The organism is Roseomonas sp. HF4 (assembly GCF_005222755.1).
Classification (GTDB): Bacteria; Pseudomonadota; Alphaproteobacteria; order Acetobacterales; family Acetobacteraceae; genus Neoroseomonas.
In genome coordinates, this window is record NZ_STGD01000004.1 from 1 (window position 1) to 55,265 (window position 55,265).

Genomic DNA, 55,265 nt, shown 5'->3' on the forward strand with positions numbered 1-55,265 from the left:
CTCGCGTTTCTCGACTTCGTGGACGCGCATATCGCGCGGACAGGGATGCGGCTGCCGGAGGATCCGGCGGCGCGCGTGATCATGCCGACCCCGGCCGCGATGCATGACCCGATCCGGCGCCTGGATTTCCGCGCCGACGGCATCGGCACCGTCATCTGGGCGACAGGCTACGACCTCGATTTCGGCTGGATCGACATTCCCGCTTTCGATGAGCGCGGTGCGCCGGTGCACGAAAAGGGTGTGACACGGTTCCAGGGCCTCTATTTCCTCGGCCTGCATTTTCTGTCGAAGTTCAGCTCGGCCTTCCTCATCGGCGTCGCCGAGGATGCCGAGCGGCTGGCGGAGAGTGTTTGCGCGCTGCCGGGGCACGTGTGGCTTCCTGGACCGTGAAGTGCTTCGCCAGCTTCCCGGCACGCTGAATGGATGCCATGTCCCTCGACGCTCAGCTGTGCAGCCCGCGGACAGGTGCGGAGCCGGCGAGTGCAGGACGGCGCAGGGCAAGCAGGCGACGCGCCTCCTCGGCATGCCCCTGCCGCAGCAAGACACCCAGCAGGGTGAATTCGAGGAGATCCCGCTGTGCCCTGCTGCCGCCGATCCGCGCGTGGTCCGCCATGGCGTCGGTGAGATGCGCCGTGGCCTCCTCCCATGACTGCCGCGCGATCGCGCCATAGGCTTCGGCGAAGGCACGCACGAGGCTGGCAGCGGGACCAGCCGGGTTCGCCACGATGGACGCAAGGGCGTCGGTGTCCCCGGCCATCGCGTGTGCCAGCGCGACATGGACATCGACGAAGGCCAGCGAAGCCTTGGGAAAGAACTGCTTGGCGTAGGCGCTGACCTGCCGCCAGCGGTCCGGCGATACGGGTTCGCCTGCCAATTCGGCGCGATACAGGATCGACGCCGTGTCGGTCAGCACATTGATCGGCAGGCCCTTGGCCGCACCTGGCGCCACGTCGGCATCGATGATCTGCCACATCATGCCGATGTCGCCCTGTTCGAGCGCCCAGAGCGCAACATGCCACGACAGATGGCCATGCAGCAGGCCCCTGCGGTCATAGCCTTCCAGCCAATCCCTGAGATAGGCGAGGCCGGCGGCCCGGTCGCCCGCCTCGTAGGATGCATGGGAGCGGACATGGGCCGCATGCGCGTTGCGCGGGTTGAGGGCGAGCGACCGGTCGACCGTCGCGGAGGCCTCGTCGATGCGACCCACTTCGCACAGCGAGAAGGCATGCTGGCTGAGGCACCACCAATCCTCCCCGTAATGCGGCAGCAGGGATGCCGTGTAGGCCAGCAATTCGGCTTCGCGGCCGGGTTGGCCGGAGAAACCGATGAGCCCGAACACGCTGGTGCAGATCTGGGCCACTAGCGCATCGCGCGGGTGTTCGGCGACATGCGCCCGGACGGCGCGACCCGCCTCGGCCGCCTTGCCGTCGATCAGGAGGCCGACTGCGTTGATGTGCGAGCGTTGCTTGTCGGGAAGTCCGTCGGCAAGCCTGCGCGCCTCGGCGATCGCGGTGCGGGCGCCTGCTCCGTCGCCCGAGATCGCGCGGGCCCGTGCAAGACCACAATGGCCCAGCGCGAAGCCGGGATCGGTCTCGACGACCTGCTCGAAGTCGGTGGCCATCCGCGGCGCGCCGGCCAGGAGCGAGTCCAGCGCTGTGATGTAGAGGTCGCGCGCTTGCGACGATGATGTGGCGACCTCGTTGCCATAACGATCGCGCAGCATGGATGTCTCCATTCTCTGGCTTGCCCCGGCATGGAACCGCCCCGATTTTTTCGAAGGTTAGTGGGTTTTGGTCATGCAATTCGCAGATCTCTTCAACTACGCTACGCAGCCATCGATCTGCCTGGCGAGCTTTTTCCGATCAAAGCGGTTCCCGGCCGAGCGTTCGCGCACTGCACCCCCGCCCAGCCGATGTGACGCTAGGCTGTCATTGACGCGTTCGTGGCTGCCGCGATCTGGGCAAGCGTATGCCTTCACGGGTTCGGTCCGCGCTTGTTCTGGACCAGCTGCCCGCGACGCGCCGGGCGCAACGGTTCGGCCAAGGCGAACACGCGCTTCATCAAGTCCTTGGATGACGGCGCGACCGACGCCAGCTCCTTGCCTGCAGCCGCCGATAATTTCTGCTGATAGACCTGGAAGCTGCTGGTGACGAGCGAGCCAACGCGCTCATAGGCAGGATCGGCAAGCGCTTCCGCCAAGGGCACGATCTCGATGCCTTCGCGGCGCAGGCGCCCCATCAGCGGGTCGACAACCTCGGCCAGGAAGGCGACGAAATGTCCAAGCGCGATGCCGGTGACGTCGTGGCCAAAGACCTCCCGGCAGCATTTCTGGTCATAGGCAAGTTGCACGATGCAGAAGTCGACGAACTCCGATTTGAGGGCCTCCGCTTCCGTCGTCTTTCCCGTCTGCATGAGCCAGCGCCATGCCCGGTCCCACTCCCATTCGAAGAAGAAGCTCGTCACGTCCGCCGGCGTGTAGCCGAGCCGCGCGATGTGGGCATTGACGGCCGAGCGCTTCGCCTCGGTGTTGCCCCACAGGTTGAGGGGATGCCGGAAGAGCTTCTGCGGCGCGCGATCGAGCCAGGGCTTCAGCAGTTCGTCCGCGGCCGTGATGTCCGCGATGAAGGCGTCGCCGCTGACGTCGTTCAACAGCGGATGGCTATGCGTATGGTTGCCGATCGGGTGACCGGCGGAGATCCACGCATCGAATACCGTCGCGGTCTGCGGATCGACATCGAGCGGCCATGAGTTGGCGAACGCGTAGACGCCTTCGACCTTGTGACGATGGAGACCCGCGATGATGCTGTCGGCAACTGACGCTGGCGTGTAGCCCTCGGGCAAAGCTAGGTGGGGATAGACCGGGAGATCGTCCATCGTGAAGGCGATGCGCATGGCCGACTCTCCTGACCCGACAATCCCTGGATGGCCAGCCGGCCTGGCCTTCTGGCGATGAACGTATCGGCGATCCCGCGCCACGGTCGGGCGCGCGGCTGGGCGCCGCGGGCCCGACCGTGGTGGAAGGCGGCACGCGGCCGCCTTCCGGACGCCGCGGCGCTACGACGGCGCCGCGTAGGCTGCCTTGAGCTGCGCCGCCTTCTTGCGTATCGGCTTCACCTCGTCGGGCGTCATCAGCCGCGTGAGGCGGTAGTTGTGGATCGAGCCGGCCGCCAGGGCGACCCCACCGACGGCCGCAGCCGCCGCTAGGTCCGGCAAATCGCAGATCACCAGGACGCCCGGGCCTTCCGCCTGCGTGCTGTAGAAGGAGACCAGCTTGCCGCCGGCCGCCTCGAGCAGGCGCTTGATCGCTTCGGCGCGGTTCGCGTCGGGATTGGCCATCAGGGCATTGATGGCCTGCGGGGTGTAGTTCGCGGTGATGCTGAACAGCATGGACGTCCCTCCCAGGGGTTGGTTTTCTTCTTCCCGGCATTGCCCCGCCCCACGGTCGTCGCGCGATGACGGTAACGCTGACCTTACGAGCCCATCGGCTTCGCTTGGGCAAGATTCAGCGGGCCGCGAACAGTTCGTGGTCTCGGCGGCCGCCCGGATGTCAACGCCACGCCAGCCCGCCTGTCTCCCAGATGCGGTCGTCGTAGGAGGGGCCGGGGGGCAGCCCCAGGTCGCGGGCCATATGCGGGCTCAGGCAGGCCGGCAGGTCGACCTCCGCCCTGCGCTGCCGCAGCGTCGCCAGCCAGCCCGCGAGCCGCCCACGCCAGGTGCCGCGCACCGGTGCCGCCGGGATCAGGATCGGGGAGAGGTTCGTCGTCGCGCTCATCGTCGTCTCCGTTGTCAGCGACCCGGCACCGCGCCGGGCGTGGCCAGACCATCGCCCGCACCGCCGCCGCGCGTCCTGAGCGGCGCCTGACCTTCCGCCGATGCTTTGTGTATGATCCCCCGAGTTCTGAACGGATGGCGGGACGCATGGCGGAGAAGGCCGAGGAGGAGGTGCTGCACTTCGCCGGCGTCACGCTCGACCTCGGCCGCGGCAGCCTGCGCAACGCGGCCGGCGCCGAGGTGCCGCTGGCGCCCAAGCCCTTCGACCTGCTGCGCACCCTGGCGCGCGAGGCCGGGCGGACAGTCTCCAAGGACGCGTTGCTCGATGCGGTGTGGCCCGGCGTGACCGTCACCGAGGACAGCCTGTTCCAGGCTGTGCGGGATGCACGGCGCGCCATCGGCGACGAGGACGGGCGCGTGCTGCGGTCGGTTCCGCGGCGGGGCTACATGCTCGATGCCGTGGTCAACGCCGCGCCCGCCGTGCCTCCGGTCGCCGAGCCACTCACCCCGCCGGAGGACCGCCCGTCCCTCGTCGTCCTGCCGTTTGCCAACCTGTCGGGCGACGCCGAGCAGGATTACTTCGCCGATGGCATGGTGGAGGAGATCACCTCGGCCCTCGGTTGCATCCGCTCGTTCTTCGTCATCGCGCGCAATTCCGCCTTCACCTACAAGGGCCGGGCGATGGATGTGCGCCAGGTGGGGCGTGAGCTTGGCGTGCGCTACGTGCTGGAAGGCAGCGTGCGCAAGGCCGGTGGCAGGGTGCGCATTGCCTGCCAGCTTGCCGAGGCGGAGACAGGCCGGCAGCTCTGGTCGGAGCGCTTCGATGCGGCGCTGGACGATGTCTTCGAGCTGCAGGACCGCGTGACGGAAGCGGTGGCGGGCGCGCTGGAGCCGAGCCTGCAGCGCGCCGAGATTGATCGTGTCCTGAGGAAGGGTGCTCAAGACCTCAGCGCATATGATCTCTTTCTCCAGGGCTTGGCGCTGATGAATCTCCCCAAGACCGAAAGCTTGCTCGAAGCGAAGTCACTGTTCTCGCGCGCGGTTGAGATCGACCCTGGCTTCGGCGCCGCCTATGGGATGCTGGGGCAGTGCATATCGCTGCTGAAGGCCGCCGGCGTCCGGGTACCCCCCACGGAGGAGATCGCCGAAGCGCGGCGCGTGGCGCGGCTGGCGGTCGAGCACGGCCGAGATGATACGACCGCACTCTGCGGCGCAGCCTTCGCCCTGGCCTACGCGGGCATGGATCCGGACGCTGCCGCTGTTCTGATAGCTCGCGCCTCCGCGCTCAACCCGAACTCGGCCAGGGTTTGGGGGTTTGCAGCATATGTCAGCAACCTGCACGGTGATACCGACAGCGCGATAGCCAGCGCGGAGCGCGCGCTTCGCCTCAGTCCTCGCGACCCGTTCCGCTACGCGTTCCTCCATCAACTGACCCTGGCGCACAATCAGGCCGGTCGCCACGAGGACGCCGTCGCCTGGGGCAGGCGCGCGGTCGGCGAGAACCCCAACTCTGTGCAGGCACTTCGGACACTTGCCGCTGCCCTGGCGCTGGCTGGTCGGCTGGACGAGGCGCGCGCCACGATGGCGGAGATGTTGCGCCTTGCGCCGGATGTGCGGCTTTCCACTCTGAGCGTCAGGGGGCCGTTCAAGAGCGAGGCGTATATTCAACGCATCAGCGAAGCCTATCGCCTAGCAGGCATGCCTGAGTGATCCGCCAGGTCCCGATGGACCGGATGGGATCCGCGTTCATGCCTGGGTCGGACAAGGAACGCGATGACCTGCGCGCCCGAGCGGCGCGCTACAGATGGGTACGACACCAGGCGACGGCTTCCTCCACCGCCCGTGCGCGCCAAGGCTCCTCGTAGATCTCGAAATGGCCGATCGGCAGCACGGCGAGCCGCTTGGGCTCGCCCGCCCGCCCCACCGCGCTGCGCACGCATCGAGCGGGATGATGCTGTCGTGCTCCGCCACGACGGCCAGCAGTGTCGTCGGCGCCAGCAGGTGGATCAGGCTGAACCTCGGCGCGCCCGCAGCGCCGGGCCAGACCTCTGGTCAGTTGGCGGCGCGCGCCTCCCGCGCGCGGCGTTCGGCCTGTGCTTTCGCATGCACCCAGGCGGCCCGCTGAAGGGTGGTGTCCACCCCGGCGCGTTCGCCGGCCGCGGCCAGCCAGCCCAGTATGTGGTCGGCCTCGTTGCGGCCGCCGGCCTCGAGGTCCTTCATCAGGGATGCGGTGATCGGGCTGTCACGGTCGCCGAACAGCTTCCGCATCTGCGGTCTGTAGGCTTCCCTCAAGGGATGCCCGTTGGCAGCGGCGATAGCGGCGTTGCCCTCCAGCAGCCGGTCGAGGAACGGCTCGCCGCCGGCGCGCAGGATGTCGCCGACCGCGGCGCGGAACAGCACCGTGGCGGCGGCGAGCGTGCCGATGGTGACCATCTTCTCCCACATGCGGCCGAGGATGTCGGGGACCACGGTGGCCTGGCCGTCCATGCGGCCGTCCTGTTCGCCGAAATACAGCCCGCACCAATCGCCGACCTGGCGAATGGTGCCGTCGGCGCCGAGGCTGGCGGAGATGTGCGCCAGCCCGCCCCAGACGCGGTCCCGGCCGAACGCGGCGTTCAGCGCGTCGAGATGCGACATGCCATTCAGCACGGGCAGCACCGCCGCGCCTGCCTGCATCGCTGGACGGATCGCCCCGATGGCGTCGTCGAGGTCATAGGCCTTGGCGGTCAGCAGCACGACGTCGAAGCCCGGGCCGGCCTGCGCCAGTACCGTCACGGGGCGCGTGAAATCACCGAGCGGGCCGCGCACCACCAGGCCATCGCGCGCCAGCTGCTCGGCCCGGCGGGGCCGCACCAGGAAGGAGACATCGGCGCCCTTCTCCAGCGCCCGGCCCCCGAAGTACCCGCCGAGGGCACCTGCTCCCAGAACAAGGATGCGCATCGCCGTTCCTCCCTCTCGGTCAGCTTGCAGCAGCCAGCCGCCCGGCTTCCCGCCGCTGGTCGTAGGCCCGTGCCCTGAGGATCGCCAACGCGTGCAGGGCGTTTGGCACGCTTCCGTGCGATGCCACTTCGGACAGTCACGTCAGGATGTATTTCGCCTCTGTCCGCCCGCCCGCTTCCAGGTCGTGCAGCATCGAGGCGGTGCAGGCATTTCCCAGATGGCCGCTCCGACCATCGAGCTATAAGCGTATCCGCGATCCTGCGGCTCTCACAACGGCTACGACGCCTGGGTGACGCGCGCACCGGGCCTGATCTGCCGCCCCCACTCCGCCGGAAGCGGCTTCATAAGCCCAGGCAGCGACAGCCCCTCAACGCAGCGATGCCGCGAAGCGGTCGAGCATTGTCGCGATGACCGCGGGCTTCAGCGCCGCGAAGCCCAGCAGCAGGTGGCGTTCCCAGCCCGGCAGGGTCTCGACGCCGGAGATGGTCCTGAACTTCAACGTATGCACCGCGATGCCCACGGCGCGGGCGCGCGCTTCGCATGCCGCCGCATCCGGGAGATGTCGAGGAATGCGCCAGGCGAGGTGCGTGCCGGACGCCATGCCAAGCAGGTCGGGCGCGCCGAATTGCCGGGCGAGACCCGCCACCATCGCATCGCGCCGCTCCATGTAGGCCCGACGCAGGGTCCGCAGGTGCTTGTCGTAGCCGCCGCTGTCGATGAAGTCCGTCAGCACCGCCTGGTCCAGCCACGGCGCGCCCATGCCCTGGATGGGCCAGGCGTGTTCCAGCAGGGACACGGCGTCGAGTGCCGGCTGCACGAGGTGATGCGGAAGGATCAGGTAGCCGATGCGCAGGCCGGGTCCGATCGTCATCGCGAAGGAGCCCGCATAGATGAAGCATCCCCGCCGATCCATCGCCTGAAGGGATGGCTGGGGCGAGCCCTCGTACTGGAAGTCGCTGTCGAAATCGACTTCGAACACATGGGCGTCGCTGGCATCGGCCCAGTCGAGCAGTGCGCGCCGCCGTGATGCCGGCATGGTGCCGCCCAGCGGGAAGTGCCGCGCCGGCGTGACGACGGCCACACCCCCGCGGCAGGACGGTAGGCGATCGACCATCAGGCCGTCCGCGTCGACCGGCACCGGCAGGACCTCGGCGCCGTAGCGCTGGTAGAGCGGCGCGATCATGCTGCACCCCGGCGCTTCCATGATGAGCGGCGTGCCAGGGTGCACGAGCATCTGCCCCACCGCGGTCATCGCCTGCTGGATGCCAGACACGACCACGACTTGGCCGGGCTCCACCGACATGCCGCGAGTCGCGCCGAGGAAGCGGCAGAGCGCCTCGCGCAATTCCGGCGCGCCCTGGGGGTCGCCGGCGCGAGTGAGGTTGAAGCGCGAGCTCTGCATCCGCCGGATCATGAGGCGGCGCCAGGCCGCGCTCGGAAAGAGTTCGGGGTCGATGCCCTCCAGCTCGAAATCGCAGACGAGGGGGGGCTGCACGGATGCGGCCGGGGATGTCTTCGCGCGCGGCGCAGGTGCCTTCGCGCGCGCGATGAATTTCGGCGGCTCGGGCGATGCCGGGCTCACATAGGTGCCGGCGCCTTCGCGCGTTTCCACGAAGCCCTCGGCGGCAAGTCCTGCATAGGCCAGCAGGACCGTGTTGCGTGAGACACCGAGCTGCTCGCTGAGCGCGCGCGTGCCCGGCAGCCGGGTGCCCGGCTTCAGGCGCCCGGTGGTGATCGACGTGCTGATCTGCCCGACCAGCTGGCTCTGCAGCGAGAACGGCGCCGATGGGTCGACTTCGAAGGAAAGCTGCATGTCGGTCTCCGCCCTGATGAGAAGGCGCTTCCGGTCAGACCCGCTGGACGTCCCGTCGCCGTGGCGGCGATCGGTTCATCGAGGGTGACGCCGCATGGGAAACATCGGTGGATGCCCGCCGATCTCGATCGTCGTGAGACGCTCGAAACCAAAGCGCTCATAGAACGGGACGTTGTCCGGATGCGATGAATCGAGGTGGGCCGACCTGCCGTCGCGATCGCAGGCCTGGAGCCCGTGGGTCATCATGGCCATGCCGTGCCCCTGGCCCTGCTGGCGCGGGTCGATCCCGATCAGCGGCAAGAACCAGTGCGGCTCCTGCGGGTGGTACGACGCCATGGCCGCAAGGACCGCAAGCACTTCGGACCTGGCGGCGGGTGCGACGCCCCGTTCGATCAGGTGATCGAGCGCCGCATCGTCCGGATGCACATCCGGCGGCAGCCACATCGCGGCCCCGCCGTTCCCCGCGATGACGTGGGCGCCACCATGGTCGAAGGCCCGGCCGCCGTAGAGCCGCACGAAGTCCGGGAAGAACGTCAGGTACTGGACCGGGTCGGGGAACATGAACCGGCAGGCCGGATCATTCGTGAAGGCCAGGGTCATCACGCCGACGACGCCGGGCTCGTCGGATCTGTCGGCGACGCGGATTCCGGCCATGAGCTGGCCTCCCTGGTGCGGCCCGGAGGTCCCGGTTGGCCGGGCGCGCCGATCACGCGACCGAGAGCCTATCGGCGATCCTGTAGCCATTGCAACGCTTGCGGTGCCCGGCCAGGGCGTCAGGCGGCGTGGTGGTGGAAGACCTTCTGCATGATCTTCCAGCGCCCATCGGCCTTCAGCAGCGTCAGGAAGTCGGTGTAGCGCTGGCCGGTCCAGTTGTCGGCCTCGACGCGCACCACGGCGACGGTCTCCACGACCTGCAGGATGGTGACGTTCACGACCACGTCCTTCGCCGCGCCGTTCCTGTCGTTCCAGTCGAACAACCCCTGGATGGGGCCGGCGAAGAGATCAGGCCCGACATAGCCGAAGATCGTCGCGTCGGCGTGGAAGGCGGGCTTCATCAGCTCGCCCCTGCCGGTCCTCCCGCCGTCCACGTAGTGCTGAACGGTCTCGGTGATCGCCTGGTATTCCTCGATCTTTACCGCGCTCATCGCGTCCTCCTGTTGCAGCGTGCCGACCCCTCCGTCGCTCGGCGAGACGTTGTCGACGTCGCCGTGATTGGCGCAGTCGTCCCTTTAGTCTGGGCTGTCTCGTGGTCGCCCCGGATGAGGGGGCGGCCGAAGGGGTACGAGTGTCCTGTAGCGGGCGCCGCAAACGGCGCAGAGAACCGGTATGCGTGGAAGTGATGGTACCGGTTCATCATCCGATGCACCGGTCGCGGCGATGGCCTTGAGCGGCAACGCGGAAGGGCGCATCGCCAACGGGAAGGGCCGGTCGGCACGTATGCTCGACGCGGGCACCCGCCAGCATCACGTTTCATTCCACGACAAAGGGGCGACCAATGCCGAAGAGGAGTTGATCGTCTCTGCCGCGGCCACCTCGTTGTTCGTATCCGTTAGGATCGCAGTACAGGTTCCGCCCAAACGCGGTAGGCGGCACTCGCCGGACAGATACGTTGTGGAAGCCTGCATCGTTGATGATCATGAAAATCGCCCCGAACGGATCGTCCGTTCGGGGCGCTCGCCGCAGCTCAGTTGGTCGGGGGCGACGGCACCATGACCGTGCTCGGCTTTCCCGCTTCCGTGATGCTGGTGACGATGACCCTCGCGGGCGCGGTCGTCGAGGCATTGCGCGCGACATGCGGGATCATGGGGCGCGGGTGGAACGTCTGGCCGACCTCGAACGTGCGCGCCGGCTCGCCGTCCACCTCGAGGGTCACGGATCCGTGCGTCACCAGGGCGATCTCGTCGCCCGGATGCATGTGGCGCGGCGTCGCGCCGCCCGGGGCCAGGTCCACGGTGTAGAGCCGGTAGGTCCGCGCCTCGGTGCCCAGCAGGGGCGTCTCCAGCAGTACGGTTGCCCGGAACGTCGGGGCGGCGGAGGCAGGCCTGCCGTGCGCGGGTTGCCCGGCGCCATGCGGCATGGCGGCAGGGGGGGCCTGCTGCGCCATCGCGGCAGGGCCCAGGAGAGCAAGGGCGCAGGTCAGCAGAAGATGCTTGGTCATGGTCGTTCTCCTTCGTCTCGGGTCTGTTGAGGGGTCAGCGTCGCGTCACGACGACTTCGAGGTACTCGCTCGGCACCACGAGGCCGCGCTCCCCGCCACGGTCGAAGCGCGAAAGAAGGTCGAGCATGTCGCGCTCCAGCTCCGCCTGACGCGGCACGTCGAGCGCGAGGAAGGCCCGGTTCACGGGGCCGTAGAAGGTGCGGAACACCTCCATCCAGTGCGCCGGCGAGCGGTAGCGGAAGTTGAAGATGCGCGGCGTCGCAGCGATAGACGCGGCCGCGCCGCCGAACAGCTCCTGCAGCCGCTCCTCGGTGCCCCAGAGCGCCGGCGAACGCACGCCGGCCGGTGGCGGGATGTAGCGGCCGAGCACCTTGAACAGCTGGCCGATGAAGCTGTCCGGTGTCCAGTTCGCCATGCCGATCCGACCGCCCGCACGGCACACTCGCGCCATCTCGGCGGCGGCGCGCGCCTGGTCGGGCGTGAACATCACGCCGAAGGTCGAGAGCACGACGTCGAAGGCGCCGTCGGCGAAGGGCAGCGCCTCGGCATCCGCCTCGCGGAAGGCAACCTCGAGGCCGTCCGCCTCGGCGCGCGCGCGACCCCGCTCGAGCAGGGACGGCACGTAGTCCGTGGAGGTCACCGCGGCGAAGCGCCGCGCCGCGGCCAGCGTGGCGTTGCCGTTGCCTGCCGCCACGTCGAGCACGCGCTCGCCGGAGCAGAGGTCCAGGGCCTCGCAAAGGCTCTCGCCAACGATCTGCAGCGTGCTGCCGACCACGGCGTAGTTGCCGGCGGACCAGGCCGCCTGCTGCCTCGTCTTCACGGCGGTGAGGTCCGGCACGGGCTGGGCCTGCGACCCTTGGGGCGCGGGCATGGTCGGTGCGTTAGTGGTGCTCATGGCGATCTCGCTCTCCTCTGTGATGGGTGGTGTGGAAGCCGGCCCTCAGTTGGCCGGCTCACGGTCAGCAACCTGCCCGGCAGGCCTCCCGCCCGGCTCAAAGCCGCCCTCAAAGGCGCGTCAAAAACACGGGCCTTTGCGGTTTTGACGCTCGCCGCACGCTCCCGCATGCTCGCCGGAGCAATTCACGGAGGCCCGCTCGCACCGATGGCCGTAGTCGGTCTTCGCCTTCTCGGCGGCTTTGAGGCCCGCCTTGCGGACGGGGATCGCGCCGTCGTGCTGCCGACGCGCAAGGCGGAGGCGCTTCTCGCCGTCCTCGCTCTCGCCGACGGAGCGATATGCCCGAGAGAGCGCCTGACCGCCCTGCTCTGGGGCGACCGTGGCGAGGCGCAGGCCCGGCACAGCCTGAGCCAGGCCCTCTCCTCGATCCGCACCGCGCTGGGGAACGATGACTGCCTGATCGCGACCCGAGAAGGAGTCGCTGTCGGCTCGGCGACGCTCGTCGTGGACGTGATCCGGTTCCGCTCGCTCGCCGAAGCGGATGGCTTCGACGCGCTGGACGAGGCGGCCAGGCTCTATCGCGGGCCGCTGCTGGACGGCACGGCGCTGCGCGAGGACGCCTTCGCGGAATGGCTCTCGGTGGAACGGACCCGGCTGCACGACCTTGCCGTCGGCGCCCTGCTCCGCCTGGCGCGCGCCGCCCGGCTGCGCGAAGATCCGACCTCCGCGCGCTTCGCCCTCGAGCGCGCGGTGTTGCTCGAGCCCCTGTCGGAGGAAGCGCACCGCGACCTGATCCGGCTGCATCTCGACGAGGGCCGGCCGGCCGAGGCGGCGCGCCAGTACGCGGCCTGCGCAGACATGCTGCATCGCGAGCTCCAGGTGGAGCCCGGCCCGGAGCTCGCCGCATTGCGGCGCGAGGCGCTGGGACGCACCTCCGTGCCGCCGCCCGTCGTCGCGGAAGCTGCCGGCGACGAGCGCAAGCTGATCACGGCGCTGGCTGCGAGTCTCCTGCCCGGGCCGTCTGCGCCTGTCGATCCTGAGGATCTCGAACCCTTGCTGGAGGCGGCGGCGCGGCGCGTCTCGGCGGCTGTCCGCGCGAATGGCGGTCACCTGCTGCGCGCCTCGTCCGAGGGCGTGTTGGCGGCCTTCGGCGCGCCGCTCGCGCTCGAGGACCACGGCCTGCGCGCCTGCCATGCGGCGCTCGCCGTGCTCGCGGTCGCGGAGGGCAGCGACGGCGCGGTCACGTTCGGCGTCGGGCTCGATTCCGCAGAGGCGCTCCTGCGCGGCGGCGCGCTGTCAGGCCCGCCCCTGCAGCGCGCCGTCCGCCTCGCCGCCGCCGCGCCCGGCGCCGTCGTCGCGACCGAGGCCACGGTGGCGCTCACGCGCGGGCGGATGCGCTTCGCGCCTACCGGGTCGCCGCCCGCGGACGCCGCGCAGCCCGGCGCCGCCCTCTACCGCCTGGAGGGGCCGGCATCCGCGCCGCCCGCCCCGACCGCGTCGCCTGCCGGCTTCGTCGAGCGGCGGGTCGAGCTGGACGCCCTCGCCGCCGCGCTCGTACCCGCGGAGAAGGGCTCGGGCCGGCTCGTCGCCGTCGTGGGCGAAGCTGGCGTGGGCAAGTCGCGCCTCGTGCGGGAGTTCCTGGCCGGGGCCCTGCCCTCGCACTGGCGCGCCATCGCCTATGGCGCGGACTCGCAATCCACCGAGATCGCCCATGCCGCAGTCGCCGGCCTGATGCGCGCGTATTTCGGCCTGGCCGAGGAGGATGAGGCCAAGATCGTCCGTGCGCGCGTCACGGCGGTGGCGCAGGTGCTCGGCCTCACGCCGGCAGTGACGGAGGCGCTGCTCGCACTGCTAGGCGGCGCGGCGGCGGAGGCGAACTCGGCCTGGGCCGTGCTCGAGCCGGCGCAGCGCCGCCGCCGCCTTGTCGATGCAGTCAAGGCACTGCTGCACCGCCATGCAGCGGACCAGCCGCTGCTCGTCGTGCTTGAGGACCTGCACTGGCTCGACGCGGCTAGCCGCGAGATCCTCGAGAGCCTCGTCGAATCGTTGCCGGCCTCGCGCCTCGCGCTGCTGGTGAACTGCCGGCCCGAATTCGTCCATGGATGGACGAGCCTCGCCCATTACCGCCCGATCCGCCTCGAGCCACTCAGCGCGGCGGGCGCGCAGGCGCTGCTGGATCGCGCGCTGGGGCCGCATGAGAGCCTCGATCCGCTCAAGCGACGCTTGGCCGCCCGCGCCGGAGGCAATCCGTTCTTTCTCGAGGAATGCGCCCGTGCCGCTGAGGCCGCCGGATTGCTGCGCGGCGAGCCAGGCGCCTACCGCCTCGCGGGCGACCCGGACGCGCTGGTCCTGCCGGCGACGGTGCAGGCCGTGATCGCCGCCCGCCTCGACCGGCTCGCGCCGGAGGACAAGCGTCTGCTGCAGGTCGCGGCGGTGATCGGCGCCGAGCCGTCCGGGCCCTTGCTGCGCGCGGTGAGCGGGCTTGCCGACGACGCCTTCGAACGCGCCATAGTTCGGCTCCAGGCCGGCGAGTTCCTGCTGCCGCTGCGCATCGTTCCGGAAACGGCGTATCGCTTCAAGCACGCGCTGACGCACGACGTCGTTTATGGCTCGCTGCTGCGGCAGGACCGGCGGGAGCTGCACCTGCGCGTGCTGCGCACCCTCGAGCGGATCCAGGGCGGGGCAGCGCCGCAGCGCACCTCGGAGGCGCCGGTCGAACTGCTCGCCCTCCATGCCGCGCGGGCAGAGGAATGGCAGGCGGCCGCGACATATGGGCGCAGGGCGGGCCTGCGCGCCGCGGCGCGCTCGGCCAACCGCGAGGCGGTCGGCCATTACGACCGGGCGCTCGATGCGCTCCGCCGGCTGCCGGAGGGCGCCGGGCGGGCCGCGGCGGAAGTGGACCTGCATCTCGAGATACGGAACGCCCTCTTCGTGGTCGGCGAGCCGGCGGCGATTCCGGCTCACCTGGAGGAGGCCGCCCGCATCGCCGAGGCGACCGGCGACACGCCGCGCCAAGTGCGTGCCGGACTGCTGCTGTCCGGGTGGTACTGGCAGAACGGGCAGCACCGCCTCGCAGCCGAGGCGGCGGACCGCGCGGTGGCGATCGCCGCAGCCGACGGCGACGACCTGACCGCAGCGCTCGGCCTCTACCGGCGCGGGACCAACCTGCAGGCGGTCGGCGTGTACGCCGCAGCGGCGGCGACACTGCGCGAGGCGCTCGCGCTACTGGAACGGCGAGGCGCGCAGGACGCCTTCGACTTCGGTGGGCACCCCTTCGTCTTCTGCTGCTCCTTCCTGTCCTGGTCGCTGGCCGAACTCGGCGAGAACGAGGCGGCACGGCGCGAGGGCCAGCGCGGCTGGGAGGCGGCGGCGCGGCTCGGCAACAGCTACTCCCAGGCGGTGATGAGCTTCGGCTACGGCCACGCCCTGATCCGCGCCGGAGCGCTCGAGGAGGCGGAGGAGGTGCTGTCACGCGGGCTCGAGCTCTACCGTGTCGCCGAGGTCCCGGCCACCTACCCCTGGATCGCGGCGGGCCTCGGCTACGTGCGGGTGCTGCGCGGCGACGCGGAGCAGGGCCTCGCACTGCTCCGCCATGCCGTCGAGCCGGAGGTGCGCCGGCGCGGGCCGATGTACGCGCATACTTATCTTCGGCTCGCCGAGGCGGCACGCCAAATCGGGCTTGCGGACGAGGCACTTGCGGCAGCCCACGCCGGCCGCGCCGCGGCAGCGGCCCAGGAGGAGCGTGGGCACCTGGCCTGGGCCGAGCGTGTGTTCGGGGACTTACTGTCGTCGGAGCTGCCGCGGGAGGCGAGAATGCACTATCGGACGGCCGCCGAGATCGCCAAGGAACTCGGCATGAGTCCCGAGTTCGAGCTTGCAGGCGCCGGACTTGAAAGGCTGAGGGCCCGCGGGTCCCGAAGGGGATGATCTGTTTCGGGAAATGGAAGGCAGCCCCAGGCACCCCGCCTGGCCGCATAGCGTTGGTCACGTGCGCGATGGCTACCTTGCCGCTGCGCCGGTCACCGGATGCCATCGCAGGCTCCGTTCGATGGCTCGCTCTACGCCTTGCGCGGTCGCAATGGCCGGCGGGTGAAGTGCCTCTGGCATGAAGGGATCGGCCTATGCCTGCTGTCCAAGCGCATCGAGCCGGGCGCCCTGGGCGGGAAGCGGACTTGCCCAAGAGTGTGAATCGGCGCCAAATCGGCCCCCGCCCGAAATCGGTAGCAAATCTCTGATTTTGTTGCCGAAATTGGCCTCTTGGTGGGGGCCCGATCGGCGATGATCGGGACCCTACGCCACCGCCACCTTTTGGTACGATATCAAGCCGGTAGGCCGAATTCTGACGGCGTCCCGGCTCGGCGCTTATTCACAGGCTCAGTCGATGTCGAGCGCCTCGACCTCTGGTCCCCTTTTGCCCCGAATGACGCGCACCTTGACGGCCAGGCCCTCGGTCAGCGAAGGCAGGCCACTGCGTTGCAGGGCGGTGGCGTGCACAAACACGTCCGGCCCGCCGCTTTCCAAGGCGACGAAGCCGAAGCCCTTTTCAGAATTGTACCACTTCACAGTGCCGCGCATCGGCTCAGCACCGGCGACATCACGGTCGGCGCCGTCTATCCCGACGACCTCGACGACCTGGGGCCCTTTCTGGCCTTGGCCGATGCGGACCCGCAGCCGCGCCTTAGGCGCCACAGTGTCCGCTCCGAAGCGTTGCAAGGCGCTGATGTGCAAGAATGCTTCGCCGCCGGTGTCCAGCGCGACGAAACCGAAGCCCCTTGCCGCATCGAACCGTGTCACGACTGCCGCAACCTCCGGGCCGCAGGTCTGAGATGCTTCTCGCCGTACAGGGCGCGAGGCGACTGCGGTAGGCTCAGGCGGTGGCGACCAAGCCTCGGGAAAGTCGCGCTCAGACTCTCCCTTCCTGCTGCGTGATTTGCGGGCGCGGCGCCAATCGTCGTCTGACATGTCTCTGGCTCATTGCTCGGACCATACCGGTCGTACGGGCCGCTGGACTTCGCTTGAAGCAAGAGACGCGCGTACCATCAAGAGGCCCTGTTGGGGTGGCGGCTCGCTCCGCGCGGCGCGGCCGGCGCCAATGAGTGATTGGTCGTTGGCCTGCCCGGACTGGATCACCCGCATCCAGACCTGCAGGACACTCGTGCCCGACCTGCCCCTGCTAAAGGGCGAGGCCGAGCGGGCGGTCACCATCTTCAATCGGCTGCGGCTGCCCGACGTGCCGGGTCGCCCCGCAAACGGTTGGTAGCTGACGCAGCACCCAGCACTGAAAGAGTAGACAGCACGGGGAGTGTCAATCATCGTCGTCAGAAAGTTGTTTGGGAGGCTGCGAGTGTTCTTCACGCGACTGATCCTGGCGACGCTGCTCCTGAATCTCTGCGCGCCGCTCGCCGGCGCCCAAACGCGCGGCGGCACGGCGGTCATTGCTGTGCCCTCGGACCCGGGTCACCTGAACCCGGCCATAACCACCAGCGCGCCCGTGCAGCAGATCGCGGCCTCCCTGTTCAACGGTCTCGTCAGCCTCGACGAGACCGGGGCGCCGCAGCCCGATCTTGCTCAATCCTGGACCATCACGCCCGACGGATTGCGCGTGACGTTCACGCTGGTTCCCGACGCACGCTGGCACGACGGCCAACCCGTCACGGCCGAGGACGTGAAGTTCAGCTTCGAGAGCCTGCTCTTCCGGTTCCATGCGCGCACCCGCGCCGGGCTCGCGCCAGCGGTGGAGGGAATCGACGCGCCGGATCCACACACCGTGGTGTTCCGGATGCGGCGGCCGCACGCGCCGCTGCTACGCCAGGTGGACGTACTGGAGGCGCCAATTCTGCCGCGCCACATCTACGGCGAAGGCGACGCCAGCCAGCATCCGGCGAATCTCCGCCCGGTCGGCTCCGGCCCCTTCCGCTTTGAGAACTACCGAAAGGATGACACCGTCGTGCTCGTCCGCAACGAGACCTACTTCAAGCCCGCCCTGCCGCATCTGGACCGCCTAGTCTTCCGCGTGATCCCGGATGCCAACACACAGATCCAGGCACTTCTTGCCGGCGAGGTTGACTACGTGGTGCGCGTCACACCCGGCGACGTGCGTCGATTGCAGAATCGCGGCGTCACGATGGTCGATACGCGTGGTGGCGCCGGTGGGTCGAATTGCATCATGACGGTCGGATTCAATCTCGAGCGGCCGTTGTTTGCTGACCTGCGCGTCCGCCGTGCCATCGCCGTTGCGATGGACCGACAGCAGATGCTCGATCTAGTCCTGTTCGGTCGCGGCCGGGTGGCCGAAGCGCCAATTTCGAGCGGCATCCCTTGGGCTCACCTGCCCGGCGCGCTGGCCGCGCACCCCTTCGACGCCGCGCTCGCCAATCGACTTCTGGATGAGGCGGGGCGCCCCCGTGGCCCGAATGGCGAGCGCTTCTCCATCGACATGTTCATGTATGCGACCTTCACGCGCTACGCCGAGCTTATGCGGCAGCAGCTCGCGCACGTCGGCATCGCCTTGCGAGTGCGCTTCGTGGACGCGGCTGGACTCGCCGACGCTGTGTTCGCTCGGCGCGACTTCGACACCACGCTGATCTCCTACTGCAATGGGCTGGATCCCGCGATCGGCGTGCGGCGGATGTACGACAGTGCCAACATCGGCCGCGTGCCCTTCTCCAACGCCGCGGCCTATCGCAATGAAGAAGTGGACCGCCTCTTCACCGCCGCGGGCGCGACGGTGGACGAGACGCAGCGCGGCGAGCAGTACCGCGCCGCGCAGCGCATCCTGGCCGCCGAGCTGCCCTACTGGTGGCTGGTCGAGGCCGTGCTGACCACCGCCTGGCGCAACAACTTCGAGGGCTTCGCGCCCTGGAGCGGCCAGTTCGCGGAGCGGGCGCAGCGACTGCGCTGACGGGGGGAGTCGATGCGGCGCCTGCTGCTACGCCGTCTGCTGCTGGCGCTACCGACGCTGCTGGTCGCAGCAACCATTGCCTTCGTGCTGGCCCATCTTGCACCGGGCAGCCCTGCGGCCGCGCTTGGCGGTGACTTCGGTGCCCCCGGCCTGGTCGAGGAGATCGCCCGCATCCAGGGCCTCGATCGCCCGCTTGCCGTCATCTACGCGGAATGGCTGCTGCGTCTGGCGCACGGCGATCTCGGCTTCTCCTTCCGCGCGCAGGCGCCTGTTGCCGAGCTCATCCGCGACCGTCTCGGCGTGACGTTGGTGCTCGGCGTCTCGGCTATCCTGCTTGCCATGCTGTTCGGCATCGTCCTCGGCACGGTGTCGGCCACACGGTCCGGTGGGCGCGTCGCGGTCGCCGCGTTCGCGGTGCTGCAGGCCGTGCCCGTCTATCTCATCGCCCAACTGCTCGTGCTTGTCTTTGCCGTCTGGCTCGGTCTTCTGCCGATCCAGGGGCTCGAGGACCCGCGAGCGACCCCGCTCGGCCTCTCGGCGCTGCTGGCCGAACGCGCGCGTCACCTCGCGCTGCCGATCGTGGCGCTCGGCCTCGGCCAGCTCGGCTTCGTCGCGCTGCTGACGCGCGCACGGCTGCGGGAGGAGCTTTGCCGCCTCTATGTCACCACCGCGCGTGCGCATGGCGCGCGCGAGGCCGCGCTGCGGTTCCGACACGCGCTGCCCAATGCCCTGCTGCCCCTGCTCGCACTGTTCGGCAGCCGCGTCGGCGCGCTGGTCGGCGGCGCGCTCGTGATCGAGACCGTCTTCGCCCTGCCCGGTCTCGGCCGGCTTGCGGTGACGGCGGCTGTGGCGCGCGACCAACCGACGGTCATCGGCGTGGTGCTCGTCGCCGCGCTGGTCATCGTTCTGGCGAACCTGGCGGTTGACGTGTTGCAGATCTGGCTGGATCCGCGTCAGCGGGAGGCGGCGTGAACCGCGTGGCGCTGGCGTACCTGCTCGGCCTGGGCGGGCTGCTGGCCATGATGGTCGCGATCGCCCCGACGGGCGGAATCCAGGCCCTGCCGATGTCACGCGCGTTCCTGCCTCCAGGTGCGGCGCATCCCTTCGGCACGGACGACCTCGGGCGGGACATGCTGTTGGCGGTGGCGCAGGGGGCGCGGACCTCCCTGCTGGTCGGCCTCGTCGCGCTCGGCCTCGGTGGGGGCATCGGCGTGGCGGCGGGCCTTGCGGCAGGCCTCGGCCCAGTGGTGCTGGATGAGGCGTTGATGCGCACGACCGACGTGGTGGCTAGCCTGCCGACGCTGCTGATCGCCGTGCTCGCCGCGGCCTTCTTCGGTGGCTCGGCGATGCTGGTCGCGTTGGTGCTCGGGCTCACGCGATGGCCGGTGATCGCCCGGCTCGTGCGCGCCGAGACGCTGACGCTACGCCGGCTTCCCTTCTTCCGTGCCGCGGTGGCGCTGGGCTGCGGGCCGCTGCGGCTGGGGCGCCGGCATGTGCTGCCGCAGCTTGCTGCGGTGGTCGCCCCCGCGGCGGGCGTGATCTTCGGCGGCGCCATCCTGGCCGAGGCGACGCTGGCCTTCCTCGGCCTAGGCGATCCGGAGCTGACGAGTTGGGGCCGGCTGATCGCGGCGGGCTACCCCTTTCTCGACGATGCCTGGTGGATGTGGGCTTTCCCGGTCGCGGCCATCTGCCTGACCACGGCGCTTGTTGCCCTGGCCTCGGACGCCATCGGGCGGTCGGACTAGGTGTTTGATCCAGGGGTTTGATGGTGCGGTCTTTTCGCAGGCGTGGAAGGACGCGCACGTGGAACCGCTTTGCGGTTCCGCCGGGCGAACATAGACGACCATGGAGACAAAGACTTCTTGCTCTACGGGCGAACCTCGCAGCGCGTCAGATCGGCGCGGATCGCTGCCTCCGGCAGGCCCAGGCCGATGAAGACGAGCGCGCCGTGCTCGCCCTCCGCCAGCGCGGCTCCCTCCGGCGCCCGGCCGGTGCGTAGCACGTCGCGCACCCCCTGCAGCAGCACCGGGTGTGCCTCTCCAGCGATGCGGATCACGCCCTTGCAGCGCAGCAGCCGCTCAGCATGGCGAAGGACGAGGAAGGAGAGCACATCGCGCAACCGGTCGGCGTTGAGCGGCGCCTGCGGCCGTACGATAAAGGACTCCGCTACCGGCTCGGCCCGGCGCGGAGCAGCCTCGCGTCGGCCAGCGAAGACCGATGGCAGTGTCGGCGACCAGCGCGCAGACCCCGCGGGCCAGGGGCCGAGCAGGAGAGCGGGGTCGAGCGACATGGGCGCGACCATCCGGATGTCCGCCAGGGGATTTGATCTGGCGAGCGCATCGGCCAGCGCGATCAGCGCCTCGGCCGGCATCGACCCCGTCTTGTTCAGCAGGATCGCATCCGCCACGCCGATCTGGCGCTCGGCAACGGCGAATTGCGCGCGCTGTTGCGCAAGGGCAGGCGCGTCGCAGACCGTCACCACGCGGACCACGCCGACACGTCCGCGCAGGGAGGCAGCGCGGGCAACCGTGGATAGGATCGCGCCCGGGTCGGCGAGGCCCGTCGTCTCCAGCACCGCGAGCCGGGCGCGATCCGGCGCGGCGGCACGCAAGCGAACCACCTCCTCGAGGGCGGCCAGCAGGTCGCCTTGGATGGAGCAGCAGATGCAGCCATTCGTGAGTTCGACCAGCCCGTCGGCGCGGTTGGCAGCGGGCAGCAGCATCCCGTCCACGTCGACCGCGCCGAACTCGTTGACCAGCGCCACGATGCCCGTGGCGTCACCCGCTCTTAGCGCGGCGTTCAGGCAACTGGTCTTGCCGGCGCCCAGAAAGCCGGTGAGGAGGACGAGCGGCAGCGGTTCCATGCGGGTTCCGGAGTCTCGGCGGGGTGCCGGAAAGAGGCTTGATCTGGCCGGCCCGCTCCAGCGAAAGTCAAGCCGATGGCGAGGAGGCCAACACCATGAAGATCGCGACCGTGGGCAAGGGCGGCTCGGGCAAGACCACGCTTGCCGGCACGCTGGCCCGTATCTTCGCCGAGCGGGGACAGCGCATCGTCGCGATCGACGGCGACCCCAATCCCAACCTGGCGCTGACGCTTGGCATGACGCCACAGGCGGCGGACCAGATCACCTACATCCCGCCCAGCATCATGACGCTGGTGAAGGACGAAGCCGGCAATTCGCGCCTCGAAGCGACGATGAGCAACGCCTCGATCATGGACAAGTTCGCCGTTCGCGCGAATGACCGGATAGACCTGATCGTCATGGGCAAGCCGGCGCATGGTACGGCCGGCACGGGGTGCATGTGCTCCTCCCACCGGGCGGTGCGCGGGCTGATCGCGGAGTTGACCGACATTGGCGAGCACACCATCACCGACATGGAAGCCGGGCTCGAACACTTGAAGCGCGGCACGGCGCGCAACGTGGACATGATGCTGGTCGTCGCCGAACCCTACTACCGCTCGCTCGAAGCCGCGTTGCGGACGTGCGAGTTGGCGCGGGAGCTCAACATTCCCTTCGTGAAGGTCGTCTCCAACAAGGCCCGCAGCGACGAGGACCGCGCCGCGATCGCGACCTTCTGCGCGAAGAACGGGCTCGAGGTGATCGGCGAGGTGCCCTTCGACGAAGCCTTCGTGCGGGCCGAGCAGCAGGGCCTGTCGCCCTACGATCACGCGCCCGGATCCGTCGGCATCGGCGCGATCCGCGCCATCGCCGATGCCATCGCGATGCTCGCCGCCACGCCTCCGCCGCCCGCATCAGTCGCCGGCCATGGTGCGGGCGCGACCGCCTGAGGCGCCCGACGGCGGCGGCCTGCTCGTCGGAGAGCTGGCCGCCGCCCTAGGTGTGACGCCGAAGACGCTGCGGCACTACGAGAAGCTCGGCGTGGTACCGTCGCCTGGGCGCGGCGCTAACGGCTACCGACGCTATCCCGCTGATGCGGTCCGGCGCGCGCGGCTGGCCGTTAAGCTACGCGCGCTGGGCTTCACACTGCCCGCGGTGCGGGCCCTGCTCGCCGCGACGGATGGCCGGTCCATGCGGGCGCGGCTGGCCTCCGAGCTCGACCAGAAGGTGCAGGAGACGGCGCTGCAGATCGTGGTGCTGCAGGGCAGGCGGGACGAGATGGAGGCGCGGCTGCTCGCGGTCTTTGATGCGCCGCCCGGCGCCGATGCGGCCGCGGTCTGCGACGCCTTCCTCGGCGCCGCGCCGCAGGGGACAGCCCCAAGGATCGCTTGACCTTGCCCCAGGGGCAGGGTGCAACATCGCGCCGCGAACCGGGCAGGTCCCGGCGGTCGAGGTCACATGTCGGACGGCAACGGACCCCCGGGCACGGCGCAGCGGTACATGCCGCGCTTCACGCTCGACGATGGCCCGATCACCGAGGTGCATGCCTTCTGGCTCGCCGGCATGAGCTGCGATGGCTGCTCGATCGCCGCGACCGGCGCGCAGAACCCGACCGTCGAGCAGTTGATGACCGGCAGCATCCCCGGCCTGCCGAGGATCGTGCTGCACCATCCCGTGCTGTCGGTGACCGCCGGCAAGGACTTCATGAAGGCGCACCATCTGGCCCGCGCCGGCAAGCTCGGCGCGCCCTATGTCGTGCTGATGGAGGGCTCGGTCCCCGACGAGAGCATCGCCGGCGCCTTCGGCGGCTACTGGTCCGCGATGGGCGCCGAACACCTGCCCGACGGCACGCAGCGGCCGATCCCGACCGCGCATTGGCTGCGCGACCTCGCGAAGGGCGCGGCGGCGGTGATCGCGGTCGGCACCTGCGCGACCTGGGGCGGCATTCCGGCGGCGGCGGGCAACGTCACCGGCTCGATGTCGGTGATGGATTACCTGGGCAAGGACTACCTCAGCCAGCTCGGCCTGCCGCCGATCAACATCCCCGGCTGCGCGCCGCTCGGCGACAACATCACGGAGACCATCACCTCCGTGCTGATGTTCCTGGCCGGCATCGGGCCTCTGCCGGAATTCGACGAACTCGGCCGCCCGGCCTGGATGTTCACATCCACCGTGCATCGCGGCTGCGTGCGTGCCGGCAACTACGAGGAAGGCAAGTTCGCCGACGAGTACGGGCAGAAGGAATGCCTGGTAGAGCTCGGCTGCTGGGGCCCGGTGGTCCAGTGCAATATGGTCTCGCGCGGGGCGGTCGGCCACAATGGCGGCTGCATGAACACCGGCGGCATCTGCATCGGCTGCACCATGCCAGGCTTCCCCGATGCTTTCGCGCCCTTCTACAAAAAGCCGCCAGGCACGCTCGTCTCCTCGGTCCTCAGCCGCGGCACCGGCGGCTTCGTCTCGTACCTCCGCAACTTCACGCAGCGCAGCCGCAACCTGACGGCGCGCTGGAAGGAGACCGGCTCGGTGCCGAGCGGCTGGGCGAGCGTGCAGGCGAAGGCCTCCTCGGTGGATCGCGCCGTGGGCTTCTTCTACGAACGCATGAAGGCCAGCGGCACGCGCTTTGAGCCCGGCTCCGCGCGGCAGAAGGAGTTGCAGGCCTCGGCAAGCGACTACCTCCGCAAGCGCCCGCCGGCGCAGGCCGCGGAATAGGAGGGCGAGGCGATGTGGTGGACGCTCGGCTTCATCGTCGCGGGCCTCGTCGTGGTGGTGGTCGCGGTGCTCCTGATCGGCATCCTGCTGCAGGCGCGGCGCATCCTGAAGCTGGCGGGCGCGGCCAGCGGCCTGGTCGGCGAGATTGACGCCAACACGCGCTCCATCTGGGCGCTGACGACGACCAACCAGGTCGCCGGGCAGATCCTGGACGGCGCGCAGGCCATTGACCGCAACGCCGCCGATGTCGCAGCGGCGCTGACCGGCGCCTCGCGCGCCGACGCGGCGTAGGAGGGCAGCGGAATGTGGGTTCTCGCCATCGTCCTCGCGCTGGTCGTGACCGGGATCGTCGCCGTGCTGTTGCTGCTGATCATCCGCACCGCCGCCGACATCGAGGCCGGCTGCGCCGAAATCTGGGCGCGCGGCCAGCGGGTCGCCAACAACACCATCCACCTCGCCAACCTGCACCGCACGGAGGAAGCAACGCAACGCATCCTCGGCCGCGCGGGCCGGATCCTCGGCCACGTCAAGGAGCTGGACGCCCATGTTAACCCGGAGGCGCCGCGATGACCACGCTGCTGACGCTGCTGAGTTGCCTCGCGGCACTCGCCTTTCTCGGCACCGTGGCCTGGGGGCTGGTTCGCATCGTGGCCCTTCTGGAGGCGATCGGCGGCACGGGCGAGAGCTACCTTGCCAAGCTCCGCCTCGGCCTACGCGCCATCGAGCAGGAGACATCGCATCTGCCGCGGACGGCGCCCGGCATCAATGCCGCGCTGGCCAGCACGGCGGAAGGGCTGACGGCGGTGCGCGACGGGCTTGGCCGGGTCGTCTCCGGGCTGACACGCGGGAGTGAGGCGCGATGAGCGGGCTTGCGCTGGCCATCTGGGCGGTGACGCTGGTGATCGTGGCGGTCGTGATCGTGCCGCTCGCGCTCTCGTTGCTCGGCCGCGCGCTGACCGCCGCGCGGAACATCGAGGGCTACATGCAGGACATGCTGACGGCGGGTGTCGGCATCGCCGGCAACACGGCGGCGATCCCGGCGCTGGACACGACGCTCGCGACCACCGCGGCGATGGCGCCTGTGGCGCAGGGCATCGCCGAGACCGCCGCGGCGGCCGAGGCCTTCGTCGCCGGGGGGAAGGGCGCATGATCACGCTGCTCACCATCGTGACGCTGGTGCTGGCGCTGGCCATCGTCGCGGCCGTCGCCTGGCACCTGATCGGGATCTATGTCGCGCTGAAACGCGCGGGCAACCATCTGGAGGCGCTGGCGGGCGGGCTCACCGCCATCCGTGACCACACCCTGCCGCTGAACGGCAAGATGGACGCCATCAATGCAGGCCTTGCCGCCCTGCTGCCACCGCTCGGCGGCACCGCGACCAGCCTTGGCAACATCGCCGCCGCGCTGAAGCGCGGCTGAGAGACAGAACATGTGCTTCGAGAACCTGCCCATCGAATTCGACGCGAATGGCATCGCGCGGCTCAAGAGCGGCGTGAAGAACCCCTACGAGTACCAGGTCCGCACGTTGGAACAGCGCGATGCCGTGCTGAAGGGCATCGCCGCGCGCAACGGCCAACTGGTGGACATCGACTACGACCCGGTGACGCGGGTGGCCGGCGCGCTGGCCTTCCACTCCACGGTTGACCTGCCGAACCGGCGCGTCGTGGACACCAACTCGATGGCCACCCTGTTTCGCGGCTATGAAGTGATCCTGCGCGGCCGTGATCCGCGCGATGCCGCCTTCATCTCGTCGCGCGCCTGCGGCGTCTGCGGTGGCGTGCACTCCACCGCCTCCGCGCTCTCGATCGAGATGGCGCTGAACATCAAGCCGCCGCCGATGGGCATCGTCGTCCGCAACCTGCTGCTGAGCTGCGAATATCTCTACGACAATCCGCTGCACCTGTTCGTGCTGTCCGGCCCCGACTATTCCGAGACGCTGGTAAAGCAGACCAACCCGGAGATCTGGGCGAAGGCGCAGGACGCGCCGGCGCGCGGCCGCGCCTGGCATGGCTACGCCACGATTGGCGCGATAATGACCGACCTGAACCCGCTGACCGGCAAGTTGTATCTCGAGGCACTGCAAATGACGCGCGTCGCGCGCGAGGCCTATGTGCTGCTCGGCGGCAAATACCCCCACCCGGAGACGATCATCCCCGGCGGCGTGACGACGACGATCACGACCACGACCTTCAACGAATTCTACCTGAAGATTTCGCAGTTTTTCGACTACGCGAAGAAGTGCATCGCGATCTGGGACGACGTGTTCGACTTCTTCCTGGAATGCGAGCCGAAATACGCGGACTGTGGGCGCCTGCCCGCGACGATGATCGACCTTGGCCAGTGGGACCACGAGGACCACTACGACGCGACCTACGCCAACTGCAACGCCTGGGGCGAGAAGCGCTGGTCCACGCCGGGCGTGGTGGTGGATGGCAAGCTCGTCACCACGCGACTGACCGACATCAATGTCGGGCTCGAGGAGTTCATCGAGCATTCCTACTACGAGTCCTGGCAGGACTATCCGTTCAAGACCGATCCGCTCGGCAATCCGCTCAGCCCCAACCATCCCTGGAACAAGACCACCATCCCGCGCCCCGGTTCGCAGAACTGGAAGGAGCGCTACTCCTGGTCCACCACGCCGACCTGGGACCGCAAGGTGTTCGAGGCCGGCGCCTATGCCCGCGTCTACCTGACCGCGATGGCGCAGAAGATCCCGCACAGCGAATACGTCCAGGCGACGGGGCACAGCCTCAAGCTCAACATTTCCAAGGGCGGCGCGCTGCCGGCCATGCTGGCGGAGTGGAAGATCCCGCCGGTCTGGAACGCTTTCGAGCGAAACCGCGCGCGCGCCTATGCGGTGGGCTTCAACCTGATGGTAACGATGGAGAACTTCGTCCGCGCGATGGACCTGCAGAAGCGCGGTGAGACGAAGGTCGCGACACCCTTCGAGATCCCGACCACCGGCCATTCGATCGGCGTCGGCTTCTGGGGCGCGGGCCGGGGCTTCCTCTCGCACCATTGCGAGATCAAGGACGGGCTGCTTGCCAACTACCAGATCGTGACACCCTCCACCGTGAACGCCTGCCCGCGTACGCCCTGGGGCGAGCCCGGCCCCTATGAGCAGGCGGTGATGAACACGCCGATCATCGAGACGCGCTTCACCGGCGCCGAGGATTTCCAGGGCATCGACATCCTGCGCGCGCTGCGGTCCTTCGACCCCTGCATGCCCTGCACGACGCATGTGATGGTCGAGGGCTCCGACCGCGTGGTGACGCGCGAGGTGACGACCTGTGCCTGCGGCATTGATTGAGACCGAGGTCGAAACGCCCTGGACCGGCGGCACGCTGATCGGGATCGTCGGCTTCTCCACTCTGCCGGCGGCCTTCCCGCTCGGCCCCGTACTGATGGCCGGGCTGCGCGCGCGCCTGCCGGGCGTGCAGGTCGAGAACATGACCTGGGGACCGATGCATGTCGTGCAGCGCTTCCAGCAGGCGGATGTGCCGCGGCCGGACCGCGTCGTGCTGGTCGGCGCGGCGGCGATCTGCCGCACCCCCGGCGCCGTCGCGGCGTATCGCTGGCAGGGTGGCGCGCTGCCGCCCGTGGAGATGCAGGACCGCATCTACGAGGCCGTGACCGGCATCGTGGACCTCGAGAACACCCTGATGATCGGCACGCAGTTCGGCATCTGGCCGGAAGTGGCCTGGAGCGTGGAGGCCGACCTGCCCGCCGACACCTTCCAGCGCATGGTGATGGCCGAGAGCGAGGGCTGGGCCGATGACGCGGCACTAGCCGCGCATCTCGGCTTCTCGCCGGCAGCCGTCACGGCGGCGCTGATCGCAGCGACGGCCGGCGTACTGGCCGGGGACGCGACGCCAGGCAAGCGTGCCGAAACCCTGGTGAAGCTGACAGCCTTCACGCAGAATGTCGCCCTGCCTGTCGGAGCCCGTACATGAACGACGCCCCGGAACCGTCCGTGCGCGACCCGCTCGACCGCCTGCAGGCGCGCGAGGAGGTGCTGCAGATCTGCTACTGGTACCAGGGCGAGGGCTTCGGTGAGCGCTTCACCCCCGCCGCCGTGATGCCCTTCGTCAACATCGAGCGCAGCGTGGTGTCCGAGATCTTCGACACGCTCGCCGCCGAAGGCCAGTTCGAGCGCGCCGGCAACGGCTTCGCCTTCTCGGGCGAGGGCAAGCGCAAGGCCGGTCGGCTCTTCGTCGAGACCTTCACGGAATTCCAGACCGGCACGCATGGCGAATGCACCGCCGGCTGCTGCGAGGGCGACGAGGTGTGCGATCACGAGTGATCCGCAGGCGCTGATCGGCTATCGCACCAACGAGGAGTGGCTGCGGCTTCTCGATCAGGTGAATACGAAGCTCGCCGCGCTGGAAGGCAGCCTCGCCCCGGAGCAGCACGCGCAGGTGCTGGACCTGCTGCAGGGCATCGACGCGGTGCACCGGGAATCGCTGCATCGCCTGGTGCGGTTGTTCAAGGAAGGCGTCGTCGAGCAGGTCATCACCGACCCGGCGATCCACACGCTGTTCGGCATGTACGACCTGCTGCCGCCCGAGGAGCCTGGCTGCGCGAAGTTGTGGGATTTCCTCGGCGACCTGCCGTCGCGCGAGCCGCCGTCGCTGTCCGGCGAGGAGCCGCCGCATTGGTCGCCCGCCCCTGTGCTGCACGAGCCCGAGGACGGCACGGCGCTGCTCTGCCGGATGGAGGAAGGGACCATCCTGCTCGCCCATGCGGGCGGCGCGCTCCACGCGCTGGATGCCGCCTGTCCGCGACACGGCGCGCTGATGATGGGCGGGCGCGTCAGCGGCGTTTCCTGGATCTGCCCGCTCGGGCCGGGCTGCGTCTACGACCTGCGCGACGGCGCGCGGCTCGGCGGCGGCGCGCCGCTCCGATGCCATCCGGTGCGGACAGACGGTGCCGGTCGCATCCTGGTCGGCTTCGGCATCCCCCACGCGCCCCAGAAGCCCGCCTTCTGACCGCCATGCGCGTCCTGGTCGCCGGCGTCGGCAATCCGCTGCGCGGCGATGACGGTTTCGGCGTGCTGGCCGCCCGCCGGCTGCGTGAGGATCCGCGCTGCCCGCCCGGCGCAGTAGTGATGGAGACCGGCATCGGCGGCATCCACATGGTGCAGGAACTGATGCGCGGCTACGACGCGCTGATCCTGTTCGACGCGGTGGATCGCGGCCGCGCTGCGGGCGAGGTGGCGCTGCTGGAACCGGTGCTGCCCGACACGTCCGGGATGAGCGACACCGAACGCCGCGACTATTTCTGCGACATGCACTACGCGACGCCGGTCCGTGCCCTGACCCTGGCGCGCGAGATCAAGGCGCTGCCGCCGCTCGTCCGGATCGTGGCTTGCCAGCCGCACGACGCGGAACGCTATGGGATCGGCATGCATGAGAGCGTGGCCGCGGCGATCGCGCCGGCGGTGGAACTCGCGCTCGAACAGCTCAGCAGATTCGCGGCAGCTGCTCGCCCGTGAGCATGTCCACGATGCGCCGCCCGCCGAACGCGGTGTCCATCACCACGCGGCCCGGCCGCTCCGCCGCGCAGGCGCCGATGATCGCGGCCTCCTGCCCGAGCGGGTGCGCGCGCAGCGCGGCCAGCGCGGCCTCGGCCCGGTCGGGCGGGACCACCACGACCATGCGACCTTCATTCGCCAGGTAGAGCGGGTCGAGGCCGAGGATCTCGCAGACGCCACGCACCTCGTCGCGCACCGGGATGGCCGTCTCGGTGACCGCGATGCCGATGCGCGACGCCTCCGCCGCCTCGTTCAGCACGGTGGCGAGGCCGCCGCGCGTGGCGTCGCGGATGAAGCGCGTTCCGGGCACGGCATCGAGCAGCGCGGCGACAAGGCCATCGAGCGGCGCACAGTCGCTTTGCAGCGTCGTCTCCAGCGCCAGGTCGCCGCGCGCGGCCAGGATCGCGGCACCATGGTCGCCAAGCGGGCCGCTGACCAGCACGGCATCGCCGGGCCGGCAGGCCGCGACCGACAGCGCGACACCCTTGCGGACCACCCCGACGCCGGCGGTGTTGACGAAGATGCGGTCGCAGGCGCCGTGCGGGACGACCTTGGTGTCGCCGGTGACGATGCGTACGCCGGCCTCGCGCGCCGCCGAGGCCATGGACTGCGCGATCCGGCGCAGCAGCGCGATCTCCAATCCCTCCTCCAGGATCACCGAGCAGGAAAGCTGCAGCGGCACCGCCCCCGCGGTGGCCAGGTCGTTCACCGTCCCGCAGACCGCCAGTCTGCCGATGTCGCCACCCGGAAAGACCAGCGGCGTCACCACGTAGGAATCGCTGGTGAAGGCGAGCCGATCGCCACGCGCGGCAAGCTCCGCGAGCGGGGTGCAGGCCGCGTCCTCGCGCGCGCCGTCGCCGTCGAAGGCGCCGAGGAACACGTCGTCGATCAGCGCCTTCATGGCGCCGCCGCCGCCGCCATGGGCAAGCGTGATGGTGGTGTTGGGCTGGCGCGGCCGATTCACGCGGAGGCGGGTTCGCGCGCCAGCGCGCCGTAGCGGTGATAGGCGGCGCAGGAACCCTCGGAGGAGACCATCAGCGCGCCGAGCGGCGTCGCCGGCGTGCAGGCGGTGCCGAAGACGCGGCAGTCACGCGGACGGATGCGGCCCGTCAGCACATCGCCGCACTGGCAGGCCTCGGGGTCGGCGACGCGCAGGTTCGGCAGCAGGAAGCGCTTCTCGGCGTCCCACGCCGCAAACGCCTCGCGCAGCCGCACGCCGGAATGCGGGATGCTGCCGAGGCCACGCCATTCGAAGAATTCGCGCAGCTCGAAGACGCGGCCGACGGCGTCCTGGGCGGCACGGCTGCCGGCATCGCGCGCGACACGGGCGTACTGGTTCTCGATCTCCGCGCGCCCTTCGCGCATCTGCTTGAGCACCATCCAGAGCGATTGCAGCACGTCCAGCGGTTCGAAGCCAGAGACCACGAGCGGGCGCGCATAGCGTTCCGCGACGAATCGATAGGGCTCGGTGCCGATCACCATGCTGACATGGCCGGGACCGAGGAAGCCGTCTATCCGCAGGTCAGGCTCGTCGAGCAGCGCCTGGATCGTCGGGATGATGGTGATGTGGTTGCAGAACAGGGCGAAGTTCCTGATGCCATCGCGTTCCGCCTGCAGCACCGTCAGCGCCGTGGAGGGCATGGTGGTCTCGAAGCCGAGGCCGAAGAACACCACGATCCGCTCGGGCTCCGCCCGGGCCATCGCCAGCGCGTCCATCGGCGAATAGACGGTCCGCACGTCGAGCCCGCGCGCCTTCGCCTCCATCAGGCTGCCGCGCGCGCCCGGCACGCGCAGCGCGTCCCCGAAGGTGGCGAGCGTCACGCCGGGCATCTCTGCCAGCGCGATGCAGTCGTCCACGCGCCCCATCGGCAGCACGCAGACCGGGCAGCCCGGGCCGTGGATCAGCTCGATCGAAGGCGGCAGCATGCCCTCGATACCGAAGCGGAAGATCGCATGGGTGTGGCCGCCGCAGATTTCCATGATGGAAATCGGGCGGCCGCGCGCGGCGGAAACCTCGGCGGCCAGCGCCTCGATCTCGCGCAGCAGCGACCTCGCCAAGACGGGGTCGCGGAACTCGTCCACGAACTTCATCGCGGCGGCGCCCAGGCGGCGAGGTCTTCCTCCTCGCCGAGCGCGGCGAGCATCGCTAGCGTCGCCTTCGCCTCGGCCTCGTCGATGCGGCTCATCGCGAAGCCGACATGGATCAGCACCCAGTCGCCGATGCAGGATTCGGGCGTTGCGCCGTCATCCAGGATGCAGGCGAGGCCGACCTTGCGCCGGACCCCCGCGACATCCGCAATGGCGATCGCGTTCGCGCTGTCCACGATCTCGACGATCCGGCCGGGCACCCCGAGGCACATGCGTTCCGCTCTCCCTAACTCGCCAAGCGCGCCGCGACGATCACCGCTTGCCCGAATGCCAGTCCGCCATCATTCGCCGGCACAAGCGAATGCGTCAGGACGCGGCGTCCCCGCGCCCGGAAACCTGCTTCCAGCCAGCGATGCAGCACCGCGTTCTGCAGACAGCCGCCCGAGAGCGCGACGCTTCCCGCCTGCGGCGCGACCGCCAAGCCGAGCTCAACGATAGCAGTCGCCAATCCGCGGTGGAACCGTGATGCGACCAGGGCCGGTGCCGTGCCGCGCGCCAGATCCGCCAGCAGCGCCGCCCACATCGGCGCAGGATCCAGCGCGGGAATATCGCCCGCCGCGCCGATCGCGAAGGGATAGGGGGAAGCGACGTCGCGCCGCGCGGCGATCTCCTCGAGCCGCATGGCCGCCTCGCCCTCGTGCCCGACGCGGTCGAAGCCGATCCCGAGCGCCGCCGCCACCGCGTCGAACAGCCGTCCGCAGGACGATGCGGGTGGCGCATTGACGCCATGGCGGATCATTGCGGCGAGGCTCGCGACCGGCTTGCCGCGAAGCCGCGCGACGATGGGCAGGCCGCCATGCCGCGCCACGACCTCCGCCCAGCCGAAGGCGCAGTCAAGCTGGGCGAAGAGGTTGCGCCAGGGCTCGCGCGCCGCGGCATCGCCGCCCGGCAATGCGGTCGGCAGCAGCGTGCCGACGCGCCGCGCGGCGCGATAGTCGCAGAGCAACAGCTCGTTGCCCCAGAGCGCGCCGTCCTCGCCGAGGCCGAGTCCGTCCAGCACGACACCGAGCACGGGCGGCGCGTCGCGCGGCGCGCCATTCTCCGCCAGGCAGGCCGCGACATGCGCGTGGTGGTGCTGCACGGGATGCAGCGTCGCGCCCTGCCGCGCCGCGATCTCGCGGCCCAGCGCCGCCGCGACGTAGCCGGGATGCAGGTCCACCGCGACATGCGCCGCGCGGTGCCGGAACAGCCCGGCATAGTGATCGAGCGCCGCGGCGAAGTCATCGCTCGTCGCCACCTCGTCGAGGTCGCCGATATGGTGCGACAGAACCGCCTCGCCCTCCCGCAGCAGGCAGAAGGTCGCCTTCTGCTGGCCGCCTGTCGCGAGGATCGGCGGCGCGGGCGCGAAGCCCGGCGGCAGCGCCATCGGCGCTGGTGCGTAGCCGCGCGCCCGGCGCAGCAGGCGGGTCCGCCCGCCGAGGACCCGCGCGACGGAATCGTCCATGCGCGAGGCGATCGGCCTGTTATGCGACAGGAAACCGTCCGCGATGCCGGCCAGGCGCGTGCGCGCGTCCGCGTCGTCGGTCTCCGGCGGTGCGTCGGAAAGATTGCCACTGGTCATCACCAGCGCCGTCGCGAAGGGCGCGAGCAGCAGGCGATGCAACGGCGTCGTCGGCAGCATGACGCCGAGCGTGTCGAGCCCCGGCGCCACCCCCTCCGGCACGCGGCGCGCGCGCAGCAGCACGATCGGCGCTTCGGGCGAGGCGAGCAGCTTCGCCTCGGCGGCCGAGACATGGCAAAGCGCGCGCACGGCATCGAGGTCGCGCGCCATCAGCGCGAAGGGTTTCGTTCGTCGCCGCTTGCGCGCGCGCAGCGTGGCGACCGCCGCCCCGTCCTCGGCGTCGCAGGCCAGCTGGTAGCCGCCGATGCCCTTGAGCGCGAGGATGCCGCCGCCGGCGATCAGCGCGATGGCGGCTTCCAGCGCCGCCTCGCCCTCCAACGCTCCGAAGTGCAGCCGCGGGCCGCAGCCGGGACAGGCGATCGCTTCGGCGTGGAAGCGCCGGTCCGCCGGCGATCCGAATTCAACTGTGCAGGTCGTGCAGAGCGGGAAGCGCGCCATCGTGGTGCGCGCGCGGTCGAAGGGTAGGCATTCGAGGATCGTGAAGCGTGGCCCGCAGTGCGTGCACGTGGTGAAGGGGTAGCGGTGGCGCCGCGCGGCAGGGTCGTCGATCTCCGCGGCGCAGGCGTCGCAGGTCGCGGCATCGGGCGCGGCGGCGGTGCGCGCCGCGCCGGCGCCGCTGCCGAGAATCGCGAAGCCGTTCGCACCGGACGACCCGGCCCAGGCGGACACCTCGATCGCCGCGACGCGCGCGAGCGGCGGCGGCGCGGCGCGCAGCCGCGCGACCAGCGCCTGCAGCGCGCGCGGCGGGCCGGCGGCGTGGATCAGCACCCCCTCGGCATCGTTGCGGACGTCGCCGTCGAGGCCGAGCGCGGTCGCGGCCTGCCACACGGCCGGCCGGAAGCCGACGCCCTGCACGACGCCGCGCACGCGCACGCTGATCGCCCGGGTCATGACGCCGGGCGCGGCCAGCGCGGATGCTCGCGATCGATGACGATGGCATGGCGGTGCCGGAAGCGCCCGGGTCCGCTCGGCACCACCTCGCCGTGGCGATGCGGATGCTCGGGCGACAGCCCTTCGTGCTCGTGCTCGATCTCCGCCGCGTCGTCCGATGGCCAGAACGCGGCCGCCAGCCCAACGCCGAGCGCGGCCAGCGCGGCCATCGTCGCGAAGGTCGCGGCGATCCCCGCCGAGGCGCCGAGCCAGCCGGCCAGCGGATAGGTCAGCAGCCAACAGGCGTGGCTCAGCGCGAATTGCGCGCCGAACAGCGCGGGCCGGTCGCCCGCCTCGGCCGAGCGGCGCAGTAGCCGCCCGGCCGGCGTCAGCACCAGCCCGTTGCCGAGCCCGAGCCAGGCCCAGAGGACAAGCATCGCGCCCCAGCCCTGCACCATCAGCCCCGCCGTCATGCCGAGCGCCAGCACGCCCGCGCCGGCCAGCATCACCGCCCGGTCCGACACGCGCTCCAGCACGCGCGGCAGCGTCAGCGCCGCCAGCATCGAGCCGCCGCCATAGGCCGCGAGCGTCAGCGCCAGCGCGCGATCGTCGAGCCCGAAGCCACCACGAACGATCACCACGGTGTTCACGATCACCATCGCGCCCGCCGCCGCCACGGACAGGTTCAGCGCAAGCAGCCCGCGCAGCCGCGGCGTGGCGAGGTAGATGCGCGAGCCCCGCGTGATCCGCGCCCAGGCGCCCTCGGACAGGTCGGGCGGGCGCGGCGAGGGAAGCACCACCGAGGCCACCAGCACGGCCGAGGCGAGGAAGCCCAAAACGGTGAAGCCGAACAGCCAGGAGAACCCCAGCACGCCGAGGAGCGCGGCGGCGACCATCGGGCTGGCCAGGCTTTCGAGATCGTAGGCGAGTCGGGCGAGCGACAGCGCGCGCGTGTATTCGGCCTCGTCCGGTAGCACGTCCGGGATGGTGGCCTGGAAGGTCGGTGTGAAGGCCGCGGAGCCGGTCTGCAGCAGGGCGATCAGCACATAGACCTGCCAGATCTCGGTCACGAAAGGCAGCATCACGACCACCGCTGCGCGGATCAGGTCGAGCGCGACGAGCAGGCGGCGACGGGGCAGCAGATGCGCGAAGGCGCCGGCGACGGGGGCGACGCCCACATAGCAGATCATTTTGATGGCAAGCGCGGTGCCGAGCACGAGGCCCGCATCGGTGCCGGCCAGTTCGAACGCCAGCAGGCCGAGCGCGACCGTCGCCAGCCCGGTGCCGAGCAGCGACAGCACCTGCGCCGCGAACAGGTGCCGATAGACCGGATTGGACAGCGGCGCGAACATTCTGGCGTTTCGTTCCTCCCGGGTCGAGCCTAGCGCGGCGGTGCGCCGCTCCGCCACCGTGGGATCGGCGCCCTCAGGTCAGCGTCACGCCGACCCAGCGCAGGAACCCGGGGCGCGCATGCAGCGCCTCGTACCAGCGGCGGAGCGCCGGGAAATTGGGCCGGCCGTCCACCTCCACCGCGAACCAGCGATGCACGAGCGTGCCGAGCACGATGTCGGCCAGGCTGAAGCCGGCCCCCTCGACGAAGGGACCGCCCGCCGCGAGCCGTGCGTCCAGGATGCGCCAGCAGCCGGCGGAGGCGGCGACGGAGGCGTGGATCGCGGCCCAGTCCTGTTGCGCCGGCGGGGTGCGAACCAGGCCCCAGAACATCACGCGTTCCGCCGGGCTCAGGGTCGAAAGCTGCCAGTCCATCCAGCGGTCCACGCTGGCGCGCGCCGCCGGGTCCTCCGGATACAGCGCGCGGCCGGCCGCGCCGCCATGGCGCATCGCGAGGTAGCGCAGGATCGCGTTGGTCTCCCAAAGCACATAGTCCCCGTCCTCCAGGACGGGGATCTTGCCGTTCGGGTTCAGCGCGCGGAAATCGGGGTCATTCACCCGGCCGAACTGCAGGCCGGCGTCGATGCGCTCATAGGGCAGCGCCAGGTCCTCAAGTAGCCACAGCACCTTCTGCACATTCGGCGAATTAATGCGCCCCCAAAGCTTCAACATGCGTCCCCCCGGCCGCCGCGGTTCACCGGGAAGCATAGGCTGCGGCGCCAGCCTGAAGAACACCTCTGTCGAGTTGCGCGGTCATTGCCTGTCCAGGCCCGCAGAACGCAGCCGCATTGCCGACCACGCTCACCGGCGACAGGGCCATCGCCGACGCCAGCAGCGGTGAGAGCGGTATCCCGAAGCGGGTACCCGTACCGCGCGGCCGGGGCAGCGCATCACCGCTGTCGAGGCAGAACGGCTACTGCTGGAGGACCTGGCGCCAGTCGAGGCGGCGATCGCGCGCAGCATCACCGTCCCGCTCACCGACGGCCAGCACGGCGCGCTAGTATCGTTCGCGTTCAACATCGGCCACGGCACGGCGACGGGGAAGCCGCTCGCCAACATCGCCGCGACGCTGAACCGCGGCGACTATGACGGCGCGCTTCGGCGTATGGGGCTCTACGTGAAGCAGCGACGCAATGGGCGGCTGGTCATCGTGCCGGGCCTGGTGAACCGCCGCGCCGCCGAGGCGGGGCTCTGGGCGCGGGGCGAATTCGTCGCCAGCCGGTACGTCGCGCCGGCCGCGTTGCCAACGGACGGCGCGGAGGCAGCGAAGCTGGGTGGCTATGCCGCGGCGGCGGCGACCGCGGCGCCTGCGCTCCAGGCGCTCGCGGGCGTGCCGGTGTGGATCGGCGTGGCGCTGGTGCTGGCTGTCGCTGTCATCGCCGTCGCCCTGCTGATGCGGCGGGAGCGTACGGCATGATCGCGGCGGCCTGGGCGCGCGTGCAGGGCTGGCTCGCACTCGCGGGTGCGGCACTAGCCGCGCTCGGCGCCGCGTATCTGGCGGGGCGTCGCGACGATTTCTGATGGACCCTGTCCGCGAGTGACGGAGTTCCCCGCGGAGGTGCAACGGCAGGCGGCGGTGGAGCTCAGCACCTCGCCGGCACTCACACGCATGATGGACGCAATGACAGCCGATCGCGCATTCAATCGGGCTATCTGTCGGTGAGGTTCATCGCGCCGACCGTGCCCGGCGCTCCAGGCGGGTGTGCCGAGCGGCGGCAGGCACGGTCGGACGCTGATGGTACGGCCTGCCCTATGCCGGCCGGCCTGGTGAGTACCACCACCGCCCTCGATCCGCCCCACGGTGCGGCGTCTCCGACGGTCCCCGCGCTTTCGGGTCCGGGTCCCCAACGCCATAAACGCTAACCAAAGCACATCGCAGCGGAAATCTCCGCTGAGAAGATCGATCGGTCCGATGAGAGAGAGACCGCACGAAGCAGGGGTTGCGGCATCCAGCGACATCATCACGACGAACGCTTGGCATCTGTCACGGGAATGGAACCACACAGCGTGAAGGCGCCAGCCTTGGTTGCCCTCACGACAGCGTGCCCTCTAAGAATCGTTCAGCTACTACCTCGGTGACTAGGCCGACATCATGGGGTTCACCTGGTCGGCCAAGGTCGGCGGTGGCATCGAGATCGATGTAGGCTGCCAGGAGTTCGGCGCCGTCGGACTCAAGTTGTCCCGCATCCGGCTGGTCGCGCGCTACTTCATCGGCGACAACAACATCACCGGCACATCGGTTGGTCTTGGCTTCAGCTTCTGAGCACCCCGCGCAGCGCGGCTGGAGACACGCTCACGTCCAGGCCAGACCGCTTCTGCAGGAAAGCGTCGCTGGCTAGTGGCGACCGGCCCGATCGACCGGACCGCCGCGATTGGCCGGCGTGCCGGGGCGGACGCCAGCGCCGGGAGCGCCCGCGCCGACCCCAGGCGCAACGCCGACGCCCGGCGCCCCTACGCCAACCCCCGGCCTAACGCCAACACCCGGAGCGCCGACTCCCGGCGCTGGCCGCAGCACCACACCTGGCCGGACGACGCAGCCCGCGGGGACGCCGATGTATGTGCAGTAGACGGTCGCTTGAGCGGCGCCGCCGGCGACTCCTGCGGCGGCAATGACCAGAATCGCACCGAAAGCAGCGCCCAACTTCATCACGGTCACTCCGAATAGTGAGGCGCCACCTTTGGCACCATGCAGAAGGTAACTCTCTCGACTGACGCGGCGCGAGCGCCATGATCCAGATCAACGCACCATCTGTGCGCGCTCGGCCTCGCTAAAATTCGCGGTCCCAACTTGCGCAACGCAGGGGCGATGCGTGACGGACCGCCGCCGTCGGGGCTATTGTGGCTGAGATTGGCAACGCGCGTCGTCGAGGAAACCAAGGCCCATGCGATTTCCCACCCTGTGTGCTCTCACGGCGCTGTTATCGGCCTTCTTGCCGAGCACAGGGGCGGTTGCTCAGCAGATCCGCGGCACGCCCGGCGCGCCGAACGCGGTGGAGTTTCCCAACTCCCGCGTCCTCCCCGTGCCGCCAGGACGCTTCGAAGGCACCATCGCCCCCTCCGCACGGGAGAGCACGCCCGCTTGGCCGCCCACGCTCGGCGCGCCGGAGAACGCGCCCAACGTGCTGGTGATCCTGACCGACGATGTCGGCTTCGGCGCACCCTCCACCTTCGGTGGCATCATCGAGACGCCGGCGCTGGAGCGCGTGGCGCAGGCCGGACTGCGCTACACGCAGTTCCACACCACCGCGCTCTGCTCGCCGACGCGCGCCTCCCTGCTCACGGGGCGCAACCCGCATTCGGTCGGCTTCGGCGTGATCTCGGAGCTGTCGACCGGCTTCCCCGGCTACAACGCCATCATCGGCGCGGACACGGCGACCGTCGCCGAGACGCTGCGGCAGAACGGCTACGCCACCTCCTGGTTCGGCAAGAACCACAACGTGCCGCCCTGGGAAGCCAGCCCGACAGGCCCTTTCACGCGCTGGCCGCAGGGCATGGGCTTCGACTTCTTCTACGGCTTCGTCGGCGGTGACACGAGCAGCTGGCAGCCGGGCAACCTGTTCCGCAACACGACGCGCATCCACCCCTTCCTCGGGCGGCCGGGCTGGAACCTCTCGACCGCCATGGCGGACGAGGCGATCGCCCACATCCGCACGCAGCAGGAATCGGCGCCGGGTCGCCCCTGGTTCATCCACTACGCCCCGATCGGCACGCATGCGCCGCACCACCCGCCGCCGGAGTGGATCGAACGCTTCCGCGGCCGCTTCGACATGGGCTGGGAAGCGCTGCGTGAGCGAATCTTCGAGAACCAGCGCCGCCTGGGCGTGCTGCCGCCCAACGCGGTGCTGACGCCCTGGCCGGAGCAACTGCCGCGCTGGGCCAGCCTTTCGGCCGATGAGCGCCGCCTCTTCATCCGCCAGGTCGAGGTCTATGCCGCCTTCCTGGCCTATACCGACCACGAGATCGGCCGCGTCATCCAGGCGATCGAGGATGCCGGGCAGATCGACAACACGCTGATCATCTACATCAGTGGCGACAACGGAGCCTCAAGCGAGGGCCAGCTGCGCGGCACGCCGAACGAGGTCGCCTACTTCAACGGCATCGAGACGCCGGTCGCGGCGCAGCTTCCCCTGATGGACGCCTGGGGAACCGACCGTACCTACAACCACATGGCGGCCGGCTGGGCCTGGGCCTTCACGACGCCCTATCGCTGGGTGAAGCAGGTTGGCTCGCATTTCGGCGGGACGCGCAACGGCATGGCGATCTCCTGGCCGCGCCGCATCGCCGACCGCGGCGGTATCCGCCACCAGTTCCACCACGTGATCGACGTGGTGCCGACCATCCTCGAGGCGATCGGCATCCCGGAACCGAACACGGTCAACGGCGTGCCGCAGCGCCCGATCGAGGGCGTCAGCATGGCCTATACCTTCGATGCGGCGAACGCGCAGGCGCCCACGCGCCGGCGCACGCAACACTTCGAGATGTTCGGCCATCGCGGCATCTACCATGATGGTTGGTTCGCCAACACGACGCCGCCGAACCCGCCCTGGGACAGCGCGGGCCAGCCGCCGGCGGATGTGGTGAACGGCTATCGCTGGGAGCTCTACAACCTCGCGGAAGACCCGACGCAGTCGCGCGACCTCGCGGCGCAGCATCCCGAACGGCTGCGCGACATGCAGCAGTTGTTCCTGGTGGAGGCGACGCGCTTCGGCGTACTGCCGATGGCCAACTCGACCCTCGACCGGCTCCTGGTGCAGCGACCTGGCTTCTCGGCCGGCCGCACGGAGTTCATCTATCGCGGCTTGGGCATTGGCCTGACGTCGGACAGTTCGCCGCCGATCCTCAATCGCGCGTATCGCGTCACGGCGGAGATCGAGGTTCCCGCCGGTGGGGCGAACGGCATGCTGGCCACGCAGGGTGGCCGCTTCGGCGGCTACGGCTTCTACCTGCGGGAGGGCCGGCCGGTCTGGACCTGGAACTTCCTCGACATCGAACGGGTGAAGTGGGAGGGGACGGAGGCGCTGCCCCCCGGCCGGCACAGCATCGTCTTCGAATGGCGGCCCGATGCGGCGGGCCCACCGGTCGGGCGCGGCGGCGTCGGCACGCTCTCGGTCAACGGGCGCAGCGTGGCCGAACGCCGGATGGAGCGGACCATCCCCTTCTACATGCAGTGGGACGAGCCCTTCGATGTCGGGCAGGACACCGGCACGCCGGTCGATGACCGCGACTACCAGGTGCCATTCCGGTTCACCGGCACGCTGCGCAGCGTGCAGTTCAACCTCGGCGCCAGCACCCTGCCGCAGGCCGCGGCGCGGAATTGAAGAGCTTCTCGTCACCGCACGGCCCCGCATGGGAACATGCGGGGCCGTGATCGTTTCCGATGCCATGCCCAATGAAGGCTGACCCGCGACCGATGCTCTGGCGCGGAGCCGCGCTCGTCGTGCTGGTCGCGCTGCCTTTCGTGATTGCCGCGCTGCTGGTCGCCCCCCCCGCACCACGCGCGGCTGAGCGCGCGCGCCAGGGCTTCGTCGGTTCTGCCACCTGCGCCTCCTGCCACGCCGCGGAAACCACCGCCTGGCGGGACAGCGACCACGCCCGCGCCATGGCCGCCGCGGCGCCCGCGACTGTGCTCGGCGATTTCTCGGGCGTCACCGTCACTGACGGCCGCCACACAGCCACCTTCCGGCGGGAGGACGGCCGCTACGTCATCCGCACAGACGGGCCCGATGGCGCGGTCGCGGACTTCACCATCACCGAGACCTTCGGCGTCGATCCGCTGCAGCAGTATCTGGTGCTGTTTCCCGATGGCCGCCGCCAGGCACTGCCCTGGGCCTGGGACAGCCGCCCACGGGAAGCGGGCGGCCAGCGTTGGTACCACCTGATGGCCGACGAGCCGCTGCCTGCGGGCGACCCGCTGCACTGGACCGGACGCGAGCAGACCTGGAACTTCATGTGCGCCTCCTGCCACTCGACGGGGCTGGTGCGCGGCTACGACGCGACGACGGACCGCTACGCCACGACCTGGACCGAGATCAGCGTCGGGTGCGAGAGCTGCCATGGGCCAGGTGCCGCGCATGTCGCCTGGGCACGCGCCGCCGCGCGCGGCGAGGACCCGCATCGCGGCCTTTCCGTCTGGATGCGCGACCGTTCGGGCGGCGCCTGGCGCTTCGCGGCGGACGACCCGCGCGGCATCGCGCGCTGGGAAGGTCCGCCGCGCCAATCCACCGCCGCGCAGGTCGAGACCTGCGCCCCCTGCCATGCGCGGGCCCGCCCGCTGGTCGCGGACCCGCTGCCCGGCGCCCGCTTCCTCGACACGCACGCGCCGATGCTGCTCGAACGCGGCGAATACCACGCCGACGGCCAGATCCAGGGCGAGGTCTTCGAATGGGGATCCTTCGCGCAGTCCCGCATGAGCCGCGCCGGCGTCGTCTGCGCGGACTGCCACGACCCGCATAGGGGCACGCTGCGTGCGGAGGGCAACGCGGTCTGCGCGCAATGCCACCTGCCCGCGCGCTTCGATACGGCCGAGCACCACCGCCACCCGGCGGGCACGCCGGGCGCGCAATGCGTGTCCTGCCACATGCCCGCCGTGACCTACATGGGCGTGGACCGGCGGCGGGATCATGCCTTCAGTGTCCCGCGCCCCGACGTGGCGGCGCAGATCGCCGCGCCGGACACCTGCACGTCCTGCCACACGGACCGTCCGCAATCCTGGGCGGCGCGGCAGATCGTGCAATGGTTCGGGCCGCGGCGGCGCGACGAACCGCACCCCGCGCTGGCCATATCCGCAGGACGAAACGGGCAGGCCGACGCGGATGCGCTGCTGGCCGCGGTCGCGACGAACCGCGCGCATGCCCCCATCCTGCGCGCGACCGCCGTCTCGCTGCTGCCCATGCCGCCATCGCAGGCAACGGCGCAGGCGATCGGCGCGACGCTGCTGGACCCCGACCCGCTGGTGCGCGCGGCGGCGCTGCGCACCCTCGACGGGCTGCACCCGCGCAACCGCCTGCATGCCGCGCGCTTCCTGGCGGACGAGACGCGGCTCGTGCGCATCGAGGCGGCGCGTGCGCTCGCCCCCGTGCCACTTGATGCGCTGCCGGAGGCCGCGCGCCCTGCCTTCGTGCGGGCATGGGAGGAGTTGCTGGCCAGCGAGCGCGTCGCCGCCGAACGTCCCGAGGCGCATGTGAACATCGCTGGCATGCTCGCCGCGCGCGGCGACATGGCCGGCGCCGAGGCCGCCTATCGCGATGCGCTCGCGCGCGATGGGGCGCATCTCGGGGCGCTGGTGAATCTCGCGGATTTCGAGGCGCGGCGCGGGCGGCACGATGCAGCCGAGGCGGCGCTGCGCCGCGCCGTCACCGCGCACCCGCGGGAGGCCGAGGCGCAGCACGCGCTGGCGCTGGCGCTCGCGCGCCAGGGCAGGACGGCCGATGCGCTACCGCCGCTCGCCGAGGCGGCCCGGCTGCGGCCCGGGGAACCGCGCTACGCCTATGTCCAGGCGATCGCGCTGAACCAGCTGCGGCGGACGGAGGAAGCGGTCGGCGTGCTGCGTGCGAACATCGCGCGCCACCCACGCCACCGTGACAGCCTGATAGCTTTGGCGACCATCGAGCGGGACCGGTCGAACTTCGTCGAGGCGGAACGCCTGGCTGCCGAGGCCGCCGCGATCAACCCCACCGATCGCGAGGCAGCCGCCCTGCTCGTGCAGCTCCGCTCGCTGCGCCAGCGCATGCCCGGGTTGCGCTAGGTAGCTGCGGTTGCCAACACCGCCGTTCGGACTGCGCGGCACTCGCAGGACGGCGCCCCCACGCGGGCCTGTAGGCTTGCGCTGACGAAGTGCCTGCGTCCGCAGGCTGCGCAGTGCGAGCTGCCAACACACCGCCACGACGGTCGCGCTTGTGGCGGAGCGGGCGGAGTATCGTGCCTTGCCGGTGCTGCTTCAACCGGGGACGCGAAAGGCAGCCCCGGCCCGACGGCGTCAGAAACGCCAGCTCGCGCCGATGATCGGGCCACCCATGTCGAGCGCGACGTTGTTGCTGCCCTTGTCGTAGTCGATGTGTATCCAGCGGAAGCCGGCCGAGACGCTGATGCTCTCGGTCACCTGGTAGTCGACGGTCCCGAAGGCCTGCCAGGTGAATTCAGACCCGACGCCGAAGCCGCCGATGTCGCCATAGGCGGTCACCGAGAAGCGATCGCTGAGGCGCAGCACGCCGCGCGCGCTGATGACCGGGTCCACCCAGCTGGTCGATGCGTTCTGGGTCCGCCCCGGCAGGCGGCCGGCGTCGAGCGTGAGCTCGGTGTCGAACCACCAGCCGCGTATGCCGCCGCCGAGCTCGATCCGCCCGGCCGATCCATCCGCCACGGTGTAGAGGCCGATGGCGGAGACCTCGACGGACTGGGTGCGCGCGCTGCCGCCGCTGTAGGCACCCAGGCCCGGCACGGGCACGCCCTGCTGGAGGTTGAGGTACATGATGTCGGTGACGATGCTGAAATTGCCGCGCCGTGCTTCCGCGAGGCCCATGTAGGAGAACTTCATCGTCCCGAAGATGTCGCCAAAATCGGCGGTGAAGCTCTCGCCGCCATGCGGCCCGGTCACCTCACCGCCCAAACCCGAGAACCACACATAGGGGGAGAGCGTGAAGGTCCACGCATCACTGGGCGGCGGGGTGCCCTGCGCCGCGGCGGGGTTCGCGATCAGCGCGAGGCCCGCAAGCGCGCTGGCCATGGCGCCCTTCGTTCCGATGCGAATCTTCGTCGTCATTCTGGACCCTTTTCCATTCTCGTCGCGCGGCCCGGATGAAGCCGGCCGGCAGACCTGTCCCGACCCCGCCGGCGCGGCGCGAAGGCCCGACGCGAGGATGCCGCGCGCCCCGCCACCGAGCTCTAGGCCGGAGCCTGCCGTTGCCAGGCGAAGTCGTCCATCATGCGAATGGAGGATGGTTCATGCGCAGGCCGCTCGCGTTGATCCACGTCAATGCCGCGCCCTGTCACGGGCAGCAAAATCCTGAATAAGCTGATGATTCGTGCCGTGGCGGGAACGATCCGCGCAGACTGGGGAAACAGGTCATGACGCTCGGATCTTCGGGGAAGCCTCGTTCGCAGGCCGGGGCGATTCGTCACCCGGCACGCGGCGACGGGATGCGGGAGCGGCGGGCTGCCACGACCCTGCGCCCGAGGCTGCCGCGCGCATCCGCGACGCGCCTCGCGGGCACGCTCGCGCTCATGCTCGGGCTGTGGTCGATGCAGCCCGCGGTCGCGCAGGAGCTGCGCGGCACGCCGGGCTCCGCCACCGCGGTCGAATTCCCCAATGCGCGCATCCTGCCGCAGCCGCCCGCGCCCTTCGCCGGCACCATCAGCCCCGCGGCGCGCGACAGCACGCCGGCCTGGCCACCGACGCTCGGCGCGCCCGAGGGCGCCCCCAATGTCCTGCTGATCATCACCGACGATGTCGGCTTCGGCGCGCCCTCGACCTTCGGCGGCGTCATCCCGACACCGACGCTGGATGGCGTGGCGGCGTCAGGGCTGCGCTACACGCAGTTCCACACCACGGCGCTGTGTTCACCGACGCGGGCTTCGCTGCTGACCGGACGCAACCCGCATTCGGTCGGCTTCGGCGCGGTCGCGGAGCTCTCGACCGGCTTTCCCGGCTACAACGCGATCATCGGCGCCGACACCGCGACCATCGCGCAGACGCTGCGCCAGAACGGCTATTCCACCGCCTGGTACGGCAAGAACCACAATACGCCGCCCTGGGAGATCAACCCCGCCGGGCCGTTCGACCGCTGGCCCACGGGCCTCGGCTTCGATGTCTTCTACGGCTTCATGGGCGGCGAGACGAACCAGTGGGAGCCGGGCAACCTCTATCGCAACACGACCCGCATCCTGCCGCATGAGGGACGGCCTGGCTGGAACCTCACCACCGCCATGGCCGACGAGGCCATTGCGCGCATCCGCGAGCTGCACGAGGTCGCGCCAGGCCGCCCCTGGTTCATCCACTACGCGCCGGGCGGCGCGCATGCGCCCCACCATCCGACGCCCGAATGGATCGCGCGCTTCCGTGGCCAGTTCGACGAAGGTTGGGAGGTGATCCGCGAGCGCATCTTCGCGAACCAGCAGCGGCGCGGCGTGCTGCCGCCCAATGCCGCGCTGCCGCCCTGGCCGGACACGCTGCCGCGCTGGTCGAGCCTCTCGGCCGATCAGCGGCGGCTCTACGCACGGCAGGCGGAGGTCTTCGCCGCCTACCTCGCCTATACCGACCACGAGGTCGGCCGCGTCATCCAGGCGGTGCGCGATGCCGGGCAGATCGACAACACGCTGGTCATCTACATAAGCGGCGACAATGGCGGCAGCGCTGAAGGCCAGGTGCACGGCACGCCGAACGAGTTCGCCTTCTTCAACGGCGTCGAGATCCCGGTGGAGCGGCAGCTGCCCTTCATCGACGGCTGGGGCGGGGAGCGGACCTATCCGAACCTAGCGGTCGGTTGGACCTGGGCCTTTGGTACGCCCTACCAGTGGACGAAGCAGGTCGCGTCCCATTTCGGCGGCACGCGCAACGGCATGGCGATCTCCTGGCCGCGGCGCATCACGGACCGTGGCGGCATCCGCCACCAGTTCCACCACGTGATCGACATCGCGCCGACGATCCTGGAGGCGATCGGCATCCCCGAGCCGCGCGTCGTGAACGGCGTGGCGCAGCGCCCGATCGAGGGCGTCGGCTTGGCCTACACCTTTGACGCCGCGAACGCCGGGGCGCGGTCGCGCCGCCGCACTCAGCATTTCGAGATGCTCGCCCATCGCGGCATCTATCATGACGGCTGGTATGCCAACACGACGCCGCCCACGCTCCCGTGGCAAACCACGGGCCATCCGCCCGAGGACGTCGTCAACGGCTACACCTGGGAACTCTACAATCTCGAGCAGGATCCGACGCAGAGCCGCAATCTCGCGGCGCAGTTCCCCGACCGGCTGCGCGACCTGCAGCAGCGCTTCCTGATCGAGGCGGCGCGCTACCAGGTCCTGCCGCTCGACAATTCGAGCCTGTCGCGGCTTATCACGCAGCGGCCGGGGCCTTCGGCCGGGCGGCGGGAATTCGTCTATCGCGGCACGGGAACCAGCCTCCAGGCCAGCGTGGCGCCGTCGCTGCTGAACCGGTCGTATCGGCTGGTGGCGGAAATCGAGGTACCGGCGGGTGGTGCGAACGGCGTGATCGCGACGCATGGCGGGCGCTTCGCGGGCTGGGGCTTCTACCTGCTCGATGGCCGACCGGTCTTCACCTGGAACCTGCTCGACATGGAGCGCGTGCGGTGGGCGGCGCCGCAGGCCCTGCTGCCAGGGCGCCACACGATCACCTTCGAATTCCAGCCCGAGGCCGCCGGGCCGCCAGTCGGTCGCGGCGGCACCGGCACTCTGTCGGTCAACGGCCAGGTGGTGGCGCGGCAGGCCATGACGCGGACGCTGCCCTTCGCGGTCCAGAGCGACGAGACCTTCGATGTGGGCCTGGATACGGGGTCTTCGGTCGGCGACCGTGATTATCGGACGCCCTTCGCCTTCACCGGGCGCCTTGAAAGCCTGGCGGTGACGCTTGGCGAGTCCACCCTGCCGCGGGCTGCGGTGCGCGACTGATCAGCATTCCCGACAAGGAGGGTCTTGCAGCACAAACGGTAGTGGGCAGCAGCCTCACCTCTGTCGGTGCTGTCACTGACCTCTAGCTTGGCCCTCATCACGCGCGCTAGATCTCCGTCGTTGGGCCGGCAGCGACGGTTCGAATCCGGGTGCACTCCCTCCGCCAGTTCCATTTCGAATCGCCCTCTCTCCCGATCGCAGCGACGCCGTGAGGCGCAGCTTTCCTGCGGTTTTCAGCGCGGGGCTGTTGACCGGAGGGAGCGCGGCACGCCGGAAATCCGCTCTCCGACGACCCACCCTGATCCATCAAGGTAGGACGCCCGCCACTGGCCGGGCTTTACTCCGCCCGCAGCAGCATCACGCCGCCGCTCCAATGGCCGACTTTCTCTCCGCCGTTCACACACGGGAAAAACCCACATCGCCACAGCGCTTGGCGTCCAGGCGGTCGAGCACCTGCGCAAGCGGGTAACGACAGCTTCCGCTTCAGGAACAGCTCCGCAACCCAGGCCCATCGCGAAAGGAAGCCACAGCCCACCTGACGGGATCCGAAAATCCCGCATCCCCACAACCAGGGTCAGATCTTCGTGGCAACCCCGGGTCAGCTCTCGGCGACATTCAACAACCTTCACTTGCATCGGGCGACGAACACCCTCGGCGACTCGGCAATCACGACCTGCAGGGCAGTCAAGCAGTAACTGCACGGACTGCCCCGAAGACGACGACTCGAGCGGCCCGCTGCAAGTCGTGACGTCAGGGTCGGCGCATGGCCGACCGTCACCCTCCACGAGTCGCCGGTCCGCGGGACCGGGCGCCGTCAGACCAAGAACCGGGGCATTCCCCTGGGCCTGAGCCTGCGCGCACCGACGCCGCGAACCTGCTCCGCACGCTGACCCGCGCCCTGGCGCGGCAGGCGGCGCGGGACGCGTGGGCGAAGGCGGTCGGCCGCCACCCGAGTTCGGAGACCTTGTCATGACCAACTGGACCCCGCCCCGGCGGGACGCTGCCGCGCGTCCGCCCACCAGGTTGCTGACCGTCGCGCAGACGGCCGAGCGCCTCGCCGTCTGCGGCAAGACGGTGCGCCGCCTTGTCGCTTCGGGAGCGCTGCCGGCCCTGCGTGTGGGGCGCGCGGTGCGGATCTCGGAAGACGACCTGCGCGTCTACCTGGCGAGCAGCCGGTAGGGGCGGGCGGCATGTCCTCTCAAGTCCAAGTCATTCCACTGATCTGGCGGTCCTCGTGACTGCGTCGGATCGGTCTTTCACTACGTTATACGAGAGACGGAGTCACGTTTGTCCCGCCCGGGGCAGAACAGATATCAGGAATCCAGCTATGTCATCTTATGGCGACTTCGCCGCCGCAGCCGAGAATGGCACGTTCCCCACCCTGGCGGAACTGCTGGCGCGCATCCAGGCCGACAGCATCCTTTCGGAGTGCCAGCGCAAGGACTGGGCCTCGGCCCTGCGCTCGCTGGCCAAGGGCCTCGGCCAGCCGGTCGATGTCCTGCGCGCCGACCCGGTGGATCTGCGTCAGCGCCTGCGCGGCGTCACCCCGGCCATGGCGGGGTTCAAGCCCGGGCGCTGGCGGAACGTGCTCTCCCTGGTCACGGGTACCCTGGCGCATGCCGGCATCGTGGTGGTGGCGAACCGCCTCGACGTGGCGCCCTCGCCGGCATGGCAGGCCTGCCTCGCCCTGCTCGAGCCCGGCCAGGAACGGCACTTCCACGCCTGGCGGTTCGGCCGCTACTGCACCCCGCGCGGCATCGAGCCGGCCGCGGTCGACGCGGGCGTGGCGCCGGCACGCCGTCGCGGTTCAGCGCACGGACGATGGCGAGCGGGCTGGTGCCGACGACATAGGCCTCGTAGATGCGGCGGACCACGCGGGCCTGGTCGGGATCGACCTCGCGCAGGCCGCGCTCCGGCTCGCCGTCGGCGCCGAGGCGACGAACGACGCGGTAGCCGTAGGGTGGCCCGCCGATGGCGCGGCCCTGGCGGATGCGCCCCTCCTGCCCCCGCAGGGTCTTGGCCTTGAGGTCCTTCAGGTACAACTGTCCCATCGTGCCCTTGAGGCCGACATGGAGGTCGGAGACCTCGCCCTCGCTCAGGGTGACAATCCGGACCCGGCAAAACATCGCCGCCTTGTGGAACGCGGCAACGTGCTCGAGGTCACGGGAGAACCGGTCGAGGCTCTCGGCCAGGACGATGTCGACCTCTCCCGCCCGCATGGCGGCGAGCAGCGCCTGGTAGCCGGGGCGGAGCATGGTGGCGCCGGAGATGGCAGCGTCGGTGAAGGTCCCGACGATCTGCCAGCTCTCGCGGTCGGCGCGGACCGTGCACGCGGCCGCACCTGGTACGACATCACCCTGCGCGGCCGTCCAACCCGTGGCGACGGCATCCTGCGCAACCCGCTCTACACGGGTCGCCTGCAGTGGAACCGCTCCCACACGGTGGTCGACCCGGTGAGCGGGACCGAAGTGTGGCGGCCCAAGGCGGGGGAGGACTGGGTGGAGACGGCCGTGCCGCATCTGCGCATCGTCCCGGACGAGCTCTGGCAGGCGGCCCAGGCGCGCCTCGCCGCCGAGGCGGCGCCGCAGCCCGCGGTCGGGCACCACCTGTTCTGGCAGCGCCGCCGACCGCAGCACATGCTCACCGGCAAGGTCGTCTGCGGCTGCTGCGGCAGTGGGTTCTCCGTGTTCGGCAAGGACTACCTGGGCTGCCGCACTGCCCGGAACGGCGGCGCCTGCCGCAACGCCACCCGTGTGCGTCGGGCCGTGCTGGAGGACCGCGTGCTGCGGGCGCTCAGGACGCAGCTGATGCGGCCGGACCTGGTGGCGGAGTTCTGCGCGACCTTCATCGAGGAATGGAACCGCCTGGCGGCCGAGGCCTCCGCCGGCGCGGAAGCCCATCAGCGGGAGTTGCAGGCCGTCGAGCGCAAGATCGGGAACCTGGTCGACGCCATCGCCGACGGCCTCAAGGCGCCTGGCCTCCAGCAGAAGCTCGCGGAGCTCGAGGCGCGCCGGCGGGACGTGCAGGCGGCGCTCGATGCAGGACCGCCGATCGCTCCGCCGGCGCTGCACCCCAACCTGGCGCAGGCCTATGCCGAGAAGGTCGCCACCCTGCGCCACGCTCTTGAGGCCGAGGACGGCACCGAGGCGCTCGAAGAAGCCCGCGCATTGATCGACACCGTCGTCGTCTCGCCGCCCAACGATCCCGGCGATCCGCCCGGCATCGAACTCACCGGCAACCTCATCGCCATGCTCAAGGCCGGCGGGGCCGCCCTCCCACCGGAGGACCGCACCCTTGCCTCATGCCTCACCACCATGCTCGAGAGTTCGGTACAAGAAGATCCACGGGGGAGGTTCTCCTCCCCCGCCCTTCATCGCGCATCGCGTTCCGCCAATGCCGCCCGGAACCGCGCGATCCAGGCCCCGATCGCCTCCGGCCTCGTCTTCAGCGCCGTGCGGTTGACGACCAGGCGGGAGGTGACGTTCGCGATCACCTCGCCTTCGCGCAGCCCGTTCGCCTTCAGCGTCGAGCCGGTCTGCACCAGGTCCACGATCAGTTGCGCGAGCCCCATGGAGGGCGCCAGTTCCATCGCGCCATTCAGGTGCACGATATCGGCCTGCACGCCGCGCTGGGCGAAATGGCGCCGCGCGATGTTCGGATATTTGGTCGCGACCGTGACGCGTGACCAGCGCGACGGGTCGTCCGGCACGGCCGCGACCGGTTCGGCCACGCTGACGCGGCAGCGCCCGATGCCGAGGTCGAGCGGCGCGTAGATCTCGGGGTAGTCGAATTCCATCAGCACGTCGGCGCCGCAGATGCCGATCTGCGCCGCGCCGTGCGCGACGAAGGTCGCGACATCGAAGGACCGCACGCGGATCACGTCGAGCGCGGGGTCGTCGGTCGGGAAGCGCAGGCGGCGGCTGCTTTCGTCGGCGTAGTCCGCGGCCGGGACGATGCCGGCGCGGGCCAGCACGGGGCCGAGCTCCTCGAGGATGCGCCCCTTGGGCAGGGCCAGCACGATCGGGCCGGCATCCTCGGGCGTCGCGGGGGAGAGGGGCGTGGGAATCGGGTGGTCCATGGCAGAGCCTACACCAGCATCCCCGGAGTCGCTGCCTTCGCCATCCTGCGTCAGCCCGGCAAACGTTCGATGTCGGCGCCGACGCCGGCGAGCTTCGCCTCGACCCGCTCATAGCCGCGGTCGAGGTGGTAGACGCGGTTGACGATCGTCTCCCCCTCGGCCGCCAGGCCCGCGAGGATGAGGGAGACCGAGGCGCGCAGGTCGGTTGCCATGACCGGCGCGCCCGACAGGCGCGGCACCCCGCGCACGATGGCCGACGCCCCGTGGAAATTGATGCGCGCGCCCATGCGGCTGAGTTCCGGCACATGCATGAAGCGGTTCTCGAAGATCGTCTCGGTGATCATCGAGGCGCCCTCGGCCACGCACATCAGCGCCATGAACTGCGCCTGCATGTCGGTGGCGAAGCCGGGGAAGGGCTCGGTCATGACGTCGGCGCCGCGCAGGCCGTTGAGCCGCGCGACCTTGAGCCCGCCTTCGGCCTCCGCCACGTCGACGCCGGCCTCGCGCAGCGTGCGCACCACGGCGCCGAGGTGTTCGAGCCTTGCGCCGCTCAGCAGCACGGACCCGCCGGTGATGGCGGCGGCACAGGCATAGGTGCCGGCCTCGATGCGGTCGGGGATGATCGGGTGGGTCGCGGCGCCGAGGGCGGCCACGCCCTCCACGACCAGGCGGTCGGTGCCCAGCCCCTCGATCCGGGCGCCCATGCGCATCAGGCAGGCGGCGAGGTCGGTGATCTCGGGCTCGCGGGCCGCGTTGACGAGCTCGCTGGTGCCGCGGGCCAGTGCCGCGGCCATCAGGATGTTCTCGGTCGCACCCACCGAGACCTGCGGGAAGATGATGCGGGCGCCGGCGAGGCCGGCTGGCGCCTTGGCCTCGATGTAGCCGGCGGTGATCTCGATCTCGGCGCCCATCTGCTCGAGCGCCTTGAGGTGCAGGTCCACGGGTCGCGTGCCGATGGCGCAGCCGCCGGGGAGCGACACGCGGGCGCGCCCGAAGCGCGCGACCAGCGGCCCCAGCACGAGGACCGAGGCGCGCATCTTGCGCACCAGGTCGTAAGGCGCCTCGAGGTTCGTGGCGCCGCCCGACATGGTGATGGTGCGCGCGGCCTTGTCGCGCTCGACCGCGAGGCCGTGCTGCGCGAGCAGCCCGGCCATGGTCGTCACGTCCGCGAGGTCCGGCACGTTGGTCAGCGTCAGCGGCCCGTCGGTCAGGAGAGCGGATGCCATCAGCGGCAGGGCGGCGTTCTTGGCGCCGGAGACGGGGATGGTGCCGGTCAGTGGCCGGCCGCCGCGGATGCGGATGCGGTCCATGGCCTAGAGCCTCGGCAGCGCGACGCCGCGCTGGCCCATGTACTTGCCCTTCCGGTCCGCGTAGCTGACCTCCGGTGGCGATGCCCCCTGCAGAAACAGGAACTGGCAGACGCCCTCGTTCGCGTAGACCTTGGCGGGAAGGGGCGTCGTGTTGCTGATCTCGATGGTGACCTGGCCTTCCCATTCGGGCTCGAGCGGCGTGACGTTCACGATCAGCCCGCAGCGCGCATAGGTCGACTTGCCGAGGCAGATCACCAGCACGTCGCGCGGGATGCGGAAGTATTCGACCGTGTGGGTCAGCACGAAGGAATTGGGCGGGATGATGCAGACCGGCCCGCGGCGGGTGACGAAGCCGGACTCGCTGAACTGCTTCGGGTCGACCACGGCGTTGTCGACATTGGTGAAGATCTTGAACTCGTCCGCCGCTCGGGCGTCGTAGCCATAGGAGGACAGGCCGAAGGAGATCACGCCCTCGCGGCGCTGGGCCTCGACGAAGGGCTCGATCATGCCGTGTTCCGTCGCCATGCGGCGGATCCAGGTGTCGGGCATGATGGGCATGGGGTGTCGGCCTGGCCTCAGGGCTGGAGCGGCGGGCGGGCGGGGCGGCACGAGGCGGCGGCCCCGGGCGCCCCGGGGCGGCCGGATTAGCCCATGGGCTTTTCGGCGGCAACCTTCCGGGGGGGCTCAGGCTCCGCATCGCCGGCCTTCCGCGCGCGGGCCTGGGCCTTGCGGCGCTTCAGGTTCTCCCGCAGCGCCGCGGCCAGGCGGGCGGCGCGGTCCTCGGCGGGGGCGGGCTTGGGCGGGCGTTCAGCCATGGCGGGAGGGTGGCGGGGCCGGGCGGCACCCGCAAGCCCGCGCGAGAGGGTTGCGCGGGGCGGGCGCTCCGCCTAGAGAAGGCGCCGCCTCAGGGTCGGACGCTGTTGTAGCTCAGTGGTAGAGCACTCCCTTGGTAAGGGAGAGGTCGAGAGTTCAATCCTCTCCAACAGCACCATCCCCGCATTGCAGCCCGCCGCGCCGCCAGCCACACTCCCGGTTCTGTCCAAGCCGTGACCGGAGCGTACAGCATGACGCCGCGCGACCCCGGCACCGTTCCGCACGTGCCACTTCCCCAGTACTACCGAGACCCGCGCGACCGCGACGGTTTCGTCCGCGGCCTGTTCGACCATGGCGCCGCGTCCTACGACCGGATCAACGCGATCTTCTCCTTCGGGACGGGTGCGCGCTACCGCCGCGATGCGCTGCTGCGCGCCGGGCTCGCGCCGGGTCAGCGGCTGCTCGACGTTGCCATCGGCACCGGGCTGGTGGCGCGGGAGGCGCTGTCGATCCTGCGCGTGCCCTCCGACGTGCTCGGCCTCGACCTCAGTGCCGGCATGCTGAGCGAAGCCCGGCGCAACCTGCCCATCCCGCTGATCCAGGCGCGGGCGGAGGATCTGCCGCTCGACGGCGCGAGCGTTGATTTCGTCAGCATGGGCTATGCCCTGCGCCACGTGCCGGACCTCGAGCACACCTTCCGGGAGTATCTGCGCGTGCTCCGCCCCGGCGGCCGGATCCTTCTGCTCGAGATCGACGAGCCCAAGGGCCGCGCGGCGCAACGGTTGCTGCGCTTCTACCTCGCGCAAGTGGTGCCCGGCCTGTCGCGCTTCATCGGACGCGGCGCCGAGGCACGGCGGATGATGCGCTATTTCTGGGACACGATCGAAGCGTGCGTGCCGCCCGCCGCGATCGAGGGTGCGCTGGCCCGCGCTGGCTTCGAGGAGGTCGGCTGCGATATCCAGCTCGGCATCTTCCGCGCCTACCGCGCCCGGCGTCCGCCGGCGGGATAGCGCAGCACGCCTCACCAGCCGCAGAGCCGGCGCCCCGTGCGGTTGTGCGCGAGGATGGCCCGCGCGGTCGCCTCGGTCAGGCGGTCGGCATCGGCCACCAGCACCGGGCGCCAGGGTCCGCAGGCCTCAGCGCCGCCGCCAGTCCCGGTGCAGCTCGCCGTCAGCATCGCCAGAACGATCCAGATCGCGTTCCACGGCATCGCGCACCTCCCGCGCGCGGAGCGCGCGCGCCAGTCGTTCGGTTTCGGACAGGGACCGACCGTCGCGGCGGCCGGCGGCATAGGCCGTGAGCAATGCGGCCAGCACCGCGCCGGCCGCGGCGAGCCAGCCGCCCAGGCGCGAGCGCGCCGCGGCGAGCAGGGCGACGACCGCGCTCATGCCGGTCGCCGCGCGCGCTGCCAGATGAACCAGCCCGCCGCCGCAACGATGATCGCGGCCGCCAGCCAGGGCCCGAGCGCGCGGGCCAGGTCCGCCGCGCCGCCGAGATGCGGCGCGAGGCCCGCGAGCGCCTCGGCGGCCGCGACGCCGGTCACGCCCGCCGCCGCCGTGCCGGCCGCCGCCCTGGCGGTGCCGGTCCGCGCCGTGGCGGCGGTGCCCTCGGGCACGATGCCCGCGAGCCGCAACCCGGCGTCGATCCTGCGCCGGTCATACGGGTTGCCGCCGAGTTCGTGGTGGATGATCGCCTCGACCAGGGGGCGGAGGTCTTTGTAGCGATGCAGGTCGAGCGCCTCGCGCGGGTGGCGGCCCATGCGGCGCGCGACGGCGGCGATGTAGGCCTCGGTGTCGTTCTCCGCGCCCGGCGCCCAGCGCGAGACGATGCCGCGGATTGTCCGCAGCCCGTGCCGGTC

The 55,265-nt window shown here is 70.3% G+C and carries 54 protein-coding genes, 1 tRNA gene and 3 pseudogenes (1 of these 58 running past the window's edge); 29 read left to right on the top strand and 29 right to left on the bottom strand.

Annotated features, from left to right (window positions below; genetic code table 11):
• Positions 1 to 390: pseudogene (locus E8M80_RS07445) on the top strand (FAD-dependent oxidoreductase); the annotation flags it as partial.
• Positions 391 to 442: 52 nt separating this feature from the next.
• Here E8M80_RS07445 and E8M80_RS07450 read toward each other — a convergent pair.
• From E8M80_RS07450 to E8M80_RS07465, 4 genes are all read right to left on the bottom strand, one after another.
• Positions 443 to 1,723, bottom strand: a complete 1,281-nt coding sequence (locus E8M80_RS07450; protein WP_137125054.1) for a tetratricopeptide repeat protein — start codon at positions 1,721 to 1,723, stop codon at positions 443 to 445.
• A 251-nt stretch (positions 1,724 to 1,974) separates the two neighbouring features.
• Positions 1,975 to 2,892, bottom strand: coding sequence for a polysaccharide deacetylase family protein (locus E8M80_RS07455; protein ID WP_137125055.1), 918 nt, complete (start codon positions 2,890 to 2,892; stop codon positions 1,975 to 1,977).
• A gap of 162 nt (positions 2,893 to 3,054) precedes the next feature.
• On the bottom strand, positions 3,055 to 3,387 hold the full coding sequence (locus E8M80_RS07460) for a GYD domain-containing protein (protein WP_137125056.1): 333 nt from the start codon (positions 3,385 to 3,387) through the stop codon (positions 3,055 to 3,057).
• Positions 3,388 to 3,547: 160 nt separating this feature from the next.
• Positions 3,548 to 3,772: a hypothetical protein gene (locus E8M80_RS07465; protein WP_137125057.1), complete on the bottom strand. Its 225-nt coding sequence runs from the start codon at positions 3,770 to 3,772 to the stop codon at positions 3,548 to 3,550.
• Positions 3,773 to 3,918: 146 nt separating this feature from the next.
• Between E8M80_RS07465 and E8M80_RS07470 the strand changes: the two genes are divergently transcribed.
• On the top strand, positions 3,919 to 5,481 hold the full coding sequence (locus E8M80_RS07470) for a winged helix-turn-helix domain-containing tetratricopeptide repeat protein (protein WP_170979255.1): 1,563 nt from the start codon (positions 3,919 to 3,921) through the stop codon (positions 5,479 to 5,481).
• Positions 5,482 to 5,569: 88 nt separating this feature from the next.
• Here E8M80_RS07470 and E8M80_RS25830 read toward each other — a convergent pair whose 3' ends face one another.
• The 7 genes from E8M80_RS25830 to E8M80_RS07500 form a co-directional block, all read right to left on the bottom strand.
• A complete protein-coding gene (locus tag E8M80_RS25830) occupies positions 5,570 to 5,707 on the bottom strand; it encodes a hypothetical protein (RefSeq protein WP_170979256.1) in 138 nt (45 codons plus the stop codon).
• A 116-nt stretch (positions 5,708 to 5,823) separates the two neighbouring features.
• Positions 5,824 to 6,711: a 2-dehydropantoate 2-reductase gene (locus tag E8M80_RS07475; RefSeq protein WP_137125059.1), complete on the bottom strand. Its 888-nt coding sequence runs from the start codon at positions 6,709 to 6,711 to the stop codon at positions 5,824 to 5,826.
• A gap of 367 nt (positions 6,712 to 7,078) precedes the next feature.
• Positions 7,079 to 8,524: a PLP-dependent aminotransferase family protein gene (locus E8M80_RS07480; protein ID WP_137125060.1), complete on the bottom strand. Its 1,446-nt coding sequence runs from the start codon at positions 8,522 to 8,524 to the stop codon at positions 7,079 to 7,081.
• 75 nt (positions 8,525 to 8,599) lie between these two features.
• Entirely contained in the window at positions 8,600 to 9,178 is a 579-nt protein-coding gene (locus tag E8M80_RS07485; protein WP_137125061.1) for an N-acetyltransferase, read from the bottom strand.
• A 119-nt stretch (positions 9,179 to 9,297) separates the two neighbouring features.
• On the bottom strand, positions 9,298 to 9,669 hold the full coding sequence (locus tag E8M80_RS07490; RefSeq protein WP_137125062.1) for a nuclear transport factor 2 family protein: 372 nt from the start codon (positions 9,667 to 9,669) through the stop codon (positions 9,298 to 9,300).
• Positions 9,670 to 10,208: 539 nt separating this feature from the next.
• Positions 10,209 to 10,682, bottom strand: a complete 474-nt coding sequence (locus E8M80_RS07495) for a cupin domain-containing protein (RefSeq protein WP_137125063.1) — start codon at positions 10,680 to 10,682, stop codon at positions 10,209 to 10,211.
• Between the two features lie 34 nt (positions 10,683 to 10,716).
• Positions 10,717 to 11,577: a class I SAM-dependent methyltransferase gene (locus E8M80_RS07500; protein ID WP_240789938.1), complete on the bottom strand. Its 861-nt coding sequence runs from the start codon at positions 11,575 to 11,577 to the stop codon at positions 10,717 to 10,719.
• Between the two features lie 276 nt (positions 11,578 to 11,853).
• Here E8M80_RS07500 and E8M80_RS07505 point away from each other — a divergent pair, with 276 nt between their 5' ends.
• Positions 11,854 to 15,504, top strand: a complete 3,651-nt coding sequence (locus tag E8M80_RS07505) for an AAA family ATPase (protein ID WP_170979257.1) — start codon at positions 11,854 to 11,856, stop codon at positions 15,502 to 15,504.
• A gap of 99 nt (positions 15,505 to 15,603) precedes the next feature.
• On the top strand, positions 15,604 to 15,765 hold the full coding sequence (gene tnpB, locus E8M80_RS07510) for an IS66 family insertion sequence element accessory protein TnpB (RefSeq protein ID WP_137125065.1): 162 nt from the start codon (positions 15,604 to 15,606) through the stop codon (positions 15,763 to 15,765).
• 186 nt (positions 15,766 to 15,951) lie between these two features.
• On the opposite strand, the gene E8M80_RS26935 is transcribed toward tnpB, so the two are convergent.
• Positions 15,952 to 16,371: a cold-shock protein gene (locus tag E8M80_RS26935; RefSeq protein ID WP_170979258.1), complete on the bottom strand. Its 420-nt coding sequence runs from the start codon at positions 16,369 to 16,371 to the stop codon at positions 15,952 to 15,954.
• Positions 16,372 to 16,879: 508 nt separating this feature from the next.
• On the opposite strand from E8M80_RS26935, the gene E8M80_RS07520 reads away from it, so the two are divergent.
• From E8M80_RS07520 to E8M80_RS07530, 3 genes are read left to right on the top strand one after another with little or no spacing between them, the layout of a single operon-like run.
• The gene (locus E8M80_RS07520; protein WP_137125067.1) at positions 16,880 to 18,478 is read left to right on the top strand and encodes an ABC transporter substrate-binding protein; all 1,599 of its coding nucleotides are present in this window, start codon (positions 16,880 to 16,882) and stop codon (positions 18,476 to 18,478) included.
• 12 nt (positions 18,479 to 18,490) lie between these two features.
• A complete protein-coding gene (locus E8M80_RS07525; protein ID WP_137125068.1) occupies positions 18,491 to 19,450 on the top strand; it encodes an ABC transporter permease in 960 nt (319 codons plus the stop codon).
• Positions 19,447 to 20,223: an ABC transporter permease gene (locus E8M80_RS07530; protein WP_137125069.1), complete on the top strand. Its 777-nt coding sequence runs from the start codon at positions 19,447 to 19,449 to the stop codon at positions 20,221 to 20,223. The genes E8M80_RS07525 and E8M80_RS07530 overlap by 4 nt, the downstream gene beginning before the upstream one ends.
• A gap of 122 nt (positions 20,224 to 20,345) precedes the next feature.
• On the opposite strand, the gene E8M80_RS07535 is transcribed toward E8M80_RS07530, so the two are convergent.
• Positions 20,346 to 21,341 (bottom strand): GTP-binding protein, encoded by a 996-nt coding sequence (locus tag E8M80_RS07535; RefSeq protein WP_137125070.1) that lies wholly within the window; start codon positions 21,339 to 21,341, stop codon positions 20,346 to 20,348.
• 95 nt (positions 21,342 to 21,436) lie between these two features.
• On the opposite strand from E8M80_RS07535, the gene E8M80_RS07540 reads away from it, so the two are divergent.
• From E8M80_RS07540 to E8M80_RS07600, 13 genes are all read left to right on the top strand, one after another.
• Complete coding sequence (locus tag E8M80_RS07540; protein ID WP_137125071.1) at positions 21,437 to 22,267, top strand: AAA family ATPase; 831 nt, start codon at positions 21,437 to 21,439, stop codon at positions 22,265 to 22,267.
• Positions 22,245 to 22,709: a MerR family transcriptional regulator gene (locus tag E8M80_RS07545; RefSeq protein WP_206035588.1), complete on the top strand. Its 465-nt coding sequence runs from the start codon at positions 22,245 to 22,247 to the stop codon at positions 22,707 to 22,709. The genes E8M80_RS07540 and E8M80_RS07545 overlap by 23 nt, the downstream gene beginning before the upstream one ends.
• Positions 22,710 to 22,817: 108 nt before the next feature.
• Positions 22,818 to 24,026: a hydrogenase expression protein HypE gene (locus E8M80_RS07550; RefSeq protein ID WP_170979260.1), complete on the top strand. Its 1,209-nt coding sequence runs from the start codon at positions 22,818 to 22,820 to the stop codon at positions 24,024 to 24,026.
• A 12-nt stretch (positions 24,027 to 24,038) separates the two neighbouring features.
• On the top strand, positions 24,039 to 24,317 hold the full coding sequence (locus E8M80_RS07555; RefSeq protein ID WP_137125074.1) for a hypothetical protein: 279 nt from the start codon (positions 24,039 to 24,041) through the stop codon (positions 24,315 to 24,317).
• 12 nt (positions 24,318 to 24,329) lie between these two features.
• Entirely contained in the window at positions 24,330 to 24,596 is a 267-nt protein-coding gene (locus tag E8M80_RS07560) for a hypothetical protein (protein ID WP_137125075.1), read from the top strand.
• On the top strand, positions 24,593 to 24,889 hold the full coding sequence (locus E8M80_RS07565) for a hypothetical protein (RefSeq protein WP_137125076.1): 297 nt from the start codon (positions 24,593 to 24,595) through the stop codon (positions 24,887 to 24,889). Before E8M80_RS07560 ends, E8M80_RS07565 begins: the two co-directional genes overlap by 4 nt.
• Entirely contained in the window at positions 24,886 to 25,176 is a 291-nt protein-coding gene (locus tag E8M80_RS07570; RefSeq protein ID WP_137125077.1) for a hypothetical protein, read from the top strand. The genes E8M80_RS07565 and E8M80_RS07570 overlap by 4 nt, the downstream gene beginning before the upstream one ends.
• Positions 25,173 to 25,445 (top strand): hypothetical protein, encoded by a 273-nt coding sequence (locus tag E8M80_RS07575; protein WP_137125078.1) that lies wholly within the window; start codon positions 25,173 to 25,175, stop codon positions 25,443 to 25,445. Before E8M80_RS07570 ends, E8M80_RS07575 begins: the two co-directional genes overlap by 4 nt.
• A gap of 10 nt (positions 25,446 to 25,455) precedes the next feature.
• Entirely contained in the window at positions 25,456 to 27,336 is a 1,881-nt protein-coding gene (locus tag E8M80_RS07580) for a nickel-dependent hydrogenase large subunit (protein ID WP_137125079.1), read from the top strand.
• Positions 27,329 to 27,979, top strand: a complete 651-nt coding sequence (locus tag E8M80_RS07585) for a hypothetical protein (RefSeq protein ID WP_137125080.1) — start codon at positions 27,329 to 27,331, stop codon at positions 27,977 to 27,979. The genes E8M80_RS07580 and E8M80_RS07585 overlap by 8 nt, the downstream gene beginning before the upstream one ends.
• Entirely contained in the window at positions 27,976 to 28,329 is a 354-nt protein-coding gene (locus tag E8M80_RS07590) for a hypothetical protein (RefSeq protein ID WP_137125081.1), read from the top strand. Before E8M80_RS07585 ends, E8M80_RS07590 begins: the two co-directional genes overlap by 4 nt.
• Entirely contained in the window at positions 28,274 to 29,014 is a 741-nt protein-coding gene (locus E8M80_RS07595) for a hypothetical protein (protein ID WP_137125082.1), read from the top strand. Before E8M80_RS07590 ends, E8M80_RS07595 begins: the two co-directional genes overlap by 56 nt.
• Positions 29,015 to 29,019: 5 nt before the next feature.
• Positions 29,020 to 29,520 carry a hydrogenase maturation protease gene (locus E8M80_RS07600; protein ID WP_170979261.1) on the top strand — a complete coding sequence of 167 codons (501 nt, stop codon included), beginning with the start codon at positions 29,020 to 29,022 and terminating at the stop codon, positions 29,518 to 29,520.
• Here E8M80_RS07600 and hypE read toward each other — a convergent pair.
• The 6 genes from hypE to E8M80_RS07630 form a co-directional block, all read right to left on the bottom strand.
• Positions 29,489 to 30,523 (bottom strand): hydrogenase expression/formation protein HypE, encoded by a 1,035-nt coding sequence (hypE, locus tag E8M80_RS07605; RefSeq protein ID WP_305012232.1) that lies wholly within the window; start codon positions 30,521 to 30,523, stop codon positions 29,489 to 29,491. The two genes, E8M80_RS07600 and hypE, sit on opposite strands and share 32 nt — an antisense overlap.
• Positions 30,520 to 31,650, bottom strand: coding sequence for a hydrogenase formation protein HypD (hypD, locus tag E8M80_RS07610; RefSeq protein WP_137125085.1), 1,131 nt, complete (start codon positions 31,648 to 31,650; stop codon positions 30,520 to 30,522). Before hypD ends, hypE begins: the two co-directional genes overlap by 4 nt.
• Complete coding sequence (locus E8M80_RS07615; RefSeq protein ID WP_137125086.1) at positions 31,647 to 31,919, bottom strand: HypC/HybG/HupF family hydrogenase formation chaperone; 273 nt, start codon at positions 31,917 to 31,919, stop codon at positions 31,647 to 31,649. Before E8M80_RS07615 ends, hypD begins: the two co-directional genes overlap by 4 nt.
• Positions 31,920 to 31,933: 14 nt before the next feature.
• On the bottom strand, positions 31,934 to 34,219 hold the full coding sequence (gene hypF, locus E8M80_RS07620; RefSeq protein WP_137125087.1) for a carbamoyltransferase HypF: 2,286 nt from the start codon (positions 34,217 to 34,219) through the stop codon (positions 31,934 to 31,936).
• Positions 34,216 to 35,550 carry an MFS transporter gene (locus E8M80_RS07625; protein ID WP_137125088.1) on the bottom strand — a complete coding sequence of 445 codons (1,335 nt, stop codon included), beginning with the start codon at positions 35,548 to 35,550 and terminating at the stop codon, positions 34,216 to 34,218. The genes hypF and E8M80_RS07625 overlap by 4 nt, the downstream gene beginning before the upstream one ends.
• A gap of 73 nt (positions 35,551 to 35,623) precedes the next feature.
• Entirely contained in the window at positions 35,624 to 36,295 is a 672-nt protein-coding gene (locus E8M80_RS07630) for a glutathione S-transferase family protein (RefSeq protein WP_370287271.1), read from the bottom strand.
• Between the two features lie 172 nt (positions 36,296 to 36,467).
• On the opposite strand from E8M80_RS07630, the pseudogene E8M80_RS27110 reads away from it, so the two are divergent.
• The 4 genes and pseudogenes from E8M80_RS27110 to E8M80_RS07650 form a co-directional block, all read left to right on the top strand.
• A pseudogene (locus tag E8M80_RS27110) lies at positions 36,468 to 37,004 on the top strand (lysozyme); the annotation flags it as partial.
• A 675-nt stretch (positions 37,005 to 37,679) separates the two neighbouring features.
• Entirely contained in the window at positions 37,680 to 37,850 is a 171-nt protein-coding gene (locus E8M80_RS25840; protein WP_170979262.1) for a hypothetical protein, read from the top strand.
• Positions 37,851 to 38,607: 757 nt separating this feature from the next.
• On the top strand, positions 38,608 to 40,905 hold the full coding sequence (locus E8M80_RS07645; RefSeq protein WP_206035590.1) for an arylsulfatase: 2,298 nt from the start codon (positions 38,608 to 38,610) through the stop codon (positions 40,903 to 40,905).
• Between the two features lie 92 nt (positions 40,906 to 40,997).
• On the top strand, positions 40,998 to 43,331 hold the full coding sequence (locus E8M80_RS07650; RefSeq protein ID WP_170979263.1) for a cytochrome c3 family protein: 2,334 nt from the start codon (positions 40,998 to 41,000) through the stop codon (positions 43,329 to 43,331).
• Between the two features lie 231 nt (positions 43,332 to 43,562).
• On the opposite strand, the gene E8M80_RS07655 is transcribed toward E8M80_RS07650, so the two are convergent.
• Positions 43,563 to 44,345, bottom strand: coding sequence for a hypothetical protein (locus E8M80_RS07655; RefSeq protein ID WP_137125093.1), 783 nt, complete (start codon positions 44,343 to 44,345; stop codon positions 43,563 to 43,565).
• 305 nt (positions 44,346 to 44,650) lie between these two features.
• Between E8M80_RS07655 and E8M80_RS07660 the strand changes: the two genes are divergently transcribed.
• Positions 44,651 to 47,206 carry an arylsulfatase gene (locus tag E8M80_RS07660; RefSeq protein ID WP_206035591.1) on the top strand — a complete coding sequence of 852 codons (2,556 nt, stop codon included), beginning with the start codon at positions 44,651 to 44,653 and terminating at the stop codon, positions 47,204 to 47,206.
• A 969-nt stretch (positions 47,207 to 48,175) separates the two neighbouring features.
• Positions 48,176 to 48,385 carry a helix-turn-helix domain-containing protein gene (locus tag E8M80_RS07665; protein WP_137125094.1) on the top strand — a complete coding sequence of 70 codons (210 nt, stop codon included), beginning with the start codon at positions 48,176 to 48,178 and terminating at the stop codon, positions 48,383 to 48,385.
• A 151-nt stretch (positions 48,386 to 48,536) separates the two neighbouring features.
• Here E8M80_RS07665 and E8M80_RS07670 read toward each other — a convergent pair whose 3' ends face one another.
• Positions 48,537 to 48,824, bottom strand: a complete 288-nt coding sequence (locus E8M80_RS07670; protein ID WP_137125095.1) for a hypothetical protein — start codon at positions 48,822 to 48,824, stop codon at positions 48,537 to 48,539.
• Entirely contained in the window at positions 48,805 to 49,725 is a 921-nt protein-coding gene (locus tag E8M80_RS27005) for a recombinase family protein (protein ID WP_370287312.1), read from the bottom strand. Before E8M80_RS27005 ends, E8M80_RS07670 begins: the two co-directional genes overlap by 20 nt.
• Between E8M80_RS27005 and E8M80_RS27010 the strand changes: the two are divergent.
• Positions 49,624 to 49,944: pseudogene (locus tag E8M80_RS27010) on the top strand (zinc ribbon domain-containing protein); the annotation flags it as partial. The gene E8M80_RS27005 and the pseudogene E8M80_RS27010 sit on opposite strands and share 102 nt — an antisense overlap.
• A gap of 632 nt (positions 49,945 to 50,576) precedes the next feature.
• On the opposite strand, the gene hisG reads toward E8M80_RS27010, so the two are convergent.
• The 4 genes from hisG to E8M80_RS25855 form a co-directional block, all read right to left on the bottom strand.
• Entirely contained in the window at positions 50,577 to 51,284 is a 708-nt protein-coding gene (gene hisG / locus E8M80_RS07680; RefSeq protein ID WP_137125097.1) for an ATP phosphoribosyltransferase, read from the bottom strand.
• A 50-nt stretch (positions 51,285 to 51,334) separates the two neighbouring features.
• Positions 51,335 to 52,594 carry a UDP-N-acetylglucosamine 1-carboxyvinyltransferase gene (gene murA, locus E8M80_RS07685; RefSeq protein ID WP_137125098.1) on the bottom strand — a complete coding sequence of 420 codons (1,260 nt, stop codon included), beginning with the start codon at positions 52,592 to 52,594 and terminating at the stop codon, positions 51,335 to 51,337.
• A 3-nt stretch (positions 52,595 to 52,597) separates the two neighbouring features.
• The gene (gene dcd, locus E8M80_RS07690; protein ID WP_137125099.1) at positions 52,598 to 53,152 is read right to left on the bottom strand and encodes a dCTP deaminase; all 555 of its coding nucleotides are present in this window, start codon (positions 53,150 to 53,152) and stop codon (positions 52,598 to 52,600) included.
• An 86-nt stretch (positions 53,153 to 53,238) separates the two neighbouring features.
• Positions 53,239 to 53,409 carry a hypothetical protein gene (locus tag E8M80_RS25855; RefSeq protein ID WP_170979264.1) on the bottom strand — a complete coding sequence of 57 codons (171 nt, stop codon included), beginning with the start codon at positions 53,407 to 53,409 and terminating at the stop codon, positions 53,239 to 53,241.
• A 101-nt stretch (positions 53,410 to 53,510) separates the two neighbouring features.
• On the opposite strand from E8M80_RS25855, the gene E8M80_RS07695 reads away from it, so the two are divergent.
• Positions 53,511 to 53,585: transfer RNA gene (locus tag E8M80_RS07695), tRNA-Thr, on the top strand.
• A 73-nt stretch (positions 53,586 to 53,658) separates the two neighbouring features.
• The gene (locus E8M80_RS07700) at positions 53,659 to 54,417 is read left to right on the top strand and encodes a class I SAM-dependent methyltransferase (RefSeq protein WP_170979265.1); all 759 of its coding nucleotides are present in this window, start codon (positions 53,659 to 53,661) and stop codon (positions 54,415 to 54,417) included.
• 11 nt (positions 54,418 to 54,428) lie between these two features.
• Here E8M80_RS07700 and E8M80_RS25860 read toward each other — a convergent pair whose 3' ends face one another.
• The 3 genes in view from E8M80_RS25860 to E8M80_RS07710 are tightly spaced (each overlapping or abutting the next) and all read right to left on the bottom strand, a layout consistent with a single transcriptional unit that may run on beyond the window.
• Complete coding sequence (locus E8M80_RS25860; protein ID WP_170979253.1) at positions 54,429 to 54,617, bottom strand: hypothetical protein; 189 nt, start codon at positions 54,615 to 54,617, stop codon at positions 54,429 to 54,431.
• On the bottom strand, positions 54,544 to 54,795 hold the full coding sequence (locus tag E8M80_RS07705) for a hypothetical protein (protein WP_137125101.1): 252 nt from the start codon (positions 54,793 to 54,795) through the stop codon (positions 54,544 to 54,546). Before E8M80_RS07705 ends, E8M80_RS25860 begins: the two co-directional genes overlap by 74 nt.
• Positions 54,792 to 55,265 carry the 3' portion of a structural protein gene (locus tag E8M80_RS07710; RefSeq protein WP_170979266.1) on the bottom strand. The gene runs 198 nt beyond the window's last position, so 474 of the gene's 672 nt are visible here — the last part of the coding sequence; its start codon lies off the right edge, out of view; its stop codon occupies positions 54,792 to 54,794. The genes E8M80_RS07705 and E8M80_RS07710 overlap by 4 nt, the downstream gene beginning before the upstream one ends.

Coding starts and splice junctions, on each gene's coding strand:
- E8M80_RS07615 (WP_137125086.1), bottom strand. CDS start 31,919: ATGTGCCTCGGGGTGCCCGGCCGGATCGTCGAGATCGTGGACAGCGCG.
- E8M80_RS07450 (WP_137125054.1), bottom strand. CDS start 1,723: ATGCTGCGCGATCGTTATGGCAACGAGGTCGCCACATCATCGTCGCAA.
- E8M80_RS07705 (WP_137125101.1), bottom strand. CDS start 54,795: ATGAGCGCGGTCGTCGCCCTGCTCGCCGCGGCGCGCTCGCGCCTGGGC.
- E8M80_RS07535 (WP_137125070.1), bottom strand. CDS start 21,341: ATGGAACCGCTGCCGCTCGTCCTCCTCACCGGCTTTCTGGGCGCCGGC.
- E8M80_RS07600 (WP_170979261.1), top strand. CDS start 29,020: ATGCGCGTCCTGGTCGCCGGCGTCGGCAATCCGCTGCGCGGCGATGAC.
- E8M80_RS25860 (WP_170979253.1), bottom strand. CDS start 54,617: ATGCCGTGGAACGCGATCTGGATCGTTCTGGCGATGCTGACGGCGAGC.
- E8M80_RS07550 (WP_170979260.1), top strand. CDS start 22,818: ATGCCGCGCTTCACGCTCGACGATGGCCCGATCACCGAGGTGCATGCC.
- E8M80_RS07665 (WP_137125094.1), top strand. CDS start 48,176: ATGACCAACTGGACCCCGCCCCGGCGGGACGCTGCCGCGCGTCCGCCC.
- hisG (WP_137125097.1), bottom strand. CDS start 51,284: ATGGACCACCCGATTCCCACGCCCCTCTCCCCCGCGACGCCCGAGGAT.
- E8M80_RS07575 (WP_137125078.1), top strand. CDS start 25,173: ATGATCACGCTGCTCACCATCGTGACGCTGGTGCTGGCGCTGGCCATC.
- E8M80_RS25840 (WP_170979262.1), top strand. CDS start 37,680: ATGGGGTTCACCTGGTCGGCCAAGGTCGGCGGTGGCATCGAGATCGAT.
- E8M80_RS07570 (WP_137125077.1), top strand. CDS start 24,886: ATGAGCGGGCTTGCGCTGGCCATCTGGGCGGTGACGCTGGTGATCGTG.
- E8M80_RS07485 (WP_137125061.1), bottom strand. CDS start 9,178: ATGGCCGGAATCCGCGTCGCCGACAGATCCGACGAGCCCGGCGTCGTC.
- E8M80_RS07470 (WP_170979255.1), top strand. CDS start 3,919: ATGGCGGAGAAGGCCGAGGAGGAGGTGCTGCACTTCGCCGGCGTCACG.
- E8M80_RS07700 (WP_170979265.1), top strand. CDS start 53,659: ATGACGCCGCGCGACCCCGGCACCGTTCCGCACGTGCCACTTCCCCAG.
- hypF (WP_137125087.1), bottom strand. CDS start 34,219: ATGACCCGGGCGATCAGCGTGCGCGTGCGCGGCGTCGTGCAGGGCGTC.
- E8M80_RS07540 (WP_137125071.1), top strand. CDS start 21,437: ATGAAGATCGCGACCGTGGGCAAGGGCGGCTCGGGCAAGACCACGCTT.
- E8M80_RS07655 (WP_137125093.1), bottom strand. CDS start 44,345: ATGACGACGAAGATTCGCATCGGAACGAAGGGCGCCATGGCCAGCGCG.
- murA (WP_137125098.1), bottom strand. CDS start 52,594: ATGGACCGCATCCGCATCCGCGGCGGCCGGCCACTGACCGGCACCATC.
- E8M80_RS25855 (WP_170979264.1), bottom strand. CDS start 53,409: ATGGCTGAACGCCCGCCCAAGCCCGCCCCCGCCGAGGACCGCGCCGCC.
- E8M80_RS07660 (WP_206035591.1), top strand. CDS start 44,651: ATGACGCTCGGATCTTCGGGGAAGCCTCGTTCGCAGGCCGGGGCGATT.
- E8M80_RS07545 (WP_206035588.1), top strand. CDS start 22,245: ATGGTGCGGGCGCGACCGCCTGAGGCGCCCGACGGCGGCGGCCTGCTC.
- E8M80_RS07555 (WP_137125074.1), top strand. CDS start 24,039: ATGTGGTGGACGCTCGGCTTCATCGTCGCGGGCCTCGTCGTGGTGGTG.
- E8M80_RS07480 (WP_137125060.1), bottom strand. CDS start 8,524: ATGCAGCTTTCCTTCGAAGTCGACCCATCGGCGCCGTTCTCGCTGCAG.
- E8M80_RS07465 (WP_137125057.1), bottom strand. CDS start 3,772: ATGAGCGCGACGACGAACCTCTCCCCGATCCTGATCCCGGCGGCACCG.
- E8M80_RS07595 (WP_137125082.1), top strand. CDS start 28,274: ATGGCGAATGCACCGCCGGCTGCTGCGAGGGCGACGAGGTGTGCGATC.
- E8M80_RS07475 (WP_137125059.1), bottom strand. CDS start 6,711: ATGCGCATCCTTGTTCTGGGAGCAGGTGCCCTCGGCGGGTACTTCGGG.
- E8M80_RS07525 (WP_137125068.1), top strand. CDS start 18,491: ATGCGGCGCCTGCTGCTACGCCGTCTGCTGCTGGCGCTACCGACGCTG.
- E8M80_RS07630 (WP_370287271.1), bottom strand. CDS start 36,295: ATGCTTCCCGGTGAACCGCGGCGGCCGGGGGGACGCATGTTGAAGCTT.
- E8M80_RS07565 (WP_137125076.1), top strand. CDS start 24,593: ATGACCACGCTGCTGACGCTGCTGAGTTGCCTCGCGGCACTCGCCTTT.
- E8M80_RS07495 (WP_137125063.1), bottom strand. CDS start 10,682: ATGACCAAGCATCTTCTGCTGACCTGCGCCCTTGCTCTCCTGGGCCCT.
- E8M80_RS07670 (WP_137125095.1), bottom strand. CDS start 48,824: ATGCGCCAGGGTACCCGTGACCAGGGAGAGCACGTTCCGCCAGCGCCC.
- E8M80_RS07590 (WP_137125081.1), top strand. CDS start 27,976: ATGAACGACGCCCCGGAACCGTCCGTGCGCGACCCGCTCGACCGCCTG.
- E8M80_RS27005 (WP_370287312.1), bottom strand. CDS start 49,725: ATGCGGCACGGCCGTCTCCACCCAGTCCTCCCCCGCCTTGGGCCGCCA.
- E8M80_RS07560 (WP_137125075.1), top strand. CDS start 24,330: ATGTGGGTTCTCGCCATCGTCCTCGCGCTGGTCGTGACCGGGATCGTC.
- E8M80_RS07580 (WP_137125079.1), top strand. CDS start 25,456: ATGTGCTTCGAGAACCTGCCCATCGAATTCGACGCGAATGGCATCGCG.
- E8M80_RS07460 (WP_137125056.1), bottom strand. CDS start 3,387: ATGCTGTTCAGCATCACCGCGAACTACACCCCGCAGGCCATCAATGCC.
- tnpB (WP_137125065.1), top strand. CDS start 15,604: ATGCCATCGCAGGCTCCGTTCGATGGCTCGCTCTACGCCTTGCGCGGT.
- E8M80_RS07625 (WP_137125088.1), bottom strand. CDS start 35,550: ATGTTCGCGCCGCTGTCCAATCCGGTCTATCGGCACCTGTTCGCGGCG.
- E8M80_RS07455 (WP_137125055.1), bottom strand. CDS start 2,892: ATGCGCATCGCCTTCACGATGGACGATCTCCCGGTCTATCCCCACCTA.
- dcd (WP_137125099.1), bottom strand. CDS start 53,152: ATGCCCATCATGCCCGACACCTGGATCCGCCGCATGGCGACGGAACAC.
- hypD (WP_137125085.1), bottom strand. CDS start 31,650: ATGAAGTTCGTGGACGAGTTCCGCGACCCCGTCTTGGCGAGGTCGCTG.
- E8M80_RS07490 (WP_137125062.1), bottom strand. CDS start 9,669: ATGAGCGCGGTAAAGATCGAGGAATACCAGGCGATCACCGAGACCGTT.
- E8M80_RS07650 (WP_170979263.1), top strand. CDS start 40,998: ATGCTCTGGCGCGGAGCCGCGCTCGTCGTGCTGGTCGCGCTGCCTTTC.
- E8M80_RS07500 (WP_240789938.1), bottom strand. CDS start 11,577: ATGAGCACCACTAACGCACCGACCATGCCCGCGCCCCAAGGGTCGCAG.